This window comes from Micromonospora sp. HK10, from assembly GCF_000982955.1.
GTDB lineage: Bacteria > Actinomycetota > Actinomycetes > Mycobacteriales > Micromonosporaceae > Micromonospora.
Map to the genome: position 1 here is coordinate 1 of NZ_KQ058865.1, position 54,387 is coordinate 54,387.

General features: G+C 72.2%; 52 protein-coding genes, 2 pseudogenes and 1 riboswitch. Of the genes and pseudogenes, 43 read left to right on the forward strand and 11 right to left on the reverse strand.

What is annotated here, in order from left to right:
* A pseudogene (locus LQ51_RS23340) lies at positions 1–1,092 on the reverse strand (hypothetical protein); the annotation flags it as partial.
* A 111-nt stretch (positions 1,093–1,203) separates the two neighbouring features.
* Positions 1,204–2,733: a C40 family peptidase gene (locus LQ51_RS23345; RefSeq protein WP_046569128.1), complete on the reverse strand. Its 1,530-nt coding sequence runs from the start codon at positions 2,731–2,733 to the stop codon at positions 1,204–1,206.
* Positions 2,734–2,975: 242 nt separating this feature from the next.
* Here LQ51_RS23345 and mqnE point away from each other — a divergent pair, with 242 nt between their 5' ends.
* The 3 genes from mqnE to LQ51_RS23360 are packed head-to-tail and all read left to right on the forward strand — an operon-like array spanning position 2,976 to position 4,893.
* Entirely contained in the window at positions 2,976–4,145 is a 1,170-nt protein-coding gene (gene mqnE, locus LQ51_RS23350) for an aminofutalosine synthase MqnE (protein ID WP_046569130.1), read from the forward strand.
* A gap of 10 nt (positions 4,146–4,155) precedes the next feature.
* The gene (locus LQ51_RS23355; RefSeq protein WP_046569132.1) at positions 4,156–4,584 is read left to right on the forward strand and encodes a hypothetical protein; all 429 of its coding nucleotides are present in this window, start codon (positions 4,156–4,158) and stop codon (positions 4,582–4,584) included.
* A 27-nt stretch (positions 4,585–4,611) separates the two neighbouring features.
* Positions 4,612–4,893 carry a DUF4229 domain-containing protein gene (locus tag LQ51_RS23360; RefSeq protein ID WP_046569134.1) on the forward strand — a complete coding sequence of 94 codons (282 nt, stop codon included), beginning with the start codon at positions 4,612–4,614 and terminating at the stop codon, positions 4,891–4,893.
* A 166-nt stretch (positions 4,894–5,059) separates the two neighbouring features.
* Here LQ51_RS23360 and LQ51_RS23365 read toward each other — a convergent pair whose 3' ends face one another.
* Together LQ51_RS23365 and LQ51_RS23370 are read right to left on the reverse strand one after the other, a co-directional pair.
* Complete coding sequence (locus LQ51_RS23365) at positions 5,060–6,400, reverse strand: C39 family peptidase (protein WP_046569136.1); 1,341 nt, start codon at positions 6,398–6,400, stop codon at positions 5,060–5,062.
* Positions 6,401–6,429: 29 nt separating this feature from the next.
* A complete protein-coding gene (locus tag LQ51_RS23370) occupies positions 6,430–7,767 on the reverse strand; it encodes a C39 family peptidase (RefSeq protein ID WP_046569139.1) in 1,338 nt (445 codons plus the stop codon).
* 203 nt (positions 7,768–7,970) lie between these two features.
* Here LQ51_RS23370 and LQ51_RS23380 point away from each other — a divergent pair.
* The 4 genes and pseudogenes from LQ51_RS23380 to LQ51_RS23395 form a co-directional block, all read left to right on the forward strand.
* Positions 7,971–9,281 (forward strand): annotated as a pseudogene (locus LQ51_RS23380) (M14 family metallopeptidase); the annotation flags it as partial.
* Positions 9,282–9,398: 117 nt separating this feature from the next.
* Positions 9,399–9,491, forward strand: a riboswitch (cobalamin riboswitch).
* Between the two features lie 111 nt (positions 9,492–9,602).
* Positions 9,603–10,538, forward strand: coding sequence for an ABC transporter substrate-binding protein (locus LQ51_RS23385; RefSeq protein WP_046569150.1), 936 nt, complete (start codon positions 9,603–9,605; stop codon positions 10,536–10,538).
* A gap of 158 nt (positions 10,539–10,696) precedes the next feature.
* Positions 10,697–11,728 carry a FecCD family ABC transporter permease gene (locus LQ51_RS23390; RefSeq protein ID WP_197087889.1) on the forward strand — a complete coding sequence of 344 codons (1,032 nt, stop codon included), beginning with the start codon at positions 10,697–10,699 and terminating at the stop codon, positions 11,726–11,728.
* Positions 11,725–12,504 (forward strand): ABC transporter ATP-binding protein, encoded by a 780-nt coding sequence (locus LQ51_RS23395; RefSeq protein ID WP_046569155.1) that lies wholly within the window; start codon positions 11,725–11,727, stop codon positions 12,502–12,504. The genes LQ51_RS23390 and LQ51_RS23395 overlap by 4 nt, the downstream gene beginning before the upstream one ends.
* A 44-nt stretch (positions 12,505–12,548) precedes the next feature.
* On the opposite strand, the gene LQ51_RS23400 is transcribed toward LQ51_RS23395, so the two are convergent.
* From LQ51_RS23400 to LQ51_RS23410, 3 genes are all read right to left on the reverse strand, one after another.
* Positions 12,549–13,307: a VOC family protein gene (locus LQ51_RS23400; RefSeq protein WP_046569157.1), complete on the reverse strand. Its 759-nt coding sequence runs from the start codon at positions 13,305–13,307 to the stop codon at positions 12,549–12,551.
* A 94-nt stretch (positions 13,308–13,401) separates the two neighbouring features.
* Complete coding sequence (locus tag LQ51_RS23405) at positions 13,402–14,139, reverse strand: ABC transporter permease (RefSeq protein WP_046569159.1); 738 nt, start codon at positions 14,137–14,139, stop codon at positions 13,402–13,404.
* 9 nt (positions 14,140–14,148) lie between these two features.
* The gene (locus LQ51_RS23410) at positions 14,149–15,036 is read right to left on the reverse strand and encodes an ABC transporter ATP-binding protein (protein WP_046569161.1); all 888 of its coding nucleotides are present in this window, start codon (positions 15,034–15,036) and stop codon (positions 14,149–14,151) included.
* 170 nt (positions 15,037–15,206) lie between these two features.
* On the opposite strand from LQ51_RS23410, the gene LQ51_RS23415 reads away from it, so the two are divergent.
* Genes LQ51_RS23415 through LQ51_RS23430 form a run of 4 tightly spaced genes read left to right on the forward strand, consistent with a single transcriptional unit; the run spans position 15,207 to position 17,430 of the window.
* Positions 15,207–15,527, forward strand: coding sequence for a hypothetical protein (locus tag LQ51_RS23415; RefSeq protein ID WP_046569164.1), 321 nt, complete (start codon positions 15,207–15,209; stop codon positions 15,525–15,527).
* A 9-nt stretch (positions 15,528–15,536) separates the two neighbouring features.
* A complete protein-coding gene (locus tag LQ51_RS23420; RefSeq protein WP_046569166.1) occupies positions 15,537–16,463 on the forward strand; it encodes a WXG100 family type VII secretion target in 927 nt (308 codons plus the stop codon).
* A gap of 9 nt (positions 16,464–16,472) precedes the next feature.
* Entirely contained in the window at positions 16,473–16,826 is a 354-nt protein-coding gene (locus LQ51_RS23425) for a YbaB/EbfC family nucleoid-associated protein (RefSeq protein ID WP_046569168.1), read from the forward strand.
* 4 nt (positions 16,827–16,830) lie between these two features.
* A complete protein-coding gene (locus LQ51_RS23430) occupies positions 16,831–17,430 on the forward strand; it encodes a hypothetical protein (RefSeq protein ID WP_046569170.1) in 600 nt (199 codons plus the stop codon).
* Between the two features lie 191 nt (positions 17,431–17,621).
* Here the strand turns inward: LQ51_RS23430 and LQ51_RS23435 are convergent, their stop codons facing one another.
* A complete protein-coding gene (locus LQ51_RS23435) occupies positions 17,622–19,670 on the reverse strand; it encodes a HelD family protein (RefSeq protein WP_046569172.1) in 2,049 nt (682 codons plus the stop codon).
* A gap of 230 nt (positions 19,671–19,900) precedes the next feature.
* On the opposite strand from LQ51_RS23435, the gene LQ51_RS23440 reads away from it, so the two are divergent.
* From LQ51_RS23440 to LQ51_RS23460, 5 genes are read left to right on the forward strand one after another with little or no spacing between them, the layout of a single operon-like run.
* Complete coding sequence (locus tag LQ51_RS23440) at positions 19,901–20,272, forward strand: type II toxin-antitoxin system RelE/ParE family toxin (protein WP_046569174.1); 372 nt, start codon at positions 19,901–19,903, stop codon at positions 20,270–20,272.
* Entirely contained in the window at positions 20,269–20,589 is a 321-nt protein-coding gene (locus LQ51_RS23445; RefSeq protein WP_046569175.1) for a helix-turn-helix domain-containing protein, read from the forward strand. Before LQ51_RS23440 ends, LQ51_RS23445 begins: the two co-directional genes overlap by 4 nt.
* A gap of 37 nt (positions 20,590–20,626) precedes the next feature.
* Positions 20,627–21,208, forward strand: a complete 582-nt coding sequence (locus tag LQ51_RS23450; protein WP_046569176.1) for an ArsR/SmtB family transcription factor — start codon at positions 20,627–20,629, stop codon at positions 21,206–21,208.
* Between the two features lie 43 nt (positions 21,209–21,251).
* Positions 21,252–22,649, forward strand: coding sequence for an MFS transporter (locus LQ51_RS23455; protein ID WP_082159606.1), 1,398 nt, complete (start codon positions 21,252–21,254; stop codon positions 22,647–22,649).
* A 33-nt stretch (positions 22,650–22,682) separates the two neighbouring features.
* Positions 22,683–23,534, forward strand: a complete 852-nt coding sequence (locus tag LQ51_RS23460; RefSeq protein ID WP_046569177.1) for a menaquinone biosynthetic enzyme MqnA/MqnD family protein — start codon at positions 22,683–22,685, stop codon at positions 23,532–23,534.
* A 63-nt stretch (positions 23,535–23,597) separates the two neighbouring features.
* Here the strand turns inward: LQ51_RS23460 and LQ51_RS23465 are convergent, their stop codons facing one another.
* Positions 23,598–24,536 carry a serine hydrolase gene (locus LQ51_RS23465; protein ID WP_046569179.1) on the reverse strand — a complete coding sequence of 313 codons (939 nt, stop codon included), beginning with the start codon at positions 24,534–24,536 and terminating at the stop codon, positions 23,598–23,600.
* On the reverse strand, positions 24,536–25,492 hold the full coding sequence (locus LQ51_RS23470; RefSeq protein WP_046569181.1) for a hypothetical protein: 957 nt from the start codon (positions 25,490–25,492) through the stop codon (positions 24,536–24,538). Before LQ51_RS23470 ends, LQ51_RS23465 begins: the two co-directional genes overlap by 1 nt.
* Positions 25,493–25,857: 365 nt before the next feature.
* Between LQ51_RS23470 and paaA the strand changes: the two genes are divergently transcribed.
* Genes paaA through paaE form a run of 5 tightly spaced genes read left to right on the forward strand, consistent with a single transcriptional unit; the run spans position 25,858 to position 29,626 of the window.
* Entirely contained in the window at positions 25,858–26,922 is a 1,065-nt protein-coding gene (gene paaA / locus LQ51_RS23475; protein ID WP_046569184.1) for a 1,2-phenylacetyl-CoA epoxidase subunit PaaA, read from the forward strand.
* Entirely contained in the window at positions 26,919–27,239 is a 321-nt protein-coding gene (paaB, locus tag LQ51_RS23480) for a 1,2-phenylacetyl-CoA epoxidase subunit PaaB (RefSeq protein ID WP_046569185.1), read from the forward strand. The genes paaA and paaB overlap by 4 nt, the downstream gene beginning before the upstream one ends.
* Positions 27,236–27,958 (forward strand): 1,2-phenylacetyl-CoA epoxidase subunit PaaC, encoded by a 723-nt coding sequence (paaC, locus tag LQ51_RS23485; protein ID WP_046569186.1) that lies wholly within the window; start codon positions 27,236–27,238, stop codon positions 27,956–27,958. The genes paaB and paaC overlap by 4 nt, the downstream gene beginning before the upstream one ends.
* A gap of 55 nt (positions 27,959–28,013) precedes the next feature.
* The gene (paaD, locus tag LQ51_RS23490) at positions 28,014–28,493 is read left to right on the forward strand and encodes a 1,2-phenylacetyl-CoA epoxidase subunit PaaD (protein WP_046569188.1); all 480 of its coding nucleotides are present in this window, start codon (positions 28,014–28,016) and stop codon (positions 28,491–28,493) included.
* Positions 28,490–29,626: a 1,2-phenylacetyl-CoA epoxidase subunit PaaE gene (paaE, locus tag LQ51_RS23495; RefSeq protein ID WP_046569189.1), complete on the forward strand. Its 1,137-nt coding sequence runs from the start codon at positions 28,490–28,492 to the stop codon at positions 29,624–29,626. Before paaD ends, paaE begins: the two co-directional genes overlap by 4 nt.
* A gap of 24 nt (positions 29,627–29,650) precedes the next feature.
* Here the strand turns inward: paaE and LQ51_RS23500 are convergent, their stop codons facing one another.
* Complete coding sequence (locus LQ51_RS23500; protein ID WP_052745036.1) at positions 29,651–30,331, reverse strand: LppU/SCO3897 family protein; 681 nt, start codon at positions 30,329–30,331, stop codon at positions 29,651–29,653.
* A gap of 107 nt (positions 30,332–30,438) precedes the next feature.
* Between LQ51_RS23500 and LQ51_RS23505 the strand changes: the two genes are divergently transcribed.
* The 22 genes from LQ51_RS23505 to LQ51_RS23610 all read left to right on the forward strand — a co-directional run bounded on the left by LQ51_RS23505 (position 30,439) and on the right by LQ51_RS23610 (position 54,364).
* Positions 30,439–30,717, forward strand: a complete 279-nt coding sequence (locus tag LQ51_RS23505) for a type II toxin-antitoxin system Phd/YefM family antitoxin (protein WP_046569190.1) — start codon at positions 30,439–30,441, stop codon at positions 30,715–30,717.
* Positions 30,714–31,124 carry a PIN domain-containing protein gene (locus LQ51_RS23510; protein WP_046569191.1) on the forward strand — a complete coding sequence of 137 codons (411 nt, stop codon included), beginning with the start codon at positions 30,714–30,716 and terminating at the stop codon, positions 31,122–31,124. The genes LQ51_RS23505 and LQ51_RS23510 overlap by 4 nt, the downstream gene beginning before the upstream one ends.
* A gap of 157 nt (positions 31,125–31,281) precedes the next feature.
* Positions 31,282–32,472, forward strand: coding sequence for a cyclic dehypoxanthinyl futalosine synthase (gene mqnC, locus LQ51_RS23515; RefSeq protein WP_046569195.1), 1,191 nt, complete (start codon positions 31,282–31,284; stop codon positions 32,470–32,472).
* A gap of 324 nt (positions 32,473–32,796) precedes the next feature.
* The gene (locus tag LQ51_RS23520; protein ID WP_046569197.1) at positions 32,797–34,062 is read left to right on the forward strand and encodes a COG1361 family protein; all 1,266 of its coding nucleotides are present in this window, start codon (positions 32,797–32,799) and stop codon (positions 34,060–34,062) included.
* A gap of 128 nt (positions 34,063–34,190) precedes the next feature.
* On the forward strand, positions 34,191–34,901 hold the full coding sequence (locus tag LQ51_RS23525; protein WP_046569199.1) for a demethylmenaquinone methyltransferase: 711 nt from the start codon (positions 34,191–34,193) through the stop codon (positions 34,899–34,901).
* Between the two features lie 107 nt (positions 34,902–35,008).
* Positions 35,009–35,227, forward strand: a complete 219-nt coding sequence (locus LQ51_RS23530; protein ID WP_046569201.1) for a hypothetical protein — start codon at positions 35,009–35,011, stop codon at positions 35,225–35,227.
* A gap of 134 nt (positions 35,228–35,361) precedes the next feature.
* A complete protein-coding gene (locus tag LQ51_RS23535) occupies positions 35,362–36,636 on the forward strand; it encodes a geranylgeranyl reductase family protein (RefSeq protein ID WP_046569265.1) in 1,275 nt (424 codons plus the stop codon).
* A gap of 185 nt (positions 36,637–36,821) precedes the next feature.
* Positions 36,822–37,187, forward strand: coding sequence for an NADH-quinone oxidoreductase subunit A (locus LQ51_RS23540; protein ID WP_046569203.1), 366 nt, complete (start codon positions 36,822–36,824; stop codon positions 37,185–37,187).
* A gap of 13 nt (positions 37,188–37,200) precedes the next feature.
* Positions 37,201–37,878: a NuoB/complex I 20 kDa subunit family protein gene (locus LQ51_RS23545; protein WP_046569205.1), complete on the forward strand. Its 678-nt coding sequence runs from the start codon at positions 37,201–37,203 to the stop codon at positions 37,876–37,878.
* Between the two features lie 49 nt (positions 37,879–37,927).
* Entirely contained in the window at positions 37,928–38,665 is a 738-nt protein-coding gene (locus LQ51_RS23550) for an NADH-quinone oxidoreductase subunit C (protein WP_046569207.1), read from the forward strand.
* A gap of 55 nt (positions 38,666–38,720) precedes the next feature.
* Positions 38,721–40,049: an NADH-quinone oxidoreductase subunit D gene (locus LQ51_RS23555; protein WP_046569208.1), complete on the forward strand. Its 1,329-nt coding sequence runs from the start codon at positions 38,721–38,723 to the stop codon at positions 40,047–40,049.
* Positions 40,046–41,086, forward strand: coding sequence for an NADH-quinone oxidoreductase subunit NuoE (nuoE, locus tag LQ51_RS23560; RefSeq protein WP_046569210.1), 1,041 nt, complete (start codon positions 40,046–40,048; stop codon positions 41,084–41,086). The genes LQ51_RS23555 and nuoE overlap by 4 nt, the downstream gene beginning before the upstream one ends.
* The gene (gene nuoF, locus LQ51_RS23565) at positions 41,083–42,399 is read left to right on the forward strand and encodes an NADH-quinone oxidoreductase subunit NuoF (RefSeq protein ID WP_046569212.1); all 1,317 of its coding nucleotides are present in this window, start codon (positions 41,083–41,085) and stop codon (positions 42,397–42,399) included. The genes nuoE and nuoF overlap by 4 nt, the downstream gene beginning before the upstream one ends.
* 55 nt (positions 42,400–42,454) lie before the next feature.
* Complete coding sequence (locus LQ51_RS23570) at positions 42,455–44,965, forward strand: NADH-quinone oxidoreductase subunit G (RefSeq protein ID WP_046569213.1); 2,511 nt, start codon at positions 42,455–42,457, stop codon at positions 44,963–44,965.
* Positions 44,962–46,314 carry an NADH-quinone oxidoreductase subunit NuoH gene (nuoH, locus tag LQ51_RS23575; protein WP_046569219.1) on the forward strand — a complete coding sequence of 451 codons (1,353 nt, stop codon included), beginning with the start codon at positions 44,962–44,964 and terminating at the stop codon, positions 46,312–46,314. The genes LQ51_RS23570 and nuoH overlap by 4 nt, the downstream gene beginning before the upstream one ends.
* Before the next feature lies 1 nt (position 46,315).
* A complete protein-coding gene (gene nuoI / locus LQ51_RS23580) occupies positions 46,316–46,957 on the forward strand; it encodes an NADH-quinone oxidoreductase subunit NuoI (RefSeq protein ID WP_046569221.1) in 642 nt (213 codons plus the stop codon).
* Entirely contained in the window at positions 46,954–47,727 is a 774-nt protein-coding gene (locus LQ51_RS23585) for an NADH-quinone oxidoreductase subunit J (RefSeq protein ID WP_046569224.1), read from the forward strand. The genes nuoI and LQ51_RS23585 overlap by 4 nt, the downstream gene beginning before the upstream one ends.
* The gene (nuoK, locus tag LQ51_RS23590) at positions 47,724–48,041 is read left to right on the forward strand and encodes an NADH-quinone oxidoreductase subunit NuoK (RefSeq protein WP_046569226.1); all 318 of its coding nucleotides are present in this window, start codon (positions 47,724–47,726) and stop codon (positions 48,039–48,041) included. Before LQ51_RS23585 ends, nuoK begins: the two co-directional genes overlap by 4 nt.
* 10 nt (positions 48,042–48,051) lie before the next feature.
* Positions 48,052–49,977, forward strand: coding sequence for an NADH-quinone oxidoreductase subunit L (gene nuoL / locus LQ51_RS23595; protein ID WP_046569229.1), 1,926 nt, complete (start codon positions 48,052–48,054; stop codon positions 49,975–49,977).
* Positions 49,978–50,041: 64 nt separating this feature from the next.
* The gene (locus tag LQ51_RS23600; RefSeq protein WP_046569231.1) at positions 50,042–51,574 is read left to right on the forward strand and encodes an NADH-quinone oxidoreductase subunit M; all 1,533 of its coding nucleotides are present in this window, start codon (positions 50,042–50,044) and stop codon (positions 51,572–51,574) included.
* A gap of 64 nt (positions 51,575–51,638) precedes the next feature.
* Entirely contained in the window at positions 51,639–53,192 is a 1,554-nt protein-coding gene (nuoN, locus tag LQ51_RS23605; RefSeq protein WP_046569234.1) for an NADH-quinone oxidoreductase subunit NuoN, read from the forward strand.
* Between the two features lie 89 nt (positions 53,193–53,281).
* Entirely contained in the window at positions 53,282–54,364 is a 1,083-nt protein-coding gene (locus LQ51_RS23610) for a polyprenyl synthetase family protein (RefSeq protein WP_046569237.1), read from the forward strand.
* Positions 54,365–54,387: the final 23 nt, after the last annotated feature.

The window sequence follows — 54,387 nt, forward strand, 5'->3', positions numbered from 1 at the left end:
CGCCGGCTCGGGCTCCGGGCCCGACGGCTCGGGCGGCTGGGCCGGCTCCGGTGGCTGGGCCGGCTCGGGCGGTTCCGGGTTCACCGGGCCGGCGCGGTAGACGGTGGCGGCGGACGGTGCCACCCCGGCGGCGGCGATCTCGTCCGGGGAGACCCGGTTCAGGCCGGGCACGGCGGCGCTGGCCCGTGCCTGCCCCGTCTCGGGTCGCGGATGAGGCGGCGCGGGCGACGGCATCCGGGCGGACCCGGCGACAAGCGGGGCGCCGGATGCGCCGGCCGGGGCGGCCGCCGGCGGGGTGCCGGTCGGGCCGCCCGGTGCGGGCGACCGATCGGCGGCGGCGAAGGCGGACCAGGTCGAGGGTGGCACGGTGGCGCCCGGCCGACGCCGGTCCAGCGGGGCGGGCGGCGCCGCCGGCGCCGCCATCCGCTCCCTGACCTCGCTGACCTCGGCCGGAGCGTCCGCCGGCCGCGCCGCCGGGTCGGGTGTCCCGACGTCCTCGGCCGGAGCCGTCCTCGGCGTGGCGGGGCCCGCGGTCTCGTCCGGCGCGCCGGACGTGGCGGCGACCTCGGCCGCCTCGTTGCTCGACGCGACCTGATCCCGGGCGGGATCTGCCGCGCCGCTCGGCTCGTCGGGCTTGGTGGCGGGATCCGCCGGGTCGCCCGCCGGGCCGGGCCCGGCGGCGGCTTCGGCCGGCTCGCTACTCGGCGTGGCCCGATCCTCGGCGGTGCCCGCCGCCGCGCTCGGTGTGTCGGACTCGTCGGCGGGGTCGGCAGGAGCGGTGGCTTCGGCCGGGGTTCCCGGACCGACCGGGGTCGTCGCCCGGGCGTCCGGCGGGGCAGGTCGGGCGTCGAGCTGGCTGCCGGCCGGCCCGACGCTGCCCGCCCGGTACGTGCCGGCGCTGGCCTGTCTCGGCACCGGCCGCTCCTCGTGGGACGGTGCCAGGAGGGCGCCGGCGACGCTCACCCGGGCCCGGGCCACCACGGGCCTGGCCTGCGTGGCGCGGCCGTCACCGCCGGGTGCCGCCAGCCGGTCGGCGGGGGCAGGCTCGGATCCGGGGTGGACCGTCTCCGCCGGAACCTCGCGCTCGCCCATGCTCGCCCCTTCACGCCCGCCCTCGCCCCGGACCGTGGCGCCGGCCGGGAGTGCCTGGAACTCACCGTGCCACATTCCGGCCCGGCAGCACAGTCGGAGTGGACGGTTGGGTCAGCTCGCGGCGGCCGAGCTGCTCTCCACCGCGCTGGTCGACGGGGCGGCGGTGCTCGCGGACCCGGTCGGCTCGGTGCTCGTCTCGTCGGTCGGCGTCTCGGACGGTTCCGGCGTCGGCGAGGAGGTGGTCGGGTCCGGACGCGGGACCGTCGGCCTGGGCGTCGGCCTGGTCGTCGGCCGGGTGGGCGGTGTCGGCGTCGGGGAGGGCGTGCCGGTGGGCTTCGGCGTGCCGGTCGGCTTCGGCGTGCCGGTCTGGGTCGGCTTCGGCGTGGTCGGCGCCGGCGGGCGGGTGGCCGGGGCGGGCACCGCGCCGATCACCCGGGTGGCCGCGTAGAGGCTGCTCCAGCGGACCACGGAGATCTTGACGACGTCCCCGGTGCGCGGTGCCTCGACCATCTTGCCGTTGCCGATGTACATGGCGACGTGGTGGATGCTCGTCCAGCTGCTGCCCGAGGCGAAGAAGAGCAGGTCACCGGGGAGGAGAGCGTTCGGGCTCACGGTCCGGGACCGGGTGGCGTAGTACTGGTCGCGGGAGACCCGGGGCAGGCCTCGGTAGCCGGCCGCCCGGTAGGACGCCAGCACCAGGCCGGAGCAGTCGAACCGGTCCGGCCCCTCGGCCGCCCAGAGGTAGGGGTCGCCGAGTTGGGCGAGGGCGTAGCGGACCGCGTCCAACGCCTTCGGGTCGGCGGCCAGCCCGCTGATGCTCTGGTTGGCGACGTACGAGCCGCCGATTTGCTGCTCGGCGGCGTCCCGGCGGCGCTCGAGGTCGAGCAGCAGCGCCGCGTTGTCGGTGCGCAGCTTGACCAGCGCGGCTTCCTGCCGGTGCAGGTCCGCCTCGACCCGGACGTACTCGGCGGCCTTGTCGGTGGTGCGCTGCTGGGCCGCGTCGTACGCCTGCTGGGCGATGTTCGCGGCGGCGGTGGCCCGGGCCACCTCGCCGGCGACCGCCGTGGTCGCCCCGTCCGCCTTGTCGCCCCGGGTGATCTGCTGGAGGACGGTGAGGTCGCGCAGGTCCGCGCCGAATTCGCCGGGCGGGACCGCGGCGGCGGCCTTCACCGCGTCGGCCGCGGCGCTCTTCGCCCGCTCCTGTGCCTGGGCGAGGGCGTCCTGGGCCTGCCGCAGGTTGGTGGTGGCGGTGGCGAGCTGGGCCTGTGCCTCGCCGCGCTCGGCCTTGAGTCTGAGCAGGGTGTCGCCGAGCTGGGCGACCAGCGCGTCGGCCTGGTTGATCTGGGCGATCAGCGGGCCGTCACCCGGGTTGGCGCCCACCGGCGTGGTGCCGGGCGCGCCCGGCAGGCCGGGCGGGACGCCGGGGAGGGCGGGGACCGAACCGGGGAGCCGCAGGCCGGCGACCGGTGGCCGGGCGCCGGTGGAGGGGATCTTGTCCGGGGTGGGGTCGGCCCACGCCGGTGTGGCCATGGCGGCGGCCGCCACCATGCCGAGCAGGGCGGCCCAGAGCTTCGGCCGGAGCACCGGAGAGATCACCGGGCCCCCGCGTCGCTGTCGTCGGACCCGCTTGCTGTCGCCCATTCCGCTCCCCGTCCGGTCTGGCGCCTGCCGCGCTCTGGTGTGCGCGGTGGACCGGGACGTTCTCGGTGTGTGTTCCGCCCCACCCTGTCTTACCTCACGGGGCGAGGGTTGTCGATGCGCGGAGGGTAACGAGCGGCTGAGAGTCCGGTGAAGTAGGTCCCCGGGGTCGACCGGGCCGCCGGTTCGTCGGAGCGCCGACGTAGGCTCGACCGGGACCGCAGGTGGAAGGGACGTGGCTTTCGATGGACGCCGGACTCAAGCGCGAGCTTGAAGCGAAGGTCTACGCGGGGGAGCGGCTGAGCCGCGCGGACGGGATCGCCCTCTACTCCAGCGACGACCTGGCCTGGCTCGGGCGGCTGGCCCATCACAAGCGCACCGAGCTGAACGGTGACCGGGTGATGTTCAACGTCAACCGGCACCTCAACCTGACGAACGTCTGCTCCGCCTCGTGCGCGTACTGCTCGTTCCAGCGCAAGCCGGGCGAGAAGGACGCCTACACGATGCGGATCGACGAGGCGGTCCGCAAGGCCAAGGAGATGGAGGACGAGCAGCTCACCGAGCTGCACATCGTCAACGGCCTGCACCCGACGCTGCCCTGGCGCTACTACCCGAAGGTGCTGCGCGAGCTGAAGGCGGCGTTGCCGAAGGTCAACCTGAAGGCGTTCACCGCCACCGAGGTGCAGTGGTTCGAGAAGATCAGCGGCCTCGGCGCGGACGAGATCCTCGACGAGCTGATGGACGCCGGTCTGGAGTCGCTGACCGGCGGCGGCGCGGAGATCTTCGACTGGGAGATCCGGCAGCACATCGTCGACCACGCCTGCCACTGGGAGGACTGGTCGCGGATCCACCGGCTGGCCCACGCCAAGGGCATGAAGACGCCGTCGACCATGCTCTACGGCCACATCGAGGAGCCCCGGCACCGGGTCGACCACGTGCTGCGGCTGCGCGAGTTGCAGGACGAGACGGGCGGGTTCCAGGTCTTCATCCCGCTGCGCTACCAGCACGACTTCGTCGACTCCGCGGACGGCAAGATCCGTAACCGGATCCAGGCCCGGACCACGATGGCCTCGCCGGCCGAGTCGCTGAAGACCTTCGCGGTCTCCCGGCTGCTCTTCGACAACGTCCCGCACGTGAAGTGCTTCTGGGTGATGCACGGCCTCTCGGTGGCCCAGCTCTCGCTGAACTTCGGCGTGGACGACCTGGACGGTTCGGTCGTGGAATACAAGATCACGCACGATGCCGACGCGTACGGCACGCCGAACACCATGCACCGGGACGACCTGCTGCACCTGATCTGGGACGCCGGCTTCCGCCCCGTCGAGCGGAACACCCGCTACGAGACCGTCCGCGAGTACGACGCGGCCCCGTCGCTGGCCGAGCGCCGCGCCGAGCCGCAGCAGGTCTGGGCCTGACCGGGTGCCGATGAGCACCGACGAGCAGCCGCGCGGCTTTCCCCGACGGGACGCTGAGGGACGCATCGCCACCCTCGGTGACCTGCTCGGGGTGAGCCTCGCCGGCCTGGTGATCGGGGCGCTGGCGCTGGTGCTCTTCGAGTGGGCGTTCGCCACCATGGGGGCCGGCGGTTTCGGGCGGACCAACGGCTGGCTGGCGGTGATCCTGCCGGTCTGGCTCTTCTGGGACGACTTCCGGGCCTGGGATTTCGGCGCCGCCCGGGTGTTCGCCGCGCTGGCCGGTGTCGTGCTGGGCGTCCTCGCGGGGCTGCTCGCGGCCGGGCTGGCCGCCGACCTGCCCCCGCTGCTGTCCGGCGCGCTCGCCGCGGCGGCGTTCACCGTGGTCTACGCGGTCGTCTGGTTTCCTGGGGTCCACTGGCTGGCTCGGCGTACGGGCTGAGCCGGCAACGGAGAACGGAGTACGCACGTGAGCGCGGCGGTCAAGTACACGCTGGGCCGGATCGGGCTGTTCGTCGGCGTGCTGGCGGCCCTGTGGCTCGTCGAGATGAACATGTTTCTGCGGCTGATGCTGGCGCTGGTCTTCTCGGCCGCGCTCTCCTTCTTCCTGCTGCGCGGCTGGCGGGACGAGATGGCCGGGGAGATGGCGGAGGCGTCGGAGCGGCGGCGGGCCGAGAAGGAACGGCTGCGTTCGGCGCTGGCCGGCGACGACCGGCCGGCCGACGGCGAGCCGGAGGACCGGCGGGGCTGACCCGACGGGCCCGGCCGCTGCGCCGCCGCTGGCGGCGGCGTCCCGGCGGGCGGGCAGGATCGCGGTGGGCGGGCAGGATCGCGGTGGGCGGGCAGGACCGTGGTGGGCGGGCAGGACCGCGGCGGGCCCGGCGCCACCCCGTCGGGGCGGCGCCGGGCCCGTCCGGTCACCAGTTGGTGGAGCCCGGTACGACCGGCCAGGGCTTGTTCGCGGGCTTGATCAGGTACGCGATGCCGCCCGAGCCGCCGGCCACCGTGCCGTTGGCCCGGTAGCGCTTGGTCCGCAGCCAGATCTGCTCGAACTGGGACCGCTTGTAGACGTTGCGCACCACCTCGTCGGAGGAGGAGGCGGGGTCGTTGACGATCACGTCGCCCTCGGCGGTGAAGCCGACGATCACGAACAGGTGCCCGGAGGTGCCGTAGTTCGCTCCGTCCAGCTCGCTGGCGAGGAAGGACTGCGAGGTGACCACCGGGATGCCGGCCTTGATGAAGCGTTCCACCTCGTCCAGCGAGTGCATCCGGGTGACCCGCGCGTCCAGGCCGGGGAAGCTGGCCGCGTACGCGGTGTTGAACGGCCAGTTGCCGGCGCCCTCGTACTCGTAGTCGTAGGTCATCCGGGCGGCGTGGTCGACGGTCGGGTCGGCGTAGCTGGGGTCGACCCAGGCGATGTCCTCGGCGGAGGGCTTCCGGCCCCAGTACTCCACCACCATCTCGGTGGAGGTGGGCGAGCACCAGGCCTCGCCGCCGCCGTCGTACTCGGGGTACTCGCCGATGTGGATGTTCTGCGAGTAGCGCGGCACCGGCAGTTCGGTGCCCCAGGCGATGCCGCCCTTGCTCGGGGTGACGGTGAACCGGTCCGGCACGTTCGAGCTCATCGCGCCGAGCATCCACACCCGCGGCGAGGCGGTCTGCCCCGGCGCCCGGTAGAGGGTGAGCCGCAGCTGGTAGGAGCGGAGCAGCACGCCGGCCTCGGCGTCGTCGATGGAGAAGGTGTCGGTCCAGATGGTCGACCAGGGGTCACCCTGGCCGTCCAGGGTGGACCGCTTGATGTCCTGGTCGCCGGAGGCCCAGCGGCCCATCACGTACCAGGGGGTCTGGGTTCCGGTGTTGTAGGTGCCGTGCAGTTCGACCTGGATCCAGGTGCCGGCCGGGGTGGCGGCGTTCCACGAGGCCACCAGCTCGGTGGCGTCGAAGCCGATCTGCCGTTCGGGTGAGGTCCAGGTGGCGTACTCCCAGGTGCGGGTGGTGCCGGTGTGCTCGTCGGTGAACTCGGTGGTGCCGGCCGGCCGGTCGATGGTGATGCCGGTGCGGTGCCCCGGGATGGCGCGCGTGCCCTGGTGGGTGCCGCCGCGCCAGTCGGGGTGCTTCGACCACTCCTGGAAGGTGATCTGCTCGTCGTGCGCGGCGACGGGCAGGTTGTTGTCGGCGTGGGCGGGGACCGCCACACCGAGGAGGGTGAGCGCGGCGGCCCCGACGAGGGCGACCGCGCGCAGGGCTGGTCTGACCATGTGAACTCCGCAGGTTGGGTAGGGGTGGGTCACCAGTTGGTGGACCCGGCCACGGCGGGCCAGGCCACGTTCGTCGGCTTGATCAGGTAGACGACGCCGCCGGAGCCGCTGCCGGTGCCGCCGTTGGCGGTGGTGCGCCTGGTGCGCAGCCAGATCTGCTCGAACTGGTCGCGGTGGTAGACGTGCCGGACGGCGGCGTCGTTGGGCGAGGCGGGGTCGTTGGCGATCACGTCGCCGGTGGTGGTGAAGCCGACCACCACCATGAGGTGCCCGGCGGTGCCGTAGCCGGCCCCGTCCAGCTCGCTGGCGAGGAAGGACTGGCTCGTCACCACGGGGATGCCGGCGGCGATGAAGTGCTCCACCTCGTCGAGCGAGTGCAGCCGGGTCACCTTCGCCTCGAGCCCCGGGTAGGTGGCCGCGTACGCGGTGTTGAACGGCCAGTTGCCGGTGCCGTCGTACTGCCAGTCGTAGGCCATCCGGGCCGCGTGGTCGACGGTCGGGTCGAGGTAGGTCGGGTTCACCCACGACGTGTCGGCCGCCGACGGTTTGCGGCCCCAGTACTCGACGACCATCTCGGTGGAGGTGGGCGAGCACCAGGCCTCGCCGCCGCCGCCGTACTCGGGGTACTGGCCGGCGTGGATGTTCTGGGAGTAGCGGGGTACGGCCAGTTCGGTGCCCCAGGCGATGTGCCCGGCGCTGGGTGCGACCGTGTACCGGTCCGGCACGGTGGAGCTCATCGCGCCGAGGGAGCGCAGCACGGGCGTGCCGGTCGATGCCGGGTCCCGGTAGAGGGTGGCCCGGAGCTGGTACGCCCGCAGCAGCACTCCGGCGGCCGGGTTGTTGATGGCGAGGGTGTCGGTCCACACGCTGGAGGTCTTGTCACCCTGCTTGTCGACGCTGGTCCGCTTGATGTCGCCGTCTCCGGCGGCCCAGCGGCCCAGCACGTACCAGGGGGTCCGGGTGCCGGTGGTGTAGCTGCCCTGGACCTCGATCTGGAGCCAGGTGCCGGCGGGGGTGTCGGCGTTCCACGAGGCGACCAGCTCGGTGGCGCCGAAGCCGACCTGGGTGAGCGGCGAGGTCCAGGTCCCGTACGCCCAGTTGCGCCGGATGCCGGTGTGCGGGTCCCGGTACGCGACGGTGCCGACCGGGGCGGTCAGGGTGAGGCCGGCGCTGGTGCCGGTGGTGCCGGCGGCGGTCCCGGCCGACCAGCCGGTCCCGGACCAGCCCTGCCAGGTGATCTGTTCGTCGTGGGTGACGGTGGTGATTCCGCCGGCCGGCTTGCCGGCGGCGGGCGGTGTGGTGGTGCCGAGGAGGGCGAGCGCGGTGCCGCCGGCGACGGCGACCGCGCGCAGGGATGTCCGGGCCATGGCAGCTCCCACAGGTGAGCGGCATCGTTGCCGTTCACTGTCGCTCCTGGAGGGAACTTTCGCCAGAGGTCAACGCATGGAAAATCTTTGCCGGCGTGACGATCCGGTCGGGATGGACCAACACAGTGATGGATATTGATATGACCATGTGACTCCTGGTGAGGTGGGCGAAACGGGATCCCCGTACCCCGAGGAGGTTGTCCATGGCCCTCCGCACGTCCCCACTCCGCCGCCGGCTGGCCCTCGCCGCCGCCGTCGGCCTCACCCTCGTCACCGCCCTCGGCACGCCGGCCGCCGCCCGGCCCGCCCCGGACCCGTCCGACGCACCGGCCGCCGCCAGCTACCGGGTGCTCGGGCCCCGGACGGTCGCCGACCGGAGCGCCGTCGCCCGGACCGGCGCGGCGATCGACTACTCCGAACACGGCGTGCTGCACGTCACGGCGACCAGCGCCGAGGCCGCCGCGATCACCCGGCTCGGCTTCCGGCTGGAGCGGGAGGCCACCCCGGCCGCGGCGGCCGGCGCCGTCGCGTACGCCTTCCCGTCCGCCGACTCGAACTACCACGATTACGCCGAGCTGACCGCGGTGGTGAACAAGGTCGTCGCCGACCACCCCGCCATCGCCCGCAAGCTCAGCATCGGCACGTCCTACCAGGGCCGGGACCTGATGGCCGTGAAGATCTCCGACAACGTCGGCACCGACGAGAACGAGCCGGAGATCCTCTTCAACGCCCAGCAGCACGCCCGCGAGCACCTGACCGTCGAGATGGCCATCTACCTGCTCAACCTCTTCACCGACAGCTACGGCACCGACTCCCGGATCACCAACATCGTCAACTCCCGGGAGATCTGGATCGTGCCGACGGTCAACCCCGACGGCAGCGAGTACGACATCGCCACCGGCTCCTACCGGTCCTGGCGCAAGAACCGGCAGCCCAACAGCGGCTCCACTGCGGTCGGCACCGACCTGAACCGCAACTGGGGCTACCAGTGGGGCTGCTGCGGCGGCTCGTCCAGCTCGAAGTCGTCGGAGACCTACCGCGGCCCGTCCGCCTTCTCCGCCCCCGAGACGGCGGCGCTGCGCAACTTCGTCAACAGCCGGGTGGTCGGCGGGGTGCAGCAGCTCAAAGCCAACATCGACTTCCACACCTACTCGCAACTGGTGCTCTGGCCGTACGGCTACACGTACAGCAACACCGCCACCGGGATGACCGCCGACCAGTACAACACCTTCGCCACCATCGGCCGGCAGTTGGCGTCCAGCAACGGCTACACGCCGGAGCAGTCCAGCGACCTCTACATCGCCGACGGCACCAGCATCGACTGGATGTGGGGCACCCACAAGATCTGGGCCTACACCTTCGAGATGTACCCCGGGTCGTCCTCCGGCGGCGGTTTCTACCCGCCCGACGAGGTGATCCCCGCGCAGACCTCCCGCAACAAGGAGGCCGTCCTGCTGCTGTCCGAGTACGCCGACTGCCCGTACCGGGCGATCGGCAAGCAGAGCACGTACTGCTGACCCGCCGCACCGGGGGCCCCGGTCCCACCCCCTGCCGGGGCCCCCACCCCCCTGCCCGTCCGGACGGTCTCCGCCGGAGGTGCGCTACCGTGGCACCGACCAGTCCGCAGCGAAGCCGGTGGGAAACCGGCGCTGTCCCGCAACTGTGATGCCCCGCACGCGGCGTCGGCCTCCGGCCGACGCCGAACCGCGTGGGGATGAGCCAGGTCGCCTGCGGCAGGTCGCGATACGCGCTCTCGAGGAAGGGCGCCTCGCGGACGGGCGCCCCCGGCGTTCCTGTCGGCGAAGCACCACGCTCCTCGACCGACAGGAGGACCGATGTCCAGACGTACCCCCCGGCTCTTCGCCGCCGCGCTCGCGGCCGGCGCGCTGCTCCTCGGCGGCTGCGCCGAGCAGGCCTCGACCGACACCCCCGCCGCCGGCGGCTCGACGGCCGCCGCCTTCCCGGTCACCGTCGGCAAGGTGACCCTGGAGAAGCGCCCCGAGAAGATCGTCTCGCTCTCGCCCACCGCGACCGAGATGCTCTTCGCCATCGGCGCCGGCAAGCAGGTCACCGCCGTGGACGACCAGTCGAACTACCCGCCCGAGGCGCCCAAGACCGACCTCTCCGGCTACCAGCCGAACGCCGAGGCCATCGCCGGCCGCAACCCCGACCTGGTGGTGCTCGCCAACGACACCAACAAGATCGTCGACCAGCTCACCAGGCTGAAGATCCCGGTGCTGCTCAGCCCGGCCGCGACCACCCTGGATGACACGTACCAGGAGCTCAGCGACCTGGGGAAGCTCACCGGCCACCAGGCCGAGGCGGACGCCCTCACCACGAAGATGAAGGACGACATCGCGTCCCTCACCAAGGACCTGCCGAAGCGGACCACGAAGCTCACCTACTACCACGAGCTGGGCCCGGAACTGTACAGCGTCACCAGCAAGACCTTCCTCGGCTCGATCTACGCCCTCGTCGGGCTGGAGAACATCGCCGACCCGGCGGACGCCGACGGCAAGAAGGGCGGCTACCCGCAGCTCTCCCAGGAGGTCATCGTCAAGGCGAACCCCGACTTCGTCTTCCTGGCCGACACCAAGTGCTGCCAGCAGAACCCGGACACCGTCAAGGCCCGCAGCGGCTGGGCCGGCATCACGGCGGTCAAGCAGAACCAGATCATCGCCCTCGACGACGACATCGCCTCGCGCTGGGGTCCGCGCGTGGTCGACCTGGTCCGGGCGATCGTGGACGCCACCGCCAAGGTCCCGGCCTGACGGTGACCGTGCGAGAAGCGGAACCCGCCGACCGGCCGGCCGGGACGCCCGACGCGTCCCGGCCGCCCGGCCCGCCCGACCCGGGTCCGGGCCGGGCCGCTTCCGGCCGCGGCACCCGGCCCGCGACCGGCGCCGGTACGCCGGCCCGGCCGGCCCGGCTGCGCAAGCGCTGGCTGGCCGCCGCCATCGCCGCCGTGCTGGTCGCCCTGGTCGCCGGGGTGTCCCTCGGCCCGGTCAGCCTGCCGCCCGGCAGCGTCGCGGCCGAACTGCTCAACCTGCTGCCCGGGGTGCACCTGACGAGCGGACTCACCGAGCGGGAGGTCGCCATCGTCACCGAGCTGCGCCTGCCGCGGGTCGTGCTCGGCCTGCTCGTCGGCGGGCTCCTCGCCCTGGCGGGCGGCTGCTACCAGGGCGTCTTCCGCAACCCGCTGGCCGACCCGTACCTGCTCGGGGTGGCGGCCGGCGCCGGGCTCGCGGTGACCGCGGTCATCGCGCTGGGCGCCGGCGCCGGCGGGGCGATCACCGGGCTGCCGGTCACCATCCCGCTGGCCGCGTTCGTCGGCTCGCTCGCCGCGGTCGCCATGACGTACGGGCTCGGGGCGGCGGGCGGCCGGAGCCGGTCACCGGCCACGCTGATCCTGGCCGGGGTGGCGGTCTCCGCGTTCCTCTCCGCCGGGCAGACGTACCTGCTGCAACGGCACTCCGACAGCATCCAGCAGGTCTACTCCTGGCTGCTCGGCCGGCTGGCCACCGCCGGCTGGCACGACGTCCTGCTGGTGCTGCCCTACTTCCTGCTCACCGCCGTGGTGGTGCTGCTGCACCGCCGCGAGCTGGACGTGCTCTCGGTCGGCGACGACGAGGCGACCAGCCTCGGGCTGCACCCGCAGCGCTCCCGCTACCTGCTGATCGCCGCCGCCTCGCTCGGCACCGCCGCCGCGGTCTCCGCATCCGGCCTGATCGGCTTCGTGGGCATCATCGTGCCGCACACCGTCCGGCTGCTCGCCGGGGCCAGCTACCGGGTGATCCTGCCGCTGTCGATGCTCTTCGGCGGGGCGTTCCTGGCGCTGACCGATGTGGTCGCCCGGACCGTGGCGGCGCCGGCGGAGATCCCGATCGGCGTGGTCACCGCGCTGCTCGGCGGACCGTTCTTCGTCCTGGTCCTGCGCACCTCCCGGCGGGTGTTCACGTGAGCCCGCCCGCCGTCGAGCTCCGGGACCTGCGGGTCGAGCTGGGCGGGGCGTCGATCCTGGCCGGCGTGGACCTGACCGTCGCGGTGGGCGAGTGGGTCACCGTGATCGGCCCGAACGGCGCCGGCAAGTCGACCCTGCTGCGCGCCGTCGGCGGCCTGCTGGCCCCGGCCGGCGCGGTCAACCTCTTCGGTACGCCGATCAACTCCTTCCGCCGCCGGGACCGGGCCCGGGTGGTGGCCACCGTGGCGCAGTCCCCGGTGGTGCCGGCCGGCATGTCGGTCTTCGACTACGTGCTGCTGGGGCGGACCCCGTACATCCCGGCGCTGGGCCGGGAGTCCGCCGCCGACCTGGTCGCCGTGCGCGAGGTCGTGGACCGGCTCGACCTCGGCGCGTTCGCCCACCGGGAACTGGCCACCCTCTCCGGCGGCGAGCGGCAGCGGGTCTTCCTGGCCCGGGCGCTGGCCCAGGGGGCCACCCTGCTGCTGCTCGACGAGCCGACCAGCGCGCTGGACATCGGGCACCAGCAGGAGGTGCTCGAACTGGTCGACCAGCTCCGCCGCGCGCACCGGCTGACCGTGCTCGCCACCATGCACGACCTCTCCGTCGCCGGCGAGTACGCCGACCGGATGGTGCTGCTCGCCGACGGGCGGGTGGTCGCCACCGGGCCGCCGCAGGAGGTGCTCACCGAGGAGCTGCTCGGCACCCACTACCGCGCCCACGTCCGGGTCATCCCGGGCGAACACGGCCCGCTGGTGGTCCCGGTCCGCCCGGGGTGACCGTCGGGGCCCTGCTGCTGGCGGAAGGGCCGCGCCCGACGGCCTCAGCGCAGCGCGGTGACCGAGAAGAGCGCGCCCTGCGGATCGCGGAGCGCCGCGCTGCGCCCGGCCGGGTTGTCCCGGGGCGGGACCAGGATCGTCCCGCCCAGCTCGGCGGCGTGCGCCGCCGTGGCGTCCACGTCCGCGACCGCGAAATACACCGACCAGTACGCGGGCAGGTCCGCCGGCAGCTTCTCCAGCTGCGGCATCATCCCGGCGACGATCCGGGCACCGCAGCGCCAACCGGTGTACGGCATCGGGCCGGGTGCCCGCTCCTCCGGATGCCAGCCGAACACCAGGCCGTAGAAGTCCTTGGCCCGCTCCGGGTCCGGGGTGACCAGCTCGTTCCAGCACATCGACCCGGGCTCGTTGAACAGCTCCGCGCCGCGCATCGCCATCGGCTGCCAGACGCTGAACACCGCGCCGGCCGGGTCGGCGAGGACCGCCATCCGGCCCTGGTCGAAGACGTCGAACGGGGCGACCACCACCTGACCGCCGGCCGCCTCCACCCGGGTCGCCACCAGGTCCGCGTCGTCGGTCGCCACGTACGTCGACCAGATCGGCACCTGGTCCGGCGTGGCCGGCGGGCCGGCCCCGGCGACCGCGCGCCCGTCCTTGCGGAAGACGGTGTAGCCGCCGGCCGCGGGCTCCGGGGAGACCTGCCCGGTCCAGCCGAAGAGCTGCGGGTAGAACTCCTTCGCGTCCTCCAGCCCCGGGGTGGCCAGGTCGGCCCAGCAGGGCGTGCCGGGCTCGACGCCGTTCACGTTGACCCCTCTCGCCGGGGGCGGCCCCGCCGGCACGCCCTGCCGGCATCGTGGCACCGTCCCCCGGCCCGCCGGGGCGGAATCGGACAGATCGTCAGGTGAAGCGGCGCCCCTCGTCCCGCCGGTACGCCCAGCCGGCGGCCGCGGCGAGCAGCACGATCCAGACGCCGAGCATGACCATGGAGAGGGCGCTCGGCCGCCAGTCGGTGACCGCCGCCCACATCAGCTCCACCGCGCCGCGGGTGGGCAGGTAGGGGGCGATCGCCTGGATGAAGCCGGGGGCGTCCTCCGGGCCGGAGAGCAGCCCACCGCCGAACGCGAGCGGGAAGAAGATCAGCTGCGCGACCACGATCGCCGCCTTGCTCGGCAGCGAGTATCCGATGGTCAGGCCGAGCAGGGTGAACGGCACCGAGATCACCGCGACCCCGGCCGCCCCGAGCAGGAACTGCACCGGCGTGACCCGGGCGGCCGTGGCCACCGCCGCGATCACCACCACGGGCAGCATGGAGAGGTAGGTGAGCACCAGTCCGGCCAGGATGCGGCCGGCGAGGCGCGGCCCGGGCCCGGCCGGCAGGGTCCGGGTGTACGGGTTCCACGGCTGGTCGCGGTCCTCGGCGACGCCGATCCCGTACTGGAAGATGTTCGCGCTCATCACCGCGAAGGTCACCATGGCGGCGGTGGCGTAGGTGGCACCCTCGGCGTCGTCCCCGGCGAACGGGACCACGAAGAAGAGCATCGCGGCGGCCGGGAAGAAGGCGCTGCCGAAGATCGCGACGGGAATCCGGACGATCTCCAGCAGTTGGTAGCGGGCGTGGATCAGGGCGAGCGGCATGGCGGGCTCCTAGACGGTCGGGACGGCGGGCCGGTCGCCGGTGGTGATGGCCAGGAACGCCTCCTCCAGCGAGGTGGGCCGGACCTCCAGGTCCCGGAACGCCACCCCGGCGGTGACCAGCTCCCGGACGAGCTGGTCGGCGTCGGCGGTGAGCAGGTGGGTGCGCCCGTCGACCTGCTCGGTGGCCACCACGCCGGGCAGCGCCGGCAGGTCGTCGGCGACCAGGCTGACCCGGCGTACGCCGACGATGCCCCGGATCGCCGGCACGCTGTCGTCGGCCAGCACCCGACCCTGGCCGATCACCACGACCCGCTGCGCGAGCGCCTCCACCTCCTCCAGGTAGTGGCTGCTCAACAGGACGGTGCCGCCGTCGGCGTGGAACGACCGGATCGCCTCCCACAGGGTGTGCCGGGCCTCCACGTCCAAGCCGGTGGTGGGTTCGTCGAGGACGACCAGCCGGGGCCGTCCGACGAAGGCGAGGGCCACCGCGAGCCGCCGGCGCTGCCCGCCGGAGAGGCCACCGGTCTGCCGGCGGATCTGGTCGGTGAGGCCGAACCGGTCGAGCAGCTCGTCCCGCGGGATCGGGTCGGGGAAGTGGGCGCTGACGAAGTCGACCACCTCACCGACCCGCAGCGTGCCGGGAAGCCCGGTCTCCTGCGGGGTCACCCCGAGCTGCCGCCGGTTGGCCGCGGCGCGCGGGTCGCCGCCGAACAGCTCGACCCGGCCGCCGGTGGGCCGGCGCAGCCCGACCAGCAGGTTGATCAGGGTGCTCTTGCCGGCGCCGTTCGGGCCGAGCAGCCCGACCAGCTCACCGGTGCGTACGGTCAGGTCGACCCCGTCCAGTGCCAGCACGTCGCCGTAGCGGCGGCTGACCTGGTCGGCGCGGGCCAGGATCATGGTCGGACTCCTCGGGGTTGCGGTCCCGGTCGGTGCTGCGTCCCTGTGTACCGTGTCCGGTCCACGCCCGCAGCCCCGCGCGCCCGCAGGAAGTGATCCCCTACTGTGATAGTCCCGCCCCGCGGTGACGCCACGGCGGGCGGCTGCCGACAGGACACTGGGGAGGGTCCGTGACGAGTCCGAACAAGAACCTGGACGTACAACCGGAGGCGCTGGTCGCCTTCGCCGCCACCTCCAGGGGACGGGCGACCCAGTTCAGCGAGCTGCGCCAGCGGTTCCACGACGGGCACGTGCCCCGGCACGCCTTCGGCATCATGCCGGCGTCGTTCAGCCTCGCCGCCGCGTACGCCGAGCAGTTCGAGGCGTGCCTGACCGGGCTCGCCGAGGGCGCCGAGGTGATGGCGGACATCGCCGAGGGGATCAGCGACACGGCCGACGCGTACACCGGCACCGACCTGGCCACCAACGACATGTTCGCGCCGGGCGCCTGAGGGGGACGCATGAGCACCGAGGCGTTGCAGCGCAACAAGACCTACTTCGAGCAGATCGTGTCGGGCACCCCCGACCCGTTCAAGCCGCTCTCCCAGGCCGTGCTCTGGCCGTTCAACGAGCTGCTGGAGCTGGTCGCCGGCGAGCCGGACGACCTGATGCGCGCGGCCCAGCTCGCGCTCACCACCGGCGAGGCGGTACGCCAGATCGCCGGCGAGCAGACCGCCGACCGGGCCCGGCTGCGCAGCGCCTGGGAGGGCGACGCGGCGGACAGGTTCCACGCCTCGATGGAGGCCGTGGAGGAGGCGATCGAGGAGCTGGCCAAGGGGCTGGACGGCACCAAGGAGGTGCTGGTCGACGCCGCGAACGCGGCCGTCGAGGCGTTCAACCTGCTGGTCGAGCTGATCCTGGAGTTCCTGCTCTGGTTCCTGACCGAGGTGATCATCGCGGCGGTGGCCGCCGTGCTCAGCGCCGGCGTGACCCTGGCCGCCACGGTGGTCCGGGTGCTGGCCCGGCTGGCCACCACGGTCGGCCGGATGGTCAAGATCGTGGCCCGGTTCGCGGAGATCCTCACCAAGCTGGTCACCAAGCTGGAGAAGGTCGCGGAGCTGCTGACCAAATACCGCAAGCTGGTGATGGAGCTGCGCAAGGCCAAGAAGGCGTACCGGGCGTGGAACAAGTCCGGCTACACCCGGGAGGCGTTGGAGTTCAAGCTGAAGCGGGCCGCGATCCTCTTCCCCGGCAAGTTCGCCATCAACCACACCTCCCCGGTGAACATCCCCGGCATCGGCGGCGCACTGCTCGACACCGGAGTCGGCATGTACGACGTCGCCGACGGGCACAAGGACCGCAACTATCTGGTGGACGGCACCTACTCCGAAGACCTGGGCCCGTACACCCGGGGCGTGCAGAACGTCTTCGACTCGATCGTGAACTGAGAGGCAGTGATGACCTTCCCCGCCCTGGACCGGCTCGAGGCGCTGGCCCGCAACCTGGACGGCTGGCAGCGCGAGCTCGGCTCGCGGATGGCCGAGCTGGAGCAGAGCAGCGCCGAGGGGGTGAGCGACTCCGGCCTGGTCACGGTGACTGCGGCGGCGGACGGCAAGATCCTCTCCACGGTGCTGAACGCCCGGGCCATGCGGCTCGACTCGTACACCCTGGCCGAGGAGTTCACCGCGGCCGCGAACCGCGCCCAGGAGGCCGCCGCCGCCCGGGTCCGGGAGATCGTCGGCGAGGTGATGGGCAACGCCCCGGCCGCGGAGCGCCGCACCGACGACGGCTACGGCTACGACCGATACTGAGCCGATGGACCAGAGCGGACACCTCGACCTGCTCGCCCGGCTCGCCGAGCCGGGCGAGCGGGTACTCGCCCACGCCCAGGCGGAGGTCGGCGGCGGCCTCACGCCCGCACCCCCACCCGACGAGACGGTCGCGCCCACCCGGAGCCGGGTCACCGTCTCCTCGGTGCTGCTCAACGTGCTCGCGCCGCTGGCCACCTGGGACCGGGGCGACCGGTTGGTGGATCTGATCGGCTGGGGGATCGCCGGTCGGGGCGCGCCCGGCTCGGCCGCGTCCCGGCTGCACCGGGCGGTCAGCCCGGCCCGGCCGGACGGGAAGGTGCGGCACACCCTGCTCGCCGTCACCGACCGGCGGCTGCTGGTCTGCGTCACCGGCCCGGTGAAACTGCTGTCCAGCCGGGAGGACGACGAGCGGGCGCTGGCCGAGACCCGGGTGGTCTGGGCCGCCCCGCGCGCCGAGGTGGCGTCGGCCCGGGTGGGCTGGCACCGGCTCAACCCGAAGCGGTTGAAGCTCACCTTCACCGACGGATCCTGGCTCTCCTTCACCGTGCCGATCGCCGAGTCGGGCCAACCGCTGCGCGCGGTCGCCGCCGCGCTCTCCGGCTGACCGCCCGCCCGCCCCGCCCCGCCCCGCCCCGCTCCGGGCGCGGCGCGGCTTGCGGCAATCCGTGGCTTCCCCGGGCCGGGAAGGCCCGATCTGCCGCAACCCGCTCTCCGCGGACCCCTGGCGGCGGCCGGCGGGCCCGGCCCGGGCCCGGGCCCGGCCCGGTCCGGCCCGGGGTCGGGGTCGGGGTCGGGTCAGGTGGTCAGCGGGGCGGGCAGCGGGTCGCGGTGCAGCACGGCGAGCCGGGACACGGCCCGGGTCAGCACCACGTACAGCCGGTGCAGGCCGCGCGGTTCGGCCGCCACGATCGCGGCCGGCTCGACGACCACCACGTGGTCGTACTCCAGGCCCTTGACCAGGGTGGCCGGGACCACGGTGACCCGCTCGGCGGCCTCGACGTCGTCGGCGTCCGAGGTCGGCACGCCCGCGTCGGCGAGCGCCGCGCGGAGCCCTTGCACCGCGTCGTCGGCGGCGATCACGCCGACCGAGCCGTCGTGCGCCAGCGCCGCACGCACCTCGGCCACCGCGGCCGCGGTCAGGTCGTCGACGGTACGCACCTCCAGGGTCCCGTCGCGGCGCAGCGACTCGGCCGGGGGCACGTCGACGGCGAGCGCCGGCAGTAGCCGGTTGGCGAAGGCGACCACCGCCGCCGGCACCCGGAAGCCGATGCTGAGCGGCACCACGGCGGCGTCGGGCTTGCCCAGGTGGGTCAGGGACTCCCGCCAGTCGGTGGCCGCCCACGGCGCGGTGCCCTGGGCCAGGTCCCCGAGCAGGGTGATCGAGCCGTGCTCGCTGCGCCGGGCGATGGCCCGGCACTGCATTGGGGAGAGATCCTGCGCCTCGTCGACCACCACGTGCCCGAAGCCCGGCAGCCGTTCCAGCAGCCCGGTGATCTCGTCGAGGAGCACCGCGTCTGCGGCGGTCCAGCGGGTCGCCCGCGGGGTACGCCCGGGCCGGCCCGATCGGAGCAGTTCCTGCTCTTCGGCGGTGAGCAGGCCGTCGGCGGCGGCGGCGAGCAGCGCCGGGTCGGTGAGCAGCCGGTGCAGCAGCCCTTCGGGGGTGAGCGCCGGCCAGACCGCGTCGAGGCAATCGGTGACCGGTTTCGCCTTCGCCATCCGGCGGAGCCAGGCGTCGCTGGGCGACTCCGCCCGGCGCGCCTCGGCCTGGCGTTGCAGCAGTCCCACCACCCGGGCCCGGACCCGCTCCCGGCCGGTCGCGTAGGGCAGGCCCTCGCGGCGGGTCTCCTCGACGACGCGGTGCAGCGGGTCCAGCCCGATCCGCCAGCGGAACGAGCCGTCCGACACCATGATCGGCTCGGTCGGCGTACCGATGTGCGCCTCGACGGCGCGGCGCAGCACCTTGGCCATCCGCACGTCGTGCTTGACCACGGCGACGGCCGGGTCGTCGACCGCGCGGACCGGCACCCGGGCGACCAGGTCCTCCACGGTGGCCTGCTCGACCTCGACCTCGCCGAGGGCGGGCAGCACCGCCGCGATGTACGACAGGAACGCCCGGTTCGGCCCGACGATCAGGACACCGGACCGGCGCAGCCGCTCCCGGTGCAGATAGAGCAGGTACGCGGCGCGGTGCAGGCCGACCGCCGTCTTGCCGGTGCCCGGCGCGCCCTGCACGCAGATCGAGTCGGCCAGGTCGGCCCGGACCAGCTCATCCTGCTCGGGCTGGATGGTGGCGACGATGTCCCGCATCGGGCCGACCCGGGGGCGTTCGATCTCGGCGGTGAGGATCCGGCTGGCCGTGCCCAGCTCCTCGCCGCGGTCCAGGCGCTCGTCCTCGAAGCTGGTGAGCACGCCGGAGCTGAACCCGAACCGGCGCCGGACGGCGACGCCCTGCGGGTCGCTCGCGCTGGCCCGGTAGAACGACCGGGAGACGGGGGCCCGCCAGTCCAGCACCAGCGGCTCGCCGAGGTCGTCGGTGACGTGCCGGCGCCCCACGTGGTAGTCGCGCCCGGCGTGATCCGGGTCCAGCTCGCCGAAGTCGAGGCGGCCGAAGAAGAGGGGTGTGCTCGGGTCGTCGGCCAGCTCCTTGACCCGTCGGGCCATGTGTCGGCCGAGCTGTTCGGCGGTGTACGCGTCGCCGGCGACCTTGTCACCGGTGGCGAAGAGGGCCTCGGCGCGCTCGCGCATCCGGCGCAGCGCCGCGCGGGACGCCTCCAGGTGGGCGCGTTCCGCGCCGAGTTCGGTATCGAGGTTTGTGGTGGCAGGTTCCAGTCCGGCTGCGGGCACAGTGAACTCCCAGGGCTCAACATGATGCTCGCTCGCGTATCCGGGGCGATCGGCCCGCTCCGGCGCGGTGACGTCCGCTGCGGTGCATGCTCACCGCGGCCGTCAAGCGGCCATCCACGATACGGCTGGGCTCAGTTGTACGCCACCGAGTTTCCACTGCTGCTGAATGACCTGCGGGTTGCCTCGACCACGCCCGGGTTTAACAATATCCTTAAGGCGGAGGTGGGCTGGTGGAGTGGGAGATCCTGCTGACCGGGCAGGTTGAGGCGTTTCTTGACGACCTCTACGTCACTGACCGCGAGAGTCATCGCCTCGTGAACCAGGCCATCCTGGTGCTGGAGCGTAATGGCCCCGCAGAGGGACGTCCTCTGGTCGACAGCATCACCGCTTCCCGACTGAGCAATTTGAAAGAACTCAGGCCTCCGTCCTCGGGACACAGCGAGATCAGAATCCTATTCGTCTTCGACCCCTGGCGGTCGGCCGTCCTGCTGGTCGCAGGAGACAAGTCGGGGCAGTGGAAGCGCTGGTACCGAGAGGCCATACCAGAGGCGGAACAGCTGTACGCCACGTACGTGAAGGAACGGCAGGAGGAGACACGATGAGTGGGGTTAAGCGCTGGCGCGATACGGAGCACCTGGACCGGGCGATCCAAACGGCTGGCGGGACGGGGGAATTCGAGGCCGAAGTGGGCCAGATGCTTGCTGGCGCCCGCGGCTGGCGCCTCGCTGAGCTGCGGAAGCGGCGCGAGATGACCCAGGAGCAGGTGGCGGCCCGGATGGGCGTCTCGGTGGCCCGGGTCTCGCAGATCGAAGCGGGGAGCGTGGCGACTCAGGAGGTGCTGGCCCGCTACATCGCGGCCCTGGGTGGCACCCTCAAGTTGATCGCCGACTTCGGGGACGAGCAACTCAAGGTGGCCTGAGAACTCGGCTGAACGATCGGGGCGGGATCATGGGGGAATGACCGAGGAGCACCCCGAGAAGCGCCGGGTGACGATCAGCGATCCGCAGGTGATGCGGGCGCTCGCGCATCCGGCCCGCATGGCGATCATGGAACATCTCGGCTCGCTCGAGGGCGGCGCGACCGCGACCGAGTGCGCCGAGATCGCCGGCCTGTCGCCGAGCGCGACCAGCTACCACCTGCGGGAGTTGGCGAAGTTCGGGCTGATCCAGGAGGCCCCGAGCCGGGGCGACGCCCGGGAGCGGGTCTGGCAGGCGTTCAGCCCGTCGTACTACGTGGAGACGGGCCAGGACGCCGATTCCGAGGCCCGGGCGGCCGAGCTGAACCTGGTCGACGTTCACCTCGCGCGGGACAGCCAGCGCGTACGGGAGTGGATCCGCCGAGCGCCGGACGAGCCGCGCGAGTGGTACCAGGCGGCCTGGTTCAGCGACACCCTGCTGCTGCTCACCGCCGAGGAGTTGGCCGCGCTGAACGAGGCGGTCCACGGGCTGCTGGATCCGTACCGGCGGCGGCTGCGGACCGATCCGCCGGAGGGGGCGCGGACGGTCGCGGTGCAGTACCGGGCGCTGCCTCTGGACTGAGTTCGGGGTTGAGCAAACAGGTGTGAAGGATTATCTTCGAAGTATGTCCTTCACATCTGGTCGGTCGCGCTGGTCCGACGTCTGGCTCGTCACCGCCGCCCGGGGCGTCTCCACCTGCGGCGACTTCCTCGCCGCCAGTGCCCTGGCGCTGGCCCTCCAGTCCGCCGGCGCGAGCGGGCTCGCCGTCTCCGGGCTGATGCTCGCCGCCACCCTGCCGCTCGCGGTGCTCGCCCCGCTGACCGGCCGGCTCGCCGACCGGGTGGACAGCCGCCTGCTGCTGGTGCTCACCGGGCTCGGACAGGCCGCGATCTGCCTGGCGCTCGCGTACGCCGGCCAGCCGGCCCTGATCATCGTGCTGGTGGCGGCCCTCGCCGCCGGCCTCGCGGTCACCCAGCCGGTGCTCTCCGCGCTGGTGCCGACCATGGTCCGGGCCGACGACCTGCCCCGGGCCAGCGCGCTCAACCAGACCGCCGGCACCCTCGGTGCGCTGGCCGGGCCGGCGCTCGCCGGATTGCTGGTCGGCGGCTTCGGCGCCCGGCCGCCCCTGCTGCTCGACGCCGGCAGCTACCTCGCGTTGGTCGCGGCCGGGCTGCTGATCCGGACCCGCCGGGGCGGCCGGCGACCGACCGCGGCAGTGGTTCCCGGCCCGGCCCGTGACCTCCCGGTCCCCGCCTGGCGGCTGCGCCGGGACCCGCTGCTGGTCGCGATGATCACCACCCTCGCCGGGGTGATCGGCGCGGTCGGCGCGATCAACGTGGTCGAGGTCTTCTTCATCCGCGAGACCCTGGGCAGCTCCACCACGATGTACGGCCTGGTCACCGGCTCGTGGACGCTCGGCATCCTGATCGGGTCCTGGGTGTTCGCCCGGCTGGCCCGGCGGCTGGTCGACGACGGCCGGATGCTGGTCGGCTACCTCGCCCTGCTCGGCGGGTGCTGCCTGATGATCCTGTTCTCCGCCGCGGTGCCCGCCGCCCTGCTGCTGGTGCCCGTCTGGCTGCTCGGCGGGGTGGGCAACGGCGGGGCCAACGTCTTCGACAACGTGTTGCTGGCCCGGCGGGTGCCCGAGGCCGCCCGGGGTCGCGCGTACGCCGCACTGGGTGCCGCCGTCCAGGGCGCCGCCATGCTCGGCTACCTGCTCGGTGGCCTGCTGCTGGCGGTGGCCGACCCCCGGCCCCTGGTCGCCGCCTGCGGCGTGGCCGGGCTGTTGATGATCGGGCTGGTCGCGCTGCCGGTCAGGCGGGCCGTCCGGGCCGAGCGCGCGGCCACCGCCGCCCGGCAGGCCTCGCCCGCCGACCCGGGGGCGTCCGCGACCGCCGACCCGGCGGGGTCCGCGCCCGATCCAGCAGGGTCTGACCCGGCGGGGTCGGCCCCCGGGGCGTCCGCGTCGGTGCCAGCCCGGGCGGGTGGTGCGGAGTTGGCCACTCCGGCCCCCTCCCGCTGAGCCGACCGCGACGGGCGGGGATACGGTCGGGGCATGGCCGACCGCATCGCCCGCCCCCGCGTGGGGCACATCCAGTTCCTGAACTGCCTGCCGATCTACTGGGGGCTGATGCGGTCCGGCGCGCTGATCGACGTCGACCTGCACAAGGACTCGCCGGACCGGTTGAACGCCGCGCTGGTCGCCGGTGATCTGGACATCGGCCCGATCTCCCAGGTGGAATACCTGCGGCACGCCGACGAGCTGCTGCTCCTGCCGGACCTCGCGGTCGGCAGCGACGGTCCGGTGCTCTCGGTCAACGTGGTCTCCACCCGGCCCCTGGCGGAGCTGGACGGCGCCCGGGTAGCGCTCGGCTCCACCTCGCGTACCGGGGTGCTGCTCGCCCAGCTCCTGCTGGCCGAGCGGTACGGGGTCCGGCCGGAGTACTTCCGCTGCCCGCCGGACCTGACCCAGATGCTGCTGGAGGCGGACGCCGGCGTGGTGATCGGCGACGTGGCGCTGCGGGCCCTCTACGAGGCGCCGCGCAAGGGCCTGGCGGTGACCGATCTCGGGCAGGCCTGGCGGGAGTGGACCGGGTTGCCGATGGTCTTCGCCGTCTGGGCGGTCCGCCGCGACTTCGCCGCCGCGCACCCGGGCCTGGTCAAGGAGGTGCACGAGGCGTTCCTGCGCTCGCGTGACCTCTGCCTGGCGGAACTGGACCAGGTGGCCGAGGCGGGCGCCCGCTGGGAGCCGTTCGACGCGGCGACCCTGGCCACCTACTTCCGTACCCTCGACTTCTCGCTGGGCGACCGGCAGGTGGCCGGCCTGCGCGAGTTCGCCCGCAGGGCGGCCGCGATGGGTGAGGCGCCCGCCCTGCCCGAGGGCGGACCGCACTTCTTCCAGGGCTGAGCCCTCGCGACGGCGCAGCGGCGGTGCCCCGGCCAGCCGGGGCACCGCCGCTGCGCGGCGGGGTCAGGCGGCGTCGCGGAGCAGTGCCGCGGCGACCTTCTCGCAGGTGTCCATGCCGTACTGCCAGGAACCCGCGGCGCTGAACGGGGTACGGACCATCACGCCCATCGTCCAGGTGTCGCCGATGGCCAGGCAGTTGACGTGGTACTCGCGCTCCTTCTGCCGGTCGATCCAGCCGTTCTTGATCGCGATCCGCTTCTGCTCGGCCGCCGGGAACGCCTTACGGATGCCGAAGTCCCCGTCGCCACGGACCAGCCGCATCTCGTTGATCAGCCACTTGGTCCACTTGGGGCCGGCCGCCCGGCCGTCGTCGATGCAGAGGCCGAGCCGCGCGGTGTCCCGGGGCGACAGCAGGGTCCGGCTCCAGCCGCCGTCGCTGGCGACCTTGCTGTCGGTGAGCTTGCAGATCGAGATCAGCCGCTTGATCGAGGCCGAGCCGCCCACGCTCTCGTAGAACTCCTGGGCCCGTTCGTTGTTGCTGTCCCGGATGATCTGGGTAGCCTCGGCCAGCTTCGCGTCGCTCGGGGTGCGGCCCGCATCGGCGCTGCGGCGCAGGTAGTCGGCGACCACCCAGGACTTGATCAGCGAGGCGGTGGTGCTGGTCTCGGCCATGTTCTCCGAACCGATGATCTTGCCGGTCCGCTTGTCCAGCACGGCCCAGGAGTACCAGCCCTTGATCCTGAGGCCGTCGAGGTCCTGCGCCTGGAACGGCAACGGCTCCAGCGACGGCGAGGGCGAGGGTTGGGCCCGGGTGCTCCGATCCACCGGCGCGCCGGTGGACCGGCCGCCCGCCGTGCCGGTGTGCGAGGCGGGGGACGGGCGGAACGGCGAGCCGGGTACGAACCGCAGCGAGACCAGGACCAGCCCGACCAGGATGACGGCGACGGCGCTGTACGCCAGGGGGCGGCGGTCGCTGCCCGGCCGGCGGCGGGTGCCCGCCATCAGAGCTTCCCGAGCGGCTGCTGCGGCACCTTGAGGGCGGCGCCCGGCTGCGGGGTCACCAGCTGGGTGGCCACGCTGGCGCAGACCTTCGCGCCGTACGAGGGGGTCCGCGGGTCGCCGGCGGGCGGATACCGCATCATCACCGCCAGGGTCCAGTCGTCGGTGACCGCGAGGCAGTTGACGTGCCACTGGCCGTCGTCCCAGAGCATGGTGAAGCCGTTCTTGATGCTCACCGGGCCCTGCGCGGTGATCGACTCGGGCAGGCCGTCGACGATGCCCCAGTGCCCGCCCTGCACGGTCACCGACTTCTGGTCCTTGACGCCGCCGCGCACGTGGGCCATCTCGTTCAACACCCACTTCGTCCACTTGGGTCCGGCGGCGGTGCCGTCGCCGATGCAGTCGCCCATCCGCACCGCGTCGCGCGGTGACATCTGGGTGTACGCCCACTTGGCCCGGTCGGGATAGATCTTCGTGTCGGTCAGCTTGCACATCTTGATCAGCCGCTGCAGCACCGGCTTGCGCCCGCCGGCGTTGTAGAGCGCCTCGGCCGAGTTGTCGTTGCTGTCCCGGATGGCGGTGACGGCCTGCTGCCGGCGCTGCGCGCTGAGCGGCTTGCCGTCGAGTTCGCGCAGGTAGTCGGAGACGATCCACGCCTTGATCATCGACTCGGTCGAGTTGGTCGCGGCCATGTTCCGGGCGCCGCTGATCTTGCCGGTCTTCCGGTCCATCAGCGCCCAGGAGAAGAACCTGCCCTTGAAGTTCACCGAAACCGGGCCGGCGGACAGCGTCGGCGCGGGGGGAGTCGTGGGGGCGGGCGCGGGAACCTGCGCCACACCGCCGCCGATGCCGCCCAGTGGGTCGCCGCCGGAGAGCTTCGCGTACGCGGCGGGCACCAGCATGACGCCACCGATGAGCACCGCCACGATGGCGAGCACCATGGCCACGCGAGGTCGCATGAGTGGGGAGCTCCAGATCTAGGGCCGGGGGGACCGGCTGTTCCGAATGGGTACGGCCTGATCGCCGAGGCCGGGGGAGGTGGCCTGGGGCTGGTGGCGATCGTCAGCAGCCGATCGGTGTGCCGGGGGAAGTCTACTTCCGGACCGGCCCCACGCCAGGTTCCGACAGCCGGCGACTCGCTAGGAAGGCGGGACAATAGACCGTTATGCACTTGTTGGGGGGATTCATCTTCCGCGCGTGTTCGACGTCACACGTTTACGCAGGCCGGAGGGGTCGACTGCGCTCGGTGACCGGGGCGGCGGCGAACACCGGAAAGCTGTTACACCCTCTGGTGTCATCGACGGCGAGCTGTAACACTGGCGTCATGTATGGCAACGACTTCGCCCCGCCCGAGGACGGTCCGGGTGGTGGCCTGCTCGGTGAGGTGGAGGCGGCCGAGGCGGCGCTGCGGGAGGCGGCGGCCCGGGCCCGGCGCGGCGGTCCCGCCGGCGACGAGGACCTCGAGGCGTACTTCGCCGGCGTGGTCGACGCCGACCAGAAGATCGAGCCGCGGGACTGGATGCCCGAGGCGTACCGGAAGACGCTGATCCGGCAGATCGCCCAGCACGCCCACTCCGAGATCATCGGCATGCAGCCGGAGGGGAACTGGATCAGTCGGGCCCCGTCGCTCAAGCGCAAGGCGATCCTGCTCGCCAAGGTGCAGGACGAGGCCGGCCACGGGCTCTACCTCTATGCCGCCGCGGAGACCCTCGGCGTCAGCCGCGACGAGCTGGTGGAGCTGCTGCTCAACGGCCGGCAGAAGTACAGCTCGATCTTCAACTACCCGACCCTGACCTGGGCCGACGTGGGCGCGATCGGTTGGCTGGTCGACGGCGCGGCGATCGTCAACCAGGTGCCGCTGTGCCGCTGCTCCTACGGCCCGTACGCCCGGGCGATGATCCGGGTCTGCAAGGAGGAGTCGTTCCACCAGCGCCAGGGCTACGAGATCCTGCACACGCTGGCCCACGGCACCCCCGGGCAGAAGGCGATGGCCCAGGACGCGGTGGACCGCTGGTGGTACCCGTCCCTGGCGATGTTCGGCCCGCCGGACGGAGACTCGACGCACAGCGCCCAGTCGATGGCCTGGAAGATCAAGCGGTTCTCCAACGACGAGCTGCGGCAGCGCTTCGTGGACATGTGCGTCCAGCAGGCGGAGATCCTCGGCCTGACCCTCCCCGACCCGGACCTGCGCTGGAACGAGCAGCGCCAGTCCTACGACTACACCCAGCCCGACTACGACGAGCTGCTGCGGGTGATCAAAGGCAACGGGCCGTGCAACCGGCAGCGGATGGAGCACCGGCGCCGCGCCCACGACGAGGGCGCCTGGGTGCGGGAGGCCGCCGCGGCGTACGCGGCGAAGCAGAACAGCAGGGAAAGGGTCGCGGCATGAGCGAGCGCAGCGCACGAACCGATCAGCTCGGCGGGAAAGACCATTCGCCGCTCTGGGAGGTCTTCGTGCGGGCCCGGCGCGGCCTGTCGCACAGCCACGTCGGCAGCCTGCACGCCCCCGACGCCGAGCTGGCCCTGCGCAACGCCCGCGACCTCTACACCCGCCGGCAGGAGGGCGTCTCCATCTGGGTGGTGCCGGCGAGCGCGATCACCGCGTCCAGCCCGGACGAGAAGGACGCCTTCTTCGACCCGGCCGCCGACAAGGTCTACCGCCACCCCACCTTCTACCCGGTGCCGGACGGGGTGGCCCACCTGTGAGCACCCTCGACTTCACCCTCGCCCTCGGCGACGACGCGCTGATCGCGGCGCAGCGGCTCGGCGAGTGGACCTCCCGGGCGCCGGAGATGGAGGAGGACATCGCGCTGGCCAACATCGCCCTCGACCAGCTCGGTGCCGCCCGTCTGCTGCTCACCTACGCCGGTGAGCTGGAGGGCGCCGGCCGGGACGAGGACGCGCTGGCGTACCTCCGCGACGACCGGGAGTTCCGCAACTGCCTCCTGGTCGAGCTGCCCAACGGCGACTTCGGCGTCACCATGGCCAAGCTGTTCTTCCTGGCCGCCTACCAGCTCCCGCTGTACACCGCGCTGGCCGGCTGCGCCGACGAGCGGCTGGCCGCCATCGGCGCGAAGGCGCGCAAGGAGTCGGCGTACCACCTGGACCACGCCGCGCTCTGGGTGCGGCGGCTCGGCGACGGCACCGAGGAGTCGCACCGGCGCATGCAGGACGCGGTCGACCAGGTCTGGCCGTACACCCATGAGCTGTTCACGCCGGCCCCGACGGCGCCGGTCGACCCGGCCACCCTCCGGGCCGACTTCGACGCCCAGGTCCGCGACGTGCTCGACCAGGCCACCCTGACCCGCCCGGCCGACGGCTGGACACCCGGCGGCGGCCGCGACGGCCTGCACACCGAGCACCTCTCCTACCTGCTCGCCGAGATGCAGGTGCTGCACCGCGCCCACCCCGGAGCTCGCTGGTGAGCGCGAGGAGTGCAGCGAAGCGGAGCCCCGCAGTCGCGAACGGAAGGCCGGGCTGGTGAGCGATCCCAGGGCGGCCGTGGCGGCGGTGGTGGATCCGGAGATCCGGGTCATCACCATCGACGAGCTGGGCATTCTGCGGTCGGTCGACGAGGACCCGGAGAGCGGCCGGCTCGTCGTCACCATCACCCCCACCTACACCGGCTGCCCGGCGATGGACGTGATCCGGGCGGACGTCCGGCGGGCGCTCGCCGCCGCCGGCCACCCGGACGCCGAAGTCCGCACGGTCTACAGCCCGGCGTGGAGCACCGACTGGATCTCCGAGCGCGGGCGGGCCAAGCTCGCCGCCGCCGGGATCGCCCCGCCCGCGCCGGCCCCGCGCGGCGGCACCGTGGTGCCGCTGACCCTCGCCGTGCGCTGCCCGCGCTGCGGCTCTCCCGAGACCGAGCAGGTCAGCCGCTTCGGCTCCACCGCCTGCAAGGCCCTCTGGCGCTGCCGCGCCTGCTCCGAACCCTTCGATCACCTGAAGGCGCTGTGACTGTCACGATCACCCGGCCGGTCCGCCGCCGGCCGGTCTTCCACCCGCTGCCCGTCGCCGCCGTCGACCGGCTCACCGACGACGCGGTGGCGGTCACCTTCGCCGTCCCCGAGGAGTTGCGGGAGACCTTCGCCTTCTCCGCCGGCCAGCACCTGACGGTCCGGCGCGCCGCCGGAGGCGACCCGGCCGGCGGCACCGGTGACGGTGCGGCGGAGGTGCGCCGGTCGTACTCGATCTGCTCGACGCCCGACGAGCTGGCCCGGCACGGGCGGCTGCGGATCGGGGTGCGGGAGGTGCCCGGCGGCGCCTTCTCCGCGTATGCCTGCGGCGCCCTGCGCGGCGGCGACACCGTCGAGGTGCTTCCCCCGCTCGGGCATTTCACCACGGCCTTCGCGCCGGACCGGGCCCGCCGCTACGGCGCGGTGGTCGCCGGCTCCGGCATCACCCCCGTGCTCGCGCTGGTCGCGACCGCGCTGGCCGTCGAGCCGGCCAGCACCTTCACCCTGGTGTACGGCAACCGGACGGCGAACACCGTGATGTTCGCCGAGGAGCTGGCCGACCTGAAGGACCGCTACCCGACCCGGCTGCACCTGGTGCACGTGCTCTCCCGCGAGATGGGCGAGTCGGCGCTGCTCTCCGGCCGGATCGACGCCGACCGGTTGACCCGGCTGCTGGAGACCATCGTCCCCGGCGACGCCATCGAGGAGTGGTTCCTCTGCGGCCCGTACGGGATGGTGGTGGACGCCAAGGCGGTACTGGCCGGTCGTGGCGTGCCGGACGCCGCGGTGCACACCGAGCTGTTCCACGTCGACGCCCCGCCGGAGCCGGTCCGCCGCCCGGCCGACGAGCCCGGCACCGGCGCCGAGGTCACCATCGTGCTGGACGGGCGGTCGTCGAGCTTCACCATGGGGCGGGACGAGCGGGTGCTGGACGCCGCCCTCAAGGTGCGCGGCGAGCTGCCGTACGCCTGCAAGGGCGGGGTCTGCTCGACCTGCAAGGCCAGGGTCGTCGCGGGCGAGGTCACCATGGCCCGCAACTACGCCCTGGAGCCGGACGAGGTGGCCGCCGGGTACGTGCTGACCTGCCAGTCCAGCCCGGTCACCGACCAGCTCACCGTCGACTACGACGCCTGAGGCCGGCGACCGGGCCGGGCCGGGTCAGCCCGGCTCGCCGAGGCAGAGCAGCAGCTCGTGCGAGTCGCGCTTCTCCGAGTAGCTGGCCACCGTGCCGGGGAACTGCGCGCAGCGGGCGCTGTCGGTGCTGTCCTCGACCGTGCCCACCACCACGTAGGCGGCGGTCCGGTCGTCGCAGTCGACGACGCTGACCGTGGGGCTGGTGTTGGGGCCCTCGGCGCTGACGCAGTCGCCGACCTCGGCGTAGGACGGGTCGGTGGAGATGGTCCAGGCGATCAGGCCGGCGATGGCCACGGGCACCACGAGGCCGAGCGCGGCGGCCCGCCGGAACACCGGCTTGCCGGGTGCCACCGGGGTGCCCGGCGCACCGGGTACGGGCTCGCCGAGGCGGCCGAGCCGGATCCGGGCGACCAGGTTCCCGAGCAGGACCAGCGGGGTGATGATCAGGGAGAGGATGCCCCACCAGCCCTGCCAGAGCGTCCTGGCGCTCATCTCCCGGCAGGTCGCGATGCCGCACGACCGGCAGAACGGGCCGTGCTGGGTGAGCAGGCGCATGAAGATGATGAAGCCCTGGTGCCCGTGCAGCGTGGCCTTGATGGCCGGGAACGATCCGCAGAAGCGGCAGGTGAGGACGGTGCTGGCGGGCCCGCCGGGCGCCGGTGGCGCGTGCGGGACGGGCGGGGGGTTGGTGAAGGGGGCGGTCACGACTCTTTCCTTCATCGACGTCGGCGAGCACCGCACGATAAGCCATGATCGGCGGATCCGGTGTCCCGCGACGCGATCCGTAGGACAAACCGTTCTACACTTGTGTCGTGGAGCAGATTGCGGTCCGGGAACTGAACCAGCACACGAGCCGGGTGCTGGCGCGGGTGCGTGCGGGCGAGACGGTCGAGGTGACCGATCGCGGGGAGCCGATCGCCCGGCTCGTCCCGGTGCTGGCCGGCGACGCGTTCCTCGGCCGATTGGTGGCCGAAGGGCGGGCGTCGGCACCGACCGCGGCCGGGCCGATTCCGATGCCTCCGGTGCTCGGTGATCCCGCCGTGGATGTCGCGGCTGTCCTGGCGGACGCGCGGGACGAGGAGCGCTGGTGATCTATCTCGACTCGGCGGCGGTCATCAAGATGCTCCGGCGCGAGGAGGAGACGCCCGATCTGATCGCCTGGCTCAATGACCACGGCGGCGTGCCCCTTGTCTCGTCGGTCTTGGTCGAGGTCGAGGTGCCGCGAGCGTTGCGTCGTGCCGCGCCGCAGGCGCTGGTCGGCGTTCCGGCGGTGCTCGGGCGGCTCTACCGGGTCGAGATCGACGCGGGGGTCCGGGCGGCGGCCGGTGCGTACGCCGAACCCCTGCTACGCAGTCTGCACGCCATCCATCTCGCCACGGCGGAGACTCTGGCCCGCCAGGCCGGCGGCGACTTCGTCGCGTTCGTCACCTACGACCGGCGACTGTTGGAGGCCGCGAAGGCGGCCGGTCTTGCGGTCGCCAGCCCGGGAATGAACTGAGCCGGGTGGGCTGCGCTCCGCGTCTCGGAGGTCTCACCTTTCGCGCCTCGGGGTCGCCAGGGCGGCGGGGCCGATCGCCGGTGCCCGGCCTCCGGCGGCGTCACATCGGCGAGCACCCCCGGCAGGCTCGGCGGCTCACCGGCGTACCCTCGGGTATGTGACGGTGAGCCGGGAGATCGACGACATCCTGCAGCGCGGCGCGGACGGCGGGCGGATCACGCCCGAGGAGACCCTGCTGCTCTACACCGAGGCGCCCTTCCACGCGTTGGGCGAGGCGGCGGACGCGGTGCGCCGGCGGCGCTACCCGGACAACATCGTCACCTACCTGATCGATCGCAACATCAACTACACGAACGTCTGCGTGACGGCGTGCAAGTTCTGTGCGTTCTACCGGGCCCCGAAGCACAAGGAGGGCTGGACCCACCCGACCGAGGAGATCCTGCGCCGCTGCGGCGAGGCGGTCGAGCTGGGCGCCACCCAGGTCATGCTCCAGGGCGGCCACCACCCGGACTACGGCGTCGAGTACTACGAGGAGCTGTTCTCTGCGGTCAAGACGGCGTACCCGCAGCTCGCCATCCACTCGATCGGCCCGAGCGAGATCCTGCACATGGCCAAGGTCTCCGGGGTCAGCCTGGATGAGGCGATCGCCCGGATCAAGGCCGCCGGGCTGGATTCCATCGCCGGGGCCGGCGCCGAGATGCTGCCGGACCGGCCGCGCCGGGCGATCGCCCCGCTGAAGGAGTCGGGCGCGCGCTGGCTGGAGGTCATGGAGCTGGCGCACCGGCAGGGCCTCGAGTCGACCGCCACGATGATGATGGGCACCGGGGAGACCAACGAGGAGCGGATCGAGCACCTGCGGATGATCCGCGACGTGCAGGACCGTACGGGCGGCTTCCGGGCCTTCATCCCGTGGACGTACCAGCCGGAGAACAACCACCTCAAGGGCCGTACCCAGGCGACCACCCTGGAGTACCTGCGGCTGGTCGCGGTGGCCCGGCTCTTCTTCGAGACGGTGCCGCACCTGCAGGCGTCCTGGCTGACCACCGGCAAGGACGTCGGGCAGCTCGCCCTGCACATGGGCGTGGACGACCTGGGCTCGATCATGCTGGAGGAGAACGTGATCTCCTCGGCCGGCGCCCGGCACCGGTCCAACCTGCACGAGCTGATCGGCATGATCCGCAGCGCCGACCGGATCCCCGCCCAGCGGGACACCCTCTACCACCGGCTCGCGGTGCACCGGACCCCGGCCGACGACCCGAGCGACGACCGGGTGGTCTCGCACTTCTCCTCGATCGCCCTGCCCGGCGGCGGAGCAGCGAAGTCGCTGCCGCTGGTCGAGGTCAACTGACCGGATCCGTCGACCGAACGGCCAGCTCACCCGCCGGCAGATAACAGGACGGCGGCGACCCGCGCGACCGGGGACCGCACGGCGGCTCCGGCGGCTACGCTGTCGATCGTTCGTCCGCCGACCTCGTACTCCATCGGCCCGCGAGGGGCCGTTCACATAACGCACGGCAGCAGGGGCGGGATGGTCCTACCATCCCGCCCCTGCTGTCTGTCCGGTCCGCACCGGACGGACGAGACGCATCGACGATGCTGGCGTGTCGTGACGTCGCTCCGGTAGCGTCCGTGCGTTCCGCAACGTTCGTCCGCTCCCTACCCCGGGGGATCCATGACCATCGCGTACCGTTCGACACTCGCCCGCGCCGGCACGGTGGCCGTGCTGGCCGCGGGCGCGCTGGCCACCGGCGCCGCGCCCGCACATGCGGCCGACCAGGCCGAGATCGTGCTCGCCCCGATCAGCACCTCGCTCGCCAGGGGCGTCGGGGAGGCGAAGGCGAAGCCCTTCAAGTTCACCGTCACCAACGTCGGGCCGGCCACCGCCCGGAACGTCCACTATCGCCTCAACGCCGCCGAGCTGAACCCGGAGCGGGTCGGCTGGGTCGTCCCGGTCGGTTGCCGGTTGCTCTCCCCGAACCTCTACGACTGCCCGCTGGGTGACCTGGCCGCCGGCACCACCGAGGACTTCGGCGTGCCGCTGTTCAGCACCGGTGGCCGGGGCGACGGCGGCACGCTGATCGTCGGGGTCACCAGCGACAACTGGCAGCATGATCCGGCCGACGACGTGGTCGAGGTGCCCATCACCGTGACCCGCCGCGGGTACGACCTCACCACGTGGGCGCAGGACGTCTACGCCAACGTGAAGGTGGACGGCGCCCAGCAGAACGAGACGGATCTCCGCCCGGTCCGGCCGGGCGACACCGCCCCGCTCGACTGGGCCGTCTACAACCACGGCAGCCGCAGGGCGACCGGCATCTTCTACGGCATCACGCTGCCCGCCGGGGTCACCTTCGACCGGCTGCCCCGGACCTGCACCGCCCAGGTGGTAAACGGCCTCGCCCAGGCGCTGTGCCAGGACGACGGCGCGGTCATCAAGCCGGGGCAGTACTACACCGACGAGGTGTCGGTGAAGGTGGCCGGGGACGTCACCGAGCCGGTGCTGCGCCCCGGCGACATCTTCGGGTACGGGTTGGACCAGGCCACCGGCGAGCCGGAGGAGGAGGCCCGGGCGGCCGACGCGAGCCAGCAGCGGACGTTCACCGAGACCGACCAGCCCGACAACCACACCATCTTCGACGTCTTCGTCGACCTGACCACGCAGCCCTCCCCGACCCCGACCCCGAGCGCGACCCCGAGCCCCAGCGCGACCCCGACGGCCGGGCCGAGCCCGAGCGGCAGCCCGGCCCCGAGCGTCACGCCGACCGCCGGTGGCGGTGCGGGCGGCGGCGACGGTGGCCTGCCGGTGACCGGCGTCCAGGTTGGCCTGATCGGGGGCATCGGGGCCGCCGTGCTCGTCGCGGGCGGGCTGTTGGTGGTGCTGGGCCGCCGCCGCAAGGTGGTGCTGGTCACGCCGACGGACGAGAAGGACGGCGACTGACCGAAAGGTACGCGCCGGACGGCGACTGACTGACCGGCCGGTCCGCGACGGGGCGGGGTGGGCGACCATCCCGCCCCGTTCGCGTACCCGGGAGGAGCGGCGGGACGGCCGGCTGGCAGAGTGGAGGGGTGAGCCGTACCCCGCAGGGCCAGCGCGCCAGCCTGGAGAAGCAGCCGCACGAGGTCGCCGCGATGTTCGACGGCGTGGCGGCCCGCTACGACCTGACCAACACCGTCCTCTCCTTCGGGCAGGACCGGTTCTGGCGGCGGGCCACCCGGGCGGCGCTCGGGCTGGGTCCGGGCGAGCGGGTGCTGGACGTGGGCGCCGGCACCGGCGTCTCGACCAAGGAGTTGGCGCACTCCGGGGCGTACGCGGTCGGCGCCGACCTGTCGCTGGGCATGCTGCACGCCGGCAAACGGACCCGGCCGGGCGTGCCCTTGCTGGCCGGGGATGCCCTGCGGCTGCCCTTCGCCGACGCCAGCTTCGACGCGGTGACCATCTCGTTCGCCCTGCGCAACGTGAACGACACCGACGCGGCGCTGCGTGAGCTGGCCCGGGTGACGAAGCCGGGCGGCCGGCTGGTGGTCTGCGAGTTCAGCACCCCGGTCAACCCGGCCTTCCGCACGGTCTACCTGTCGTACCTGATGCGGTCGCTGCCGGCCGTGGCGCGGGCGGTCTCCAGCAACCCGGACGCGTACGTCTACCTGGCCGAGTCGATCCGGGCCTGGCCGGACCAGCGGGCCCTGGCGGCGCGGATCGGCGGGGCCGGCTGGGGCCGGGTGGCGTGGCGGAACCTGACCGGCGGCGTGGTGGCGCTGCACCGCGCCGTGCGCGACTGACCGCGACCGGCCGGACCGGCGTCGGCAGCGGCCGAGGAGAAGCCGGCAAAACGGCAAGTTTCGTGAATATCGGATATTGGTCTACATAGACCCGTAGGCTGCCCCTCATGACGGGACCGGAGCAGGCGGCCACGGACGACGACGCCGCCGAACTCATCGCGCAGCTCAGGGAGCTGGCCGGTGCGGATCCGGCGGACGTCCGGCAGGTGGTCGCCGAGGTGCTGGCCGCGCTGGACCGGGCGGCCGGCGGCGCGCTGCGCGAGCACCTACCCGAGACGATCCGGCTGGACGCCGGCCTCGGACCTGCCCATCCGGCCCGCTCCTGACCAGCGCCGGGAGCCGTTCCGACCGACTTTCGCCAAGTTAGGCCCCCCTCAGCGCGTACCGGTGTAACCCCGGTCATAGACTCCAACCCGATCGGCTTGTGAACCATTTCACGAGCATGCGGGAGGAGGCGCGGATGACCGCGGTGGAGAACGACGCCGACGTCATCGTCGTGGGCGCCGGTCCCGGAGGATCGGCGACGGCGTACCACCTGGCGCGGCACGGCGTACGCGTGCTGCTGCTGGAGAAGACCGAGTTTCCCCGGGAGAAGGTCTGCGGTGACGGCCTGACCCCCCGGGCCGTGCGGCAGCTCATCCGGATGGGCGTGGACACCTCGCCCGAGGCCGGCTGGCTGCAGAACAAGGGCCTGCGGGTGATCGGCGGCGGGATACGCCTCGAACTGGACTGGCCCGACCTCGCCAGCTTCCCCAACTACGGCCTGGTCCGCACCCGGCTCGACTTCGACGACCTGCTCGCCCAGCGGGCCGTCGCCGCCGGGGCGAAGCTGCGGACGAGCGTCAACGTGCTGACTCCGGTGCTCGACGCGGACGACCGGGTGATCGGCGTGCGGGCCGAGGTGGGTCCGGACAAGGAGCCGGCCACCTTCCACGCCCCGCTGGTGGTCGCCGCGGACGGCGTCTCCGGCCGGTTCCCGCTCGCCCTCGGGCTGGCCAAGCGGGAGGACCGGCCGATCGGCGTGGCGGTGCGCCGCTACTACCGCTCGGCCGCCAAGCACGACGACGACTACCTGGAGTCGTGGCTGGAGCTGCGGGCCAAGGGCAGCGACGCGCTGCTGCCCGGGTACGGCTGGATCTTCGGTCTCGGCGACGGCCGGGTGAACGTCGGCCTGGGCGTGCTCAACTCCTCCGCCGCCTTCGGCAAGACCAACTACCGGCGGCTGCTCACCGACTGGCTGGCCAACACCCCCGAGGACTGGGGGATGACCGACGAGACCAACGCGGAAGGGCCGATCCTCGGCGCCGCGCTGCCGATGGGCTTCAACCGGGTCCCGCACTACACCCGTGGGGTGCTGCTGGTCGGCGACTCCGGCGGCATGGTCAACCCGTTCAACGGCGAGGGCATCGCGTACGCCATGGAGTCCGGTGAGCTGGCCGCCGAGGTGGCCGTGCAGGCGCTGGCCCGGCCGGCCGGCGCCGACCGGGAGCGGGCGCTGCTGGCGTACCCGCAGGAGCTGAAGGCGCGCTTCGGCGGCTACTACCGGCTCGGCGGGATCTTCGTGAAGCTGATCGGCCGTCCGGAGATCATGCGGATGGCCACCAAGCACGGCATGCCGCACCCGATGTTGATGCGCTTCGTGCTCAAGCTGCTGGCCAACCTGACCGACCCGCGGGGCGGGGACGCGATGGACCGGGTCATCAACGCGATGACGAAGGTGGCGCCGGCCGTGTAGCGCGAGGAGTGAGCTTGCGAGCCCTGGTCGGGGCACGTGGGCCGGCACCGCCCAGGACCACCCGTACCCGGAACCGGGGCCGGATACGGACAGAGATCGACCCCGCCGGCCGAGGTCGGGAGGGACGTGAATAGTGTGATTTTCGCCAACCACCGAGGCCAGGGAAGGACGAGCAGGAGACTACGATGACGCTCTCGCCTTACGCACCGATCATCGGGCTGTTCGCCCTCGCCGCGGGGTTCTCGCTGTTCTCCGTGGCCGCCGCCCGATTCGCCGGCCCCCGACGCCTGAACAAGGCCAAGCTCGAGGCGTACGAGTGCGGCATCGAGCCGAGCCCGCAGCCCGTCGGCGGTGGCCGGTTCCCGATCAAGTTCTACCTGACGGCGATGCTCTTCATCGTCTTCGACATCGAGATCATCTTCCTCTACCCCTGGGCGGTCTCCTTCGACGCTCTGCCGATCTTCGGCTTCGTGGAGATGGTCCTGTTCATCGTTGCGGTCTTCGTCGCCTACGCCTACGTCTGGCGGCGCGGCGGCCTGGACTGGAACTGAGGAGGTACGGCAGATGGGCATCGAGGAGAAACTTCCCTCCGGCGTCCTGCTCACCACCGTCGAGAAGCTGGTCAACTGGTCGCGGAAGTCGTCCGTCTGGGGCGCCACCTTCGGCCTGGCCTGCTGCGCGATCGAGATGATGGCGGCCGGCGGCCCGCACTACGACATGGGCCGCTGGGGCATGGAGGTCTTCCGCGCCTCGCCCCGGCAGGCGGACCTGATGATCGTGGCCGGCCGGGTGAGCCAGAAGATGGCCCCGGTGCTGCGCCAGATCTACGACCAGATGGCCGAGCCCCGCTGGGTGCTCTCCATGGGGGTCTGCGCCAGCAGCGGCGGCATGTTCAACAACTACGCCATCGTGCAGGGCGTCGACCACGTCGTACCGGTCGACATGTACCTCCCCGGCTGCCCGCCCCGGCCCGAGATGCTCATCGACGCGGTGCTCAAGCTCCGCGAGAAGATCATGTACGAGCCGCTGGGCCCGAACGGCCGCAAGATGCTCGAGGCCCGCAAGGAGCGCGGTGACGTGCCCGTCGTGCCGTACGGCTCGATGCCGTCGTCGTACCGCAGCGACAAGGCCCGCCGGGCCGAGTGGACCCGGGCGGTCCGCGAGGGCCGCGAGGAGCAGCTGCGGATCGAGAACTGGATGAAGGCGCAGCAGCACCTCCAGACGCAGGAAGGCCCCAGGTGAGCGCGCGGACCACGGCGGAGCGGGCAGTCGCGAACGGAGGGCAGGGGCAGTGACCGCACCGAACGACAGGAACAACGACGGCGGCGTGCCGGTACCGGTCACCCCGGCCGGCGCCAGCAGCACCGCCCCGGCCGAGTACCCGCCGGCCAGCCCCGCCGGGCGCGGCATGTTCGGCAACCAGGGCACCGGTGACGTCTCCGGCTACGGCGGCCTGGTCCGGCAGCGCAAGCCGATCGAGGAGGCCAGCCGGCCGTACGGCGGCTACTTCGACGAGGTCCGGGACGCGCTCGAGGAGGCGTACCCGCAGTTCGGCGAGGCGATCGAGAAGGTCGTGGTGGACCGGGGCGAGCTGACCCTGCACGTCCGCCCGGAGCGGATCGCTGAGGTCTGCCAGGTGATGCGGGACGACCTGGCGCTCCGCTTCGAGCTCTGCTCCTCGGTGTCCGGGGTGGACTACCTCGGCGCCGACGAGCGCCGGCTGCACGTGGTCTACCAGCTCACCTCGATGACCTACCGGCGCCTGGTCCGGCTGGAGGCCGCGGTCCCCGCCGACGACCCGCACCTGCCGAGCGTGACCGCCGTCTACCCGACCGCCGACTGGCAGGAGCGGGAGACGTACGACATGTTCGGCATCGTCTTCGACGGCCACCCCAACCTGACCCGGATCCTCATGCCGGACGACTGGGAGGGGCACCCGCAGCGCAAGGACTACCCGCTGGGCGGCGTCCCGGTGGAGTACAAGGGCGCGGAGATCCCACCGCCGGACAAGCGGAGGTCTTACCAGTGAGCGCGAGCAGTGCGGCGGAGCGGAGCCCCGCAGTCGCGAACGGAGGGCAGGCGCGGTGACGACGTCGAACTACGCGACCGAGCGCGAGACCACCGAGGGCAAGGTCTTCACCGTCACCGGTGGGGACTGGGACCAGGTCGTCTCCGGCACCGACCCGATCAACGACGAGCGGATCGTCGTCAACATGGGCCCGCAGCACCCGTCGACCCACGGCGTGCTCCGGCTGATCCTGGAGCTGGAGGGCGAGACGGTCCGCGAGGCCCGCTCGGTCGTCGGCTACCTGCACACCGGCATCGAGAAGAACCTCGAGTTCCGCAACTGGGTGCAGGGCTCGACCTTCGTGACCCGGATGGACTATCTCTCCCCGCTGTTCAACGAGACGGCGTACGCGCTGGCGGTGGAGAAGCTGCTCGGCATCACCGACGACATCACCGAGCGGGCCACCACCATCCGGGTGCTGATGATGGAGCTCAACCGGATCTCCTCGCACCTGGTCTGGCTGGCCACCACCGGCATGGAGCTCGGTGCGATCAACATGATGTTGTACGGCTTCCGCGAGCGGGAGTACATCCTCGACATCTTCGAGACCATCACCGGCCTGCGGATGAACCACGCGTACGTCCGCCCGGGCGGGGTGGCGCAGGACGTGCCGGAGGACGCGATCCGCAAGATCCGCGACTTCCTGGTCCTGCTGCCGAAGAAGCTCAAGGAGTACGAGGACCTCCTCTCCGGCCAGCCGATCTGGATCGAGCGGACCAAGAACGTGGCGGTGCTCGACGTGACCGGCTGTCTGGCGCTCGGCGTCACCGGCCCGGTGCTGCGCTCCGCCGGCCTGGCCTGGGACCTGCGCAAGACCATGCCGTACTGCGGCTACGAGACGTACGAGTTCGACGTGCCCACGCACACCGACGGCGACGTCTGGGGCCGCTACCTGGTCCGGCTCGCCGAGATCCGGGAGTCGCTGAAGCTGGTCGAGCAGGCGGTGGACCGGCTGGCCAAGCCGGGCCCGGTGATGGTCTCCGACAAGAAGATCGCCTGGCCGGCGCAGCTCGCCATCGGCGTGGACGGCATGGGCAACTCGCTGGAGCACGTCGCCAAGATCATGGGTCAGTCGATGGAGTCGCTGATCCACCACTTCAAGCTCGTCACCGAGGGCTTCCGGGTCCCGCCGGGACAGGTGTACGTCGGCATCGAGTCGCCCCGCGGCGAACTGGGCGTGCACGCCGTCTCCGACGGCGGCACCCGGCCGTACCGGGTGCACTACCGGGAGCCGAGCTTCGTCAACCTCCAGGCCCTCCCGGCGATGGCCGAGGGTGGCCTGATCGCCGACGTGATCGCCGGTGGCGCCTCGCTGGACCCCGTGATGGGTGGTTGTGACCGATGACTGTGTTTACCGAACAGACCCGGGAGCGGGCGCGGGAGATCATCGCCCGGTACCCGGCCGACCGGTCCCGCTCGGCGCTGCTGCCGCTGCTGCACCTGGTCCAGTCCGAGGAGGGGTACGTCTCCCCGGCCGGGGTCGAGTTCTGCGCCGAGGTGCTCGGCCTGAACAAGGCCCAGGTCGGCGCGGTGGCCACCTTCTACACCATGTACAAGCGCAAGCCGACCGGCGACTTCCTGGTCAGCGTCTGCACCAACACGATGTGCAACGTGCTGGGCGGCCAGCAGGTCTACGACACCCTGGCCGAGCACCTGGGCGTCGGGCACGACGAGACCACCGCCGACGGGAAGATCACCCTGGAGCACGCCGAGTGCCTGGCGGCGTGCGACTACGGCCCGGTGATGACGGTCAACTACGACTTCTTCGACAACGTGGACGCGCAGACCGCGCTGGGCGTCGTCGAGGAGCTGCGCGCCGGCGGCCGGCCGATGCCGACCCGCGGCGCCCGGCTCTGCACGCTCAAGGAGATGGCCGTCCAGCTCGCCGGGTTCGCCGACGAGCGGGACGGCGCGGTGGCCGACGGCGGCCCGGGCGAGCCGAGCCTGCGCGGCCTGCGCCTGGCCGAGCAGCACGGCATCTCGGTGTCGGGCTTCGACCCGAACACGCCGATCCGCAGCAAGGCCGAGGCCGACCAGGCGGCCGCCGAGGCGAAGGCCAAGGCCGAGGCCGCGAAGCCGGCGCCGGCCGCCGAGCCGGCCCGGCCGGCGGCGGTCACCGGCAGCACCGCGCCCGACGTGAAGGCGCCGGACGACAAGTCGCCGCAGGTGCGTACCGCCGAGACCCGGCAGCCGGACGCGGGCACCGCGGTCCCGGACGCCCCGGGCACCAAGGTCCCGACCGACGGCGCGCCGCCCGCGCCGCGCGACGCCCAGGCGGCCGAGGCGGCCGGCGCGGCGGCCAACCCGCCGGCCGGTGACGGCAAGCCCGCCGGCGACGACGCCGGGGCGCAGCAGCGCAACCTGAAGGAGGCTCAAAAGTGACGACGCCTCGGCCCGAGACGCTGGCCAAGCTCACGCCGGTGCTGACCAAGCGCTGGCTGTCGCCGGACGCCTGGGGGATCGCCACCTACGAGAAGCTGGACGGCTACGCCGCCCTGCGCAAGGCGCTCACCGCGCACCCGGACGACCTGATCCAGCTGATCAAGGACTCCGGCCTGCGCGGCCGCGGCGGGGCGGGCTTCCCGACCGGTCTCAAGTGGGGCTTCATCCCGCAGGGCGACGGCAAGCCGCACTACCTGGTGGTGAACGCCGACGAGGGCGAGCCGGGCACCTGCAAGGACCTGCCGCTGATGACGCACGACCCGCACTCGCTGGTCGAGGGCGTGATCATCGCGTCGTACGCGATCCGAGCCAACCGCGCCTACATCTACATCCGGGGCGAGGCGGTGCACGCCGCGCGCCGGCTGCGCAACGCGGTCGCCGAGGCGTACGCCAAGGGTTACCTCGGCCGGAACATCCTCGGCTCCGGGTTCGACCTGGAACTGGTGGTGCACTCCGGCGCCGGGGCGTACATCTGCGGCGAGGAGACCGCGCTGCTGGACTCGCTGGAGGGCTTCCGGGGCCAGCCCCGGCTGCGCCCGCCGTTCCCGGCGACCCACGGCCTGTACGCCAGCCCGACCGTGGTCAACAACGTCGGCACCATCGCCAGCGTGCCGTACATCGTGCTGGGCGGCGCCGACTGGTGGAAGACCATGGGTACGGAGAAGTCGTCCGGCCCGATGATCTATTCGCTCTCCGGCCGGATCGCCAACCCCGGCCAGTACGAGTGCTCGATGGGGATCACCCTGCGCGAGCTGATCGAGCTGGCCGGTGGCATGCAGCCCGGGCACAACCTGCGGTTCTGGACCCCGGGCGGGTCGTCGACCCCGCTGCTCACCGCCGAGCACCTGGACGTGCCGCTGGACTTCGAGGGGGTGGCGGCGGCCGGCTCCATCCTGGGCACCACGGCCACGCAGATCTTCTCCGACCAGGACTGCCCGGTGTACGCGACCTACCGGTGGATGGAGTTCTACCACCACGAGTCGTGCGGCAAGTGCACCCCGTGCCGCGAGGGCAACTACTGGATGACCCGGATCTACCGGCGCATCCTGTCCGGTCACGGCACCTACGAGGACCTGGACACCCTGCTGGACACCTGCGACAACGTCCTGGGCCGCGCGTTCTGCGGCCTGGGCGACGGCGCGACCAGTTCGGTGACCTCGTCGCTGAAGTACTTCAAGCAGGACTACCTCGACTACATCGAGGGACGTACCGCGCCGAAGCTGTCGGACAAGCAGCTGGTGGGAGCGCACTGATGAGCGCGAGGAACGAGCTTGCGAGTCCCGCAGTCGCGAATGAAGGGCGGCTTCGATGACCGACGTAGCCAAGCAGACCGACACCGTCACCCTCACCATCGACGGCATCGAGGTCACCGCGCCCAAGGGCACGCTGCTGATCCGGGTCGCCGAGCAGATGGGAATCGAGATCCCGCGGTTCTGCGACCACCCGCTGCTGGCCCCGGCCGGCGCCTGCCGGCAGTGCCTGGTGGAGGTGGAGGGCCAGCGTAAGCCGGTCGCCTCCTGCACCCAGGCCGTCGCCGATGGCATGGTGGTCCGGACCCAGCTCACCTCGCCGGTCGCCAAGAAGGCGCAGGCGGGGATCATGGAGCTGCTGCTGGTGAACCACCCGCTCGACTGCCCGATGTGTGACAAGGGCGGCGAGTGCCCGCTGCAGAACCAGGCGATGTCCACCGGCCGGACGGACTCGCGGTTCCACGAGCACAAGCGGGAGTACCCGAAGCCGGTGGAGATCAGCACCCAGGTGCTGCTCGACCGCGAGCGGTGCGTGCTCTGCCAGCGCTGCACCCGGTTCTCCGAGGAGATCGCCGGCGACAAGTTCATCGACCTGATGGGCCGGTCGTCCGCCGAGGAGATCAACATCTACCGGGACGACGCGTACGGCGAGGAGGGTGACGAAGGGGACGTGCCCTTCAACTCCTACTTCTCCGGCAACACCGTGCAGATCTGCCCGGTGGGCGCGCTGACCGGCGCCCAGTACCGGTTCCGGGCCCGCCCGTTCGACCTGGTCTCCACCCCGAGCGCCTGCGAGCACTGCGCGGCCGGCTGCGCCCAGCGCACCGACTGGCGGCGCGGCAAGGTGCTGCGCCGGCTGGCCGGCGACGACCCGGCGGTGAACGAGGAGTGGAACTGCGACAAGGGCCGTTGGGGCTTCCAGTACGCCCGGGCGTTCGACCGGCTCAGCACGCCGCTGGTGCGCGACGAGCGCAGCGGTGAGCTGCGCGAGGCCTCGTGGAGCGAGGCGCTGACCCGGGCCGCCGACGGGCTGCGCGCCGCGCGGGACGGCGGGCAGGGCAGCGCGGTGCTCACCGGCGGCCGGCTGACCGTCGAGGACGCCTACGCGTACGCGAAGTTCGCCCGGGTCGCGCTGCACACCAACGACCTGGACTTCCGGGCCCGCCCGGTCTCCCGCGAGGAGGCCGACTTCCTGGCCAGCAACGTCGCCGGGGTCACCGACGTGACCTACACCGACGTGGAGAACGCGCCCGCGGTGGTGCTGGTCGGCCTGGAGCCGGAGGAGGAGTGCCCGATCCTCTTCCTGCGGCTGCGCAAGGCGTACCTGAAGAAGACCCTCACCGTGTACGCGATCGCGCCGTTCGCGACCCGCGGCCTGGAGAAGCTCGGGGCCAAGCTGGCCCGGGTGGTGCCGGGCGAGGAGGCCAGCGTGCTGGCCGAGCACGCCACGGTGGCCGAGGCGCTGAGCCAGCCGGGCGCGATCCTGATCGTCGGCGAGCGGCTCGGCGCGGTGCCCGGCGGGCTCTCCGCGGCGGCGGACGTCGCCCGGCGTACCGGGGCCAAGCTGGCCTGGGTGCCGCGGCGCGCGGGCGACCGGGGTGCGGTCGACGCGGGCTGCCTGCCCAACCTGCTGCCCGGTGGCCGCCTGGTCACCGAGCCGGCGGCCCGCGCGGAGCTGGGCGAGGCCTGGGACATCCCGGCCGGGGTCATCCCGAGCCAGGCCGGGCGGGACACCGACGGGATCCTCACCGCGGCCGCCAACGGCCAGCTGGGGGCCCTCGTGGTGGCCGGCGTCGACCCGGCCGACCTGGCCGACCCGCGGCTGGCCGAGCAGGCCCTCGACGCGGTGCCGTTCCTGGTCAGCCTGGAGCTGCGGATGAGCGCGGTGGCCCGGCGGGCCGACGTGGTCCTCCCGGTCGCCCCGGTGGTCGAGAAGGCCGGCAGCTTCCTGGACTGGGAGGGCCGGCTGCGGACCTTCGAGCGGGTGCTGGAGACGGACGCGATGAACGACGGCCGGGTGCTGGACGCGCTCGCCGCGCAGCTCGACGTCCGGCTCGGCACCGGCGACGTGATGACCGTCCGCCGGGAGTTGGGCGCGCTGCCGCCGACCCGGGTGGACCGGCCGGGCGCGCCGATGGTGGAGCCGGCGACCGTGCCGCAGCCGGGCGCCGGCGAGGCGGTGCTGGCCACCTGGCACCAGCTGCTCGACCTGGGCAGCCTCACCGACGGCGACGAGCACCTGGCCGGCACCGCCCGGCCGCCGGTGGTGCGGCTGGGCAAGGGCACCGCCGAGACGCTCGGCGTGGCCGACGGGGACCCGGTGACCGTGGGCACCGACCGCGGCGCGGTCACCCTGCCGGCGGCCATCACCGAGATGCCGGACGGGGTTGTCTGGCTGCCGACCAACTCGCCCGGATCGACCGTGCGGCGCAGCCTCGGCGCGACGTCCGGCGACGTCGTCACGGTCTCGGCGGGCGCGCTCGGCGGACCGACCGTCCCGGCCGGGCGGGTCGCCGCGGACGCCGCCGGCCGGCCGGGTCCGCTCCTCAACACCGGGAGTGTCCAGTGAATCTCTACCTCGCGGCGCAGGACCCGACGCTGGCCGACTTCGGCAAGGACCCGTGGTGGCTGGTCCTCATCAAGATCGTCTTTGCGTTCGCCTTCGGCCTGCTGGCCACACTGCTCGGCGTCTGGTTCGAGCGGCGGGTCGTCGGCCGGATGGCGGTGCGGCCCGGCCCCAACCAGGTCGGCCCGTTCGGCCTGCTGCAGACCCTCGCCGACGGCCTGAAGATGGCCTTCAAGGAGGACATCCTCCCGAAGGCCGCCGACAAGGTCGTCTACTTCTTCGCCCCGACCATCTCGGTGATCTGCGCGGTCACCGCGCTGTCGGTGGTGCCGTTCGGCCCGAAGGTGAGCATCTTCGGGCACTGGACGCCGCTGCAGGTCACCGACGTGTCGGTGGCGGTGCTGGTGCTGCTGGCCTGCTCGTCGATGGGCATCTACGGCATCGTGCTCGGCGGCTGGGCCTCCGGCTCGACCTACCCGCTGCTCGGTGGCCTCCGGTCGACCGCCCAGATGATCTCGTACGAGGTCGCCATGGGACTGAGCATCGTGGCGGTGTTCATGACCGCCGGCACCATGTCCACCAGCGGCATCGTCGCCGCCCAGGGCGACGGCACCCAGCTCACCATCGCCGGCCAGGACATCCCGGCGCCGGGCTGGTACGCGATCCTGCTGCTGCCCAGCTTCATCATCTTCTTCATCGCCACAGTCGGTGAGACCAACCGGGCGCCGTTCGACCTGCCCGAGGCGGAGTCGGAGCTGGTCGCGGGCTTCATGACCGAGTACAGCTCGCTGAAGTTCGCCCTCTTCATGCTCTCCGAGTACGTCTCGATGGTGACCATGTCCGCGGTCACCACGACGCTGTTCCTCGGCGGCTGGCGGGCCCCCTGGCCGATCACCCTGTGGGCCGGCGCCAACTCCGGTTGGTGGCCGATGCTGTGGTTCTTCGGCAAGGTGATCGCGCTGGTCTTCGTCTTCGTCTGGCTGCGCGGCACGCTGCCCCGGCTCCGGTACGACCAGTTCATGCGCTTCGGCTGGAAGGTCCTGCTGCCGATCAACCTGGTCTGGATCCTGGTCCTGGCCGGCCTGCGCTCGATCGAGGACTGGCAGACCAAGGACCGGCTGGTCGCCACCGGCATCGGCGCGGGCGTGCTGCTGCTGGCCACGCTCTTCTGGCCGAGCCGGAAGAAGGAGCCGGCGCCGCCACTGCAGGAGCAGGTCAACAGCCGGCCACACGGCAGCTTCCCGCTGCCCCCGATGGATCTTCAGGTACCACCGAGCCCGCGCACCAGGCGCGTGGTCGCCGAGCGGGAGCCGGCCAACGTCGTCGCCGGCCCGGACTCCAGGGAGGTGTGACGTGGGCGCGATCACCGGAACGTTCAAGGGCTTCGGGGTCACCTTCTCGCACATGTTCAAGAAGGTGGTCACCACCGACTACCCGTTCAAGCCGCCGGTCTCGGCGCCGCGCTACCACGGGCGGCACATCCTCAACCGGCACCCGGACGGCCTGGAGAAGTGCATCGGCTGCGAGCTGTGCGCCTGGGCCTGCCCGGCCGACGCGATCTACGTGGAGGGCGGCGACAACACCGAGGAGCAGCGCTTCTCCCCGGGTGAGCGGTACGCCAGCGTCTACCAGATCAACTACGCCCGGTGCATCTTCTGCGGGCTCTGCATCGAGGCCTGCCCGACCCGTTCGCTGACCATGAGCAACGAGTACGAGCTGGCCCGGGACAACCGGCAGGACCTGATCTTCACGAAGGAGCAGCTGCTCGCGCCGCTGCTGCCGGGGATGGAGCAGCCGCCGCACCCGATGCGGCTGGGCGACAGCGAGAAGGACTACTACGTCGGCGCGCTGACCAACCCGGGCACCTCCGCCGGCGCCGAGCACTCGGCCAACAACCCGGGCCGGTACCAGCTCGACGAGACCCCCGGCGTCACCTTCCCGGGCGCCGAGCAGGCGGCCCAGCGGGTGGCGGCAGGCAAGGGAGACACGGCATGACCACGCAGACGGTGCTCGCCGAGGCCACCTCGGTCGGCGGGGGCGAGGCGGTGACCTTCTGGATCCTCGCCCCGCTGGCGCTGTTGGGCGCGATCGGCATGGTGTGGGCCCGCAACGCGGTGCACTCGGCGCTCTGGCTGGTGCTGACCATGCTCTGCCTGGGCGTGTTCTACGTCCTCCAGGCGGGGCCGTTCATCGGCATGGTGCAGATCATCGTCTACACCGGCGCGATCATGATGCTCTTCCTGTTCGTGCTCATGCTGGTCGGCCGGGACGCCTCCGACTCGCTGATCGAGACGCTGCGCGGGCAGCGTACGGCGGCGGTCGTGCTGGCGCTCGGCTTCGCCGGACTGGTCGGCACCGGGCTGTACCGGGCGCTCGACGGCGTCCAGGCGGTCGGCCTGGACCGGGCCAACGCCGAGGGCAACGTGCAGGGCATCGCCCGGCTGCTCTTCACCAAGTACGTCTTCGCCTTCGAGCTGACCTCGGCGCTGCTGATCACGGCGGCCGTCGGCGCGATGGTGCTGGCGCACGTCGAGCGGCGCAAGGAGGACCGGATGGACCAGATCGCCACCATGAAGGCCCGGTTCCGGCCCGGCAACTACCCCGGCCCGAAGCCCGGCCCGGGCGTCTTCGCCACGTCGTCCTCGGTGGCCACCCCGGCCCGCCTGCCCGACGGCCGGCTGACCGAGCGCAGCATCCCCGAGATCATGCCGGTCCGGGAGCTGACCGCCGAGGAGACCTCGCTGAAGGGGACGGAACGGAAATGAGCAGCTTCTTCTCGGTCGAGCCGAACTACTACCTGGTCCTCGCCGCGGTGCTCTTCACCATCGGTGCGGTCGGGGTACTGGTCCGGCGCAACGCGATCGTCCTGTTCATGTGCGTCGAGCTGATGCTCAACGCGGCGAACCTGACGCTGGTCACCTTCAGCCGCATCAACGGCGACCTGAACGGTCAGATCATGGCGTTCTTCGTGATGGTGGTGGCGGCGGCCGAGGTCGTGGTCGGTCTCGCGATCATCATGGCGATCTTCCGGACCCGGCGCTCGGCCAGCGTCGACGACGCCAACCTGCTGAAGTACTGAGGGGCCGACGGTGGAAGAGACTGTGCGTTTCGCAGAGGCGAGTGGATTTCTCGGCAGCGTCTGGCTGCTGGTGGCCATCCCGCTGGTCAGCGCGGCGATCCTGCTGCTGCTCGGCCGCCGGGCCGACCGGTGGGGCCACTGGCTGGGCGTGGCGGCCATCGGCGCCGCCTTCGTGCTCGGCCTGAGCTACTTCTTCCAGCTTCGTGGCCTGGAGAACAAGCAGGTCGAGCTGAGCCTCTGGCAGTTCATCACGGCCGGTGACCTGAAGGTGGACTTCGGTCTGCTCTTCGACCCGCTGGCCGCGGTCTTCGTCCTGCTGATCACCGGGGTGGGTTTCCTGATCCACCTGTACGCGGTCGAGTACATGGCGCACGACGAGGGCCGGCGGCGGTTCTTCGGGTACTTCAACCTGTTCGTTGCCGCGATGCTGCTGCTGGTGCTCGGCAACAACTACGTGATGCTCTACTTCGGCTGGGAGGGCGTCGGCCTGGCGTCGTACCTGCTGATCTCCTTCTGGTACGGCCGGCCGAGCGCGGCCACCGCCGGCAAGAAGGCCTTCCTGATGAACCGGGTCGGCGACGCCGGCCTGGCCATCGGCATCTTCGTGCTCTTCGCCCAGCTCGGCAGCACCCAGTACGAGGACGTGTTCAACGGCGTGGGCGCGCTGAGCCAGACCACCGTGCTGGTGCTCGGCCTGCTGCTGCTGCTCGGCGCGACCGGCAAGTCCGGCCAGTTCCCGCTCCAGGCGTGGCTGCCGGACGCGATGGAGGGCCCGACCCCGGTCTCCGCGCTCATCCACGCGGCCACCATGGTCACCGCGGGCGTCTACCTGATCGCCCGCTCCAACCCGGTCTTCTCGGCCAACACCACCCTCCAGTTGGTGGTGGTCGGCGTCGGAGCGGTCACCCTGCTGATGGGTTGCCTCATCGGCGCGGCCAAGGACGACATCAAGCGGGTGCTGGCCTGGTCCACGGTCAGCCAGATCGGCTACATGTTCCTCGGCGTCGGCCTGGGCGGCGCGGCGTACGCGCTGGCCATCGTGCACCTGCTGGCGCACGGCTTCTTCAAGGCCAACATGTTCCTCGGCGCCGGCTCGGTCATGCACGGCATGAACGACCAGGTGGACATCCGCCGCTTCGGTGGCCTGTCGAAGTACATGAAGGTCACCTGGCTGACCTTCATGATGGGCTGGCTGGCCATCATCGGCATGTTCCCGTTCTCCGGCTTCTTCTCCAAGGAGCCGATCATCGTGGCCGCGTTCGAGCGGGAGGGCTGGACCGCCTGGCTGTTCGGCATGGCTGCGCTGATCGGCGCCGGGTTGACCGCGTTCTACATGACCCGGCTCTTCGTGCTCACCTTCCACGGCCCGAAGCGGTGGACCGAGGAGATCGAGCACCCGCACGAGTCGCCGAAGCTGATGACCATCCCGCTGATCCTGCTGGCGATCGGCTCGGTCGGGGCGGGCTTCCTGCTCGCCACGTCCGTACCGGACTGGCTGGAGGCGACCGCCGGGCTGGGCGGCCAGGAGAAGGGCCACGAGGCGGTCCTCGCGCACTGGCTGATCACCACGCTCTCGCTGGCGGTCACCGTCCTCGGCGCCGGGCTGGCCTGGTTCCTGTTCCGCAACGGCACGGCCACCGAGCCGCAGCCGGCCGGGGTGCTGGTCACCGCGGCCCGCCGCAACCTCTACACGGACGCCTTCAACGAGGCCGTCTTCGAGAAGCCGGGCATCTTCCTCACCCGGGCGCTGGTCTTCCTCGACAACCGGGGCGTGGACGGGCTGGTCAACGGCCTCGCCGCCGCGGTCGGCGGGGGTTCGGGTCGGCTCCGGCGGCTGCAGACCGGTTTCGTGCGGTCGTACGCGACCTCGATCCTCACCGGCGCGCTGCTCGTGGTCGCGGCGTTCCTGGCGGTGCAGGCGGGGTGGCTGGCGTGATCGACCTGAACGCGGCCGCCCCCGCCGGCGGGCCACGCAGTCACGACGGAGGTAAGGCCGAATAATGTCCAACTTCCCGTTCCTCTCGGTGCTGACCGTGGCACCGCTGGTCGGCGCCCTGGTCGTGGCCGTGCTGCCACGCCGCCGGCCGGACCTGGCCAAGCTGGTGGCGTTCGGCTGGTCGCTGCTGGTGCTGGTGCTGTCGGTGGTGATGTGGATCGCCTTCTCCGCCGACGGTGACCGGTTCCAGTTCCGCGAGTCGTACCCGTGGATCCCGAACTGGGGCGTCAACTTCACCTTCGAGGTGGACGGCATCGCCCTGGTCATGCTGATGCTGATCACGATCCTGGTGCCGCTGGTGATCCTGGCGTCCTGGCACGACGCCGAGGCGTCCAAGCGTTCGGTGCCGGCCTACTTCGCGCTGCTGCTCGTCCTCGAGTGCACGATGATCGGCGTCTTCGCGGCCGCCGACGTCTTCCTCTTCTACGTGTTCTTCGAGGTCATGCTGGTGCCGATGTACTTCCTGATCGGCAGCTACGGCGGCCACCAGCGGCAGTACGCGGCGGTCAAGTTCTTCCTCTACTCGCTGGTCGGCGGGCTGTTCATGCTGGCCGCCGTGATCGGCCTCTGGGTGGTCGGCGGGAAGACCTTCGACTGGCAGGCGCTGAGCCAGGCGGAGTTCGCCACCGACACGGCCCGCTGGCTGTTCCTCGGCTTCTTCGTCGCGTTCGCGATCAAGGCGCCGTTCTTCCCGTTCCACACCTGGCTGCCGGACGCCGGCGGCGCGGCCCCGGCCGGTGCCGCCGCGCTGCTGGTCGGCGTGCTGGACAAGGTCGGCACGTTCGGGATCCTGCGCTACTGCCTCCCGCTGTTCCCCGAGGCGTCGCGCTGGTTCGCCCCGTGGGCGCTGGCGCTCGGCGTCATCGGCATCATCTACGCGGCGCTGCTCGCGGTCGGTCAGAACGACCTCAAGCGGCTGGTGTCGTACACCTCGATCGCGCACTTCGGCTTCATCGGGGTCGGCATCTTCGCCTTCACCACCCAGGCCGGCACCGGCGCGGTGCTCTACATGCTCAACCACGGGCTCGCCACCGGCCTGCTCTTCCTCGTGGTCGGCATGCTGATCGCCCGTCGCGGCTCGGCCCTGATCAGCGACTTCGGCGGCGCCGGCAAGCTGGTCCCGGTGCTGGCCGGGGTGCTCTTCTTCGCCGGTCTCGCCTCGCTGGCGCTGCCCGGCACCGCGCCGTTCGTCTCCGAGTTCCTGGTGCTGATCGGTACGTTCACCGTCAACAAGCCGGTCGCGGTGATCGCCACGCTCGGCATCATCCTGGCCGCGGCGTACGTGCTGTGGATGTTCCAGCGCACCACCCAGGGCACGCTCAACCCGGCCCTGACCGAGGTCGACGGCATGCGCCGTGACCTGACCCTGCGCGAGAAGGTCGTGGTCGCCCCGCTGATCGCGCTCATCGTGCTGCTCGGCTTCTATCCGAAGCCGGTCACCGATGTCATCAACCCCGCCGTCAAGGCGACCATGCAGGACGTGGGTCGGACCGACCCCGCCCCGGCGGTCGGCACCGTCCAGGAGGCAGCCCGGTGAGCGCGAGGAGTGAACGAGCGGAGCGAGTGAGCCCCGCAGTCGCGAACGAAAGGCGGCACCGTAAGTGAGTGAACTGAAGCTGCCGCCGCTCGACTACGCGGCGCTGGCTCCCATCCTGATCATGTTGGGCGCGGCCCTGGTCGGCGTCCTGGTCGAGGCGTTCGTGCCGCGCCGCCTGCGCAACGGGGTGCAGCTCGCGCTGGCCCTGCTGGCGGTGCTGGCGGCGCTGACCATGGTGATCCTCAACGCCGACGCCCGGCTGCTCACCGCCGGCCAGGCCATCGCGGTGGACGGGCCGACGCTCTTCCTGCAGGGCGCGATCCTGATCCTGGCCGTGATGACGCTGCTGCTCATGGGTGAGCGCGCGGTGGAGCGCGGCGGGGCCTTCGTGGCCCACGCGGCGATCACCGCCGAGTCGGCCGAGGACCGGCGGCAGGCCGCGGGCGCGGGCGGCGCCACCGAGGTGTACCCGCTGGCCACCTTCGCCATCGGCGGCATGCTGATCTTCGTGGCGGCGAACGACCTGCTGACCATGTTCATCGCGCTCGAGGTCTTCTCGCTGCCGCTCTACCTGCTCTGCGCGCTGGCCCGCCGCCGGCGGCTGCTGAGCCAGGAGGCGGCGCTGAAGTACTTCATGCTCGGCGCGTACGCCTCGGCGTTCTTCCTGTTCGGGGTGGCGCTGATCTACGGCTTCACCTCGGGCATCCCGGGTCGGGTGGCCGGGGTCGACTTCGCCACCGTGCACACCGCGGTCACCGAGTCGGCGTCCAGCCCGACGCTGCTCTACGCCGGGATGGCGCTGCTCGCCATCGGCCTGCTCTTCAAGGCCGCCGCCGCGCCGTTCCACGTCTGGACGCCGGACGTGTACCAGGGCGCACCGACCCCGGTGACCGGCTTCATGGCCGCCTGCACGAAGGTCGCCGCGTTCGGCGCCCTGCTGCGGGTCTTCCACGTCGCCTTCGCGGGGGCCGCCTGGGACTTCACCCCGGTCCTCGGCACGGTGGCGGTGCTGACCATGCTGGTCGGCGCGGTGCTGGCGGTCACCCAGACCGACATCAAGCGGCTGCTGGCCTACTCGTCCATCGCGAACGCCGGCTACCTGCTGGTGGGCGTGCTGGCGCCGAGCAAGGACGGGCTCTCCGGCACGATGTTCTACCTGGTGGCGTACGGCTTCTCGGTGCTCGCCGCGTTCGCCGTGGTGACCCTGGTCCGGGACGCCGACGGGGAGGCCACCCACCTGTCCCGCTGGGCCGGGCTGGGGAAGCGCTCGCCGTTCTTCGCGGCGATCTTCACCTTCATCCTGCTGGCCTTCGCCGGTATCCCGCTGACCAGCGGGTTCACCAGCAAGTTCGCGATCTTCGCGCCGGCCCTGGACGCGGACCAGGTCTGGCTGGTGATCGCCGGCGTGCTGACCAGCATGGTGCTGGCCTTCCCGTACCTGCGGGTGGTGGTCATGATGTGGCTCTCCGAGCCGGGGGACGCCACCCCGACCGTCACCGTGCCGGGTGCGCTCACCTCGGCGGCCCTGGTCATCGGCGTGCTGGCCACGCTGGTGCTGGGGGTCGCCCCGGCGCCCCTGCTGGATCTGGCCAACGGTGCGGCCGAATTCGTCAGATGACTCCCGGCAGTTCCCCGGGGGCCGGTACGCCGTGGCGTACCGGCCCCCGGTCCGTATCCCCCTCTCCGGGCAGGTCGAACGGGTGTGGCATGGTTGAGGACGTGGTGATTCCGGCTGGCGAGCGTTCAGGTGCCACCGGCTCCGGCGGTCGTCGGGGTCCGGTGAGCACGGGTCAGTTCGGCGCGCTCGGCCTGCACCTCGCCGACCCGCGCGTCGAGGCGTCCGTGCTGGGCGTGCTGGATGGCGTCGAGGGCCAGCTGCGGGAGAGCGTGGCCAGCGCCGACCCGCTCGTGGCCGAGGCCTCCCGGCACCTGGTTGATGCGGGCGGCAAGCGGTTCCGTCCGCTGCTGGTGGCGCTGGGCGCCCAGTTCGGTGAGCCGACCGCCGCCGAGGTGGTGCCGGCCGCGGTGGTGATGGAGCTCACTCACCTGGCGACGCTCTACCACGACGACGTGATGGACGAGGCCGCGGTGCGCCGGGGCGCCCCGAGCGCCAACTCCCGGTGGACCAACTCGGTGGCCATCCTGGTCGGCGACTTCCTCTTCGCCCGGGCCGCCGACATCGCGGCCAACCTGGGCCCCGAGGCGGTCCGCCTGCAGGCGCGCACGTTCGCCCGGCTGGTGCACGGGCAGATCGCGGAGACGGTCGGCCCGCGCGGCTCCGACCCGGTCGCCCACTACCTGCACGTGATCGCCGAGAAGACCGGCTCGCTGATCGCCACCTCGGCCCGGTTCGGTGGCATGTTCGCCGGGGCTCCCGCCGAGCACGTCGAGGCCCTGGCCGGGTACGGCGAGATCATCGGGGTGGCCTTCCAGCTCTCCGACGATCTGCTCGACATCGCCTCCGAGTCGGTGCAGTCCGGCAAGACCCCCGGCACCGACCTGCGCGAGGGGGTGCCCACCCTGCCGGTGCTGTACGCGCTCGGCTCCGACGACTCGGACGCCGCGAGCGTGCGGCTGCGGGAGATCCTGGCCACCGGCCCGCTGGTCGACGACGCGCTGCACGCCGAGGCGCTCGGCCTGCTCCGCGAGTCCCCGGCGCTCAAGCGTGCCCGGGAGACGGTCCGCAGCTACGCCGAGGACGCGCGTACCCGGCTCGCCCCGCTCCCGCAGGGCCCGGCCCGCCGCGCCCTCGAATCCCTCTGCGACTACATCGCCGACCGCACCAGCTGACCCCCCACCCCACCCCGGCCCCC

Excerpts from the sequence above, each read along its gene's own strand:
- LQ51_RS23345 (WP_046569128.1), bottom strand. The coding sequence starts at position 2,733 with ATGGGCGACAGCAAGCGGGTCCGACGACAGCGACGCGGGGGCCCGGTG.
- mqnE (WP_046569130.1), top strand. The coding sequence starts at position 2,976 with ATGGACGCCGGACTCAAGCGCGAGCTTGAAGCGAAGGTCTACGCGGGG.
- LQ51_RS23355 (WP_046569132.1), top strand. The coding sequence starts at position 4,156 with ATGAGCACCGACGAGCAGCCGCGCGGCTTTCCCCGACGGGACGCTGAG.
- LQ51_RS23365 (WP_046569136.1), bottom strand. The coding sequence starts at position 6,400 with ATGGTCAGACCAGCCCTGCGCGCGGTCGCCCTCGTCGGGGCCGCCGCG.
- LQ51_RS23370 (WP_046569139.1), bottom strand. The coding sequence starts at position 7,767 with ATGGCCCGGACATCCCTGCGCGCGGTCGCCGTCGCCGGCGGCACCGCG.
- LQ51_RS23385 (WP_046569150.1), top strand. The coding sequence starts at position 9,603 with ATGTCCAGACGTACCCCCCGGCTCTTCGCCGCCGCGCTCGCGGCCGGC.
- LQ51_RS23405 (WP_046569159.1), bottom strand. The coding sequence starts at position 14,139 with ATGCCGCTCGCCCTGATCCACGCCCGCTACCAACTGCTGGAGATCGTC.
- LQ51_RS23410 (WP_046569161.1), bottom strand. The coding sequence starts at position 15,036 with ATGATCCTGGCCCGCGCCGACCAGGTCAGCCGCCGCTACGGCGACGTG.
- LQ51_RS23420 (WP_046569166.1), top strand. The coding sequence starts at position 15,537 with ATGAGCACCGAGGCGTTGCAGCGCAACAAGACCTACTTCGAGCAGATC.
- LQ51_RS23425 (WP_046569168.1), top strand. The coding sequence starts at position 16,473 with ATGACCTTCCCCGCCCTGGACCGGCTCGAGGCGCTGGCCCGCAACCTG.
- LQ51_RS23430 (WP_046569170.1), top strand. The coding sequence starts at position 16,831 with ATGGACCAGAGCGGACACCTCGACCTGCTCGCCCGGCTCGCCGAGCCG.
- LQ51_RS23445 (WP_046569175.1), top strand. The coding sequence starts at position 20,269 with ATGAGTGGGGTTAAGCGCTGGCGCGATACGGAGCACCTGGACCGGGCG.
- LQ51_RS23450 (WP_046569176.1), top strand. The coding sequence starts at position 20,627 with ATGACCGAGGAGCACCCCGAGAAGCGCCGGGTGACGATCAGCGATCCG.
- LQ51_RS23455 (WP_082159606.1), top strand. The coding sequence starts at position 21,252 with ATGTCCTTCACATCTGGTCGGTCGCGCTGGTCCGACGTCTGGCTCGTC.
- LQ51_RS23460 (WP_046569177.1), top strand. The coding sequence starts at position 22,683 with ATGGCCGACCGCATCGCCCGCCCCCGCGTGGGGCACATCCAGTTCCTG.
- LQ51_RS23465 (WP_046569179.1), bottom strand. The coding sequence starts at position 24,536 with ATGGCGGGCACCCGCCGCCGGCCGGGCAGCGACCGCCGCCCCCTGGCG.
- LQ51_RS23470 (WP_046569181.1), bottom strand. The coding sequence starts at position 25,492 with ATGCGACCTCGCGTGGCCATGGTGCTCGCCATCGTGGCGGTGCTCATC.
- paaA (WP_046569184.1), top strand. The coding sequence starts at position 25,858 with ATGTATGGCAACGACTTCGCCCCGCCCGAGGACGGTCCGGGTGGTGGC.
- paaB (WP_046569185.1), top strand. The coding sequence starts at position 26,919 with ATGAGCGAGCGCAGCGCACGAACCGATCAGCTCGGCGGGAAAGACCAT.
- LQ51_RS23520 (WP_046569197.1), top strand. The coding sequence starts at position 32,797 with ATGACCATCGCGTACCGTTCGACACTCGCCCGCGCCGGCACGGTGGCC.
- LQ51_RS23530 (WP_046569201.1), top strand. The coding sequence starts at position 35,009 with ATGACGGGACCGGAGCAGGCGGCCACGGACGACGACGCCGCCGAACTC.
- LQ51_RS23535 (WP_046569265.1), top strand. The coding sequence starts at position 35,362 with ATGACCGCGGTGGAGAACGACGCCGACGTCATCGTCGTGGGCGCCGGT.
- LQ51_RS23540 (WP_046569203.1), top strand. The coding sequence starts at position 36,822 with ATGACGCTCTCGCCTTACGCACCGATCATCGGGCTGTTCGCCCTCGCC.
- LQ51_RS23545 (WP_046569205.1), top strand. The coding sequence starts at position 37,201 with ATGGGCATCGAGGAGAAACTTCCCTCCGGCGTCCTGCTCACCACCGTC.
- nuoE (WP_046569210.1), top strand. The coding sequence starts at position 40,046 with ATGACTGTGTTTACCGAACAGACCCGGGAGCGGGCGCGGGAGATCATC.
- LQ51_RS23570 (WP_046569213.1), top strand. The coding sequence starts at position 42,455 with ATGACCGACGTAGCCAAGCAGACCGACACCGTCACCCTCACCATCGAC.
- LQ51_RS23585 (WP_046569224.1), top strand. The coding sequence starts at position 46,954 with ATGACCACGCAGACGGTGCTCGCCGAGGCCACCTCGGTCGGCGGGGGC.
- nuoK (WP_046569226.1), top strand. The coding sequence starts at position 47,724 with ATGAGCAGCTTCTTCTCGGTCGAGCCGAACTACTACCTGGTCCTCGCC.
- LQ51_RS23600 (WP_046569231.1), top strand. The coding sequence starts at position 50,042 with ATGTCCAACTTCCCGTTCCTCTCGGTGCTGACCGTGGCACCGCTGGTC.
- LQ51_RS23610 (WP_046569237.1), top strand. The coding sequence starts at position 53,282 with ATGGTTGAGGACGTGGTGATTCCGGCTGGCGAGCGTTCAGGTGCCACC.